This window comes from Desulfosporosinus sp. Tol-M2, assembly GCF_059735615.1.
The window spans coordinates 1-46872 of sequence record NZ_JCAIJG010000203.1 but is presented as its reverse complement, the minus strand read 5'-3'; the positions used below and the strand labels follow the sequence as shown (position 1 = coordinate 46872).

The window sequence follows — 46872 nt, the reverse complement described above, 5'->3', positions numbered from 1 at the left end:
GGCGGTGGCGGCGGCAGCTCCAGACGTTGGTAATTTTATTGTTATTAAAGGGGAGAGGAGTATATGCGATTATTCATTGGGGTTGATCTACCTGCTGAGATCAAACAGACGCTACTTAAATTCCAGTCCGAATTAAGAGATCGTGGCGTTAAGGGGTCCTGGAAATCAATGAATAATTTTCATATAACCTTAGAATTCCTGGGGGAATTAGAACCCGATAAGCTTTCGGTTCTGTCAGAAACCCTGACGAAAGCAGCCGGCAACTCCAGACCGTTTGGCTTAATCATTGGAGGAATGGGGGCATTTCCCTCACTGAAAAGGCCTCATACCTTATGGACGGCGGTAAGCGGAAGTTTAACTGAACTGAATCGATTAAGGGATAAACTCCATCATGAACTCAAAACTAAAGGCTTTGAACTGGATGAACGACAGTTTAAGCCCCATATAACCCTGGCCTCTCGTCCGAAACTGGACAAGATTGATTTTTCTGTTGTCCGCAATAAGGCATTAGGTGAGTACATGGTTGCAGAGCTCGTTTTATTTGAGAGTAGGATAATAAGCGGCAAAAGAGTCTACATCGATTTATTTAGAGCAGGCTTTGAAAAGGGGAACCTCGCGTGATTTTTTTGAGCTAAAAACAAAGTGACAGGCACATCCTGTCACGCATTAATATTGAAAGAAGATAAGTAGCATAATCTTGATCAAAGATATTAAGCTTATGAAAAATAGTATGGCTTAAGATAGAACAGGTAAAAGCTCGGATTAGGTTATGGAAAAGAAAGAAGCTTAATGAAATCCCTCCCATTCAGCCAGCAAAATCTCTGCTGTTTTAGAGGTTAAATCTATGCAGGCCCCATTGCCAATACTTTGGATGAGGGGGCGCTTTTTTCTGATAACCCGGCAACAGGTTGCGCCAAATGCCATTTTAAACTGGTCGTGGAGCTGCTGAGGTAATTTAGAACCGGCCGGATGAGGATGATATCGATTCATAATCCCAGCGGCCATTACCATTCCCGTGAGGGCACCACAGGTACAGCCACTGCCGATTCCACCACCGAACAGACCGGCAGCAGCCAAAATATCGGGGTCGAGAGAGATATCCCAAATTTTGCTTGCGGCCACCAGTACGGCCTGACAACAGTTATTCCCAGACTTCATCTCTTCCTGAACTATTTGTGTTGCTTTGGACTTTGACATCGGCTAATTCTCCTTTAACTCGATAGTGTAACCAGGCACTTCCTCCATAAAGACTACACAGACTTACCAGAAAAACAAACAACAAGGATGCTGAGATAGCTGTGCTTGCCGGAACCTGATACATGCCCAGCATTGCCACATAGGCACCTTCCCTTAACCCATAACCGTTTATTCCCAATGGTAACATCGCTGCTACAGATATTACCGGGATTACATACAGTAGATCCCACCAGGCTAGAGCAGTCAATTCCAGAGCCCGAAAAATACAGTAGTTAACCAATACTACCGCCAATTGGAACGCCACAGACAGGATTCCTACCCTGACCAATCTGCCCGGTTGATGTTTGAGTTTTTGACCATGTCTTGCCATTTTCCTTAAAAAAGAGGTTATTTTACCCTTCCTGTTTTCTGCCCAACGGGGGAATATCCCCAGACAGATTAAGCCCAGCAACCCCAAACTCACGACAATTAAGCTTATGAATAATATAATTGCTGATATTACAATCCGGTTATCCGGCCTGTTGACAAAGGCCGCGGCCACCAGACCGGTTAAGGCCAAACCGGTCGTGGCTAAAATCCTTTCCACAATAACCGAGGTAGCAGCGCCGGAATTATCCCGGGCAACTTTACCGACCCACCAAATTCTCAGCCCATCGCCACCGATACTGGAAGGTAAAAAATTGTTAAAAAATAATCCTGCCCAATAAGCCTTCCAGAGTTCATTCCATGCCAGGCGGATATTTTGCGCATCCAGCACCAGTTGCCATTTCCTTACACTGATAATCATGGAAATAACAATCGCGGCTACCGCTGCCAGAATCCATTCCGGTTCGAGCCGGCTCCAGACCTGGGCCAAATCTTTCCAGTCTGTCAGGAAAAAAAGCCATGCCAGTAGCCCGGCTGAAATAATCGTCCGGGCTACAGTCTTCCAGTTTAATCTGTGTATGACCTTTCCAATCCACATCTTCATGCCAACCTTCATTGCATTCTAAACCTTGCCACTTAAAATACTTGTAACTGCACAAAGGCAAGAAATCGTCAAGTATGAGGCGGGACTATGGGTCAAGCTTATTTCCCGAGTGGTAGAGAAGCATTTCCAGCCCATCCACCTCTAATATACATTTGATTCGGTAATTTGTCTATAAGTTATTCAAAAGGAGTGATAATAATTCATTAAATTATAATTATGTGATTACTTAACTTATCTGATTGATTTGCTTTCTTCTTTGAATCTTAAACAATTATTGACAGGAAGTACCGATGAACATGATAAAACAGCATCTGCTAGGATATTGCATTAATTTTGTTTATATAATATAATAATTATACATAATCAAAAGGTATTAGTTATTTAATGATACGTTTTAGAACTTGGTCATGGCATTACATATTAAAGCATTTAGAAGGAAACTGATTTAAAAACAGGAGAGAAAGCGAGATGGTGTGTTGAATTCGCTAACAAACCGTCAAGGTGATTCGGTGGAGGGCTGCCAAACAATCCTGAGGGAAGGTAATTGGAGGGTTGCCGATGGCCCAACTTCGACAGTTTTGAAAAAGAGGTGATGTGAAGGAGAATGGCGTGACCTGCTGACAGGTCTATTAGCCCCATGCTTATACTGGTAAAAAGGAGGGTGAGTGTAGTAAAAAGCTTACTGAGTAGTTACATAGTGAAAATACTGGTATTGTTAGCAGTGTCGGCATTATATTTTTTTGTTCCGGTAATTAAAATTAATGTCAACCAAGGTTTTTTCATCCTCAGCAATATGGATGTAGATTTAGTCAGGGGTTATATTTTGGGCTTTGGTATTTGGGCCCCGATAGTGTCTTTTCTGCTGATGATTTTTCAATCTGTTATAGCACCATTGCCCGCTTTTCTTATCACTTTTGCAAACGCCGGTTTGTTTGGTTGGGTTTACGGTGCGATTCTTTCGTGGTCGAGTGCTATGGTAGGGGCAGGGTTGTGTTTTTATATTGCAAGGTTTTTTGGAAGAGGAGCAGTAGAGAAACTGACCTCCCGTACAGCTTTGGAAAATGTCGATCAATTTTTCAAGCAATATGGAAAATACGCGATCATAATAGCCCGATTACTTCCATTTATCTCTTTTGACATTGTAAGTTATGCAGCAGGTTTAACCTCTATGGGATTTTGGCCATTCTTTATCGCTACAGGTATTGGACAACTGCCGGCAACTATTGTTTATTCCTATATTGGAGGTATGTTAACCGGTACTACTAAGACGTTTGTATTTGGGTTATTAATATTATTTGCTGTTAGCGTATTTATTGTGCTAATTAAGCAACTTTGGAAAGATAAGAACGAGGAGGTTAAAAAAAGTGCTTAAAAAAAAGTTCATCTGTATAGGGACGCTTTTATTAGCTTTAATGTTAATAATAAGCGCATGTGGAACCTTGTCGCAGAAACCTCCGAATTCTGCAGACACAAGTCAAACTGTACTTGAAGCTGATCTTTCGGTCTACAAAAATGGCGATATATTTATTACTCCCCAGCAACTTAAAAAGAAGCTGGGAGAGAAGTCTGTAATATTGTTTGATACAAGCAAGCCGGATGTTTATGAAAAGGGACATATACCGGGAGCAATTGGAATCGGCTTTCATGGACTTTCAAAAATAGTCGGTAAACCAGGAGATCCTCTTTGGGGAACTACTTTGGACAAAGAAGAACTTACTAAAAAACTTGAGTCATACGGCGTGACTAACAACACACTTGTGGTATTTACGTCAAATGTGCTTCCTGGGCCGGGTTCTGATGGAAGAAATGTCTGGCAACTCAGAATGGCTGGGCTTGACAATGTTAAGCTTTTATACGGAGGGAATCCCTATTGGAAAGAACTGGGCTATGAAATGAACAAAGAATCCTCACCAAAGCCCACTCCAGTTGCAGGGCTTACTCTTAAAGAATTTGATAAAAGCTACTCAGCAGACAAGGCTTATGTGGCTGCAAACCTTGGCAAAACAGTAATTATAGATGTTAGATCAGATAAGGAATATAAAGGAAGCCAGGACTCGGGAGAAGCCAGAGGAGGGCATATTCAGGGAGCAAAGCACCTCTTATGGTCATCAATACTTAATGAAAATGCAACTCCAAAATCCCCTGAAGTAATAGCGAAGATGATGGCGGATTTGGGAGTAAGTCCTCAAGACGATTTTGTAGTTTACTGAACTATGGGAATAAGATCAGGCTATTTTAGTCTGGCCCTCAGAGCCGTTGGCTTTGATAAAGTTAGAAACTACGAAGCATCTATTTACGAGTGGTCAGCAGATCCAAATATGCCCATGGAATAAAATCATAACGGAACAAAAGGGGGATGTGTCCAATTCGGCACACGTCCCCCTTCGTAATCTAAAGGATGTTAAGTTGTCATACTGCGGTTAAGCAGGTTGTTGCTCTTGCGGCTTATTTTCCTTATAGCAGCCATTCATACCGAACACTTGGTGGTTATTTCTACCTGCGTTGCTGCGTGTAAATGGGAGTTTAAAGAAGGCATCTTGACAATACCTATAGGAATAGTATATATTTAGTATGTGGATTTCATTTATTTGCAGAATAATATAGACAACGAGGTGTATCTAATGCCCATCAAAATACCCGATGATCTACCTGCAACTGAAGTATTAAGTAATGAAAATATATTTATTATACACGAAAACCGGGCTAACAGGCAGGATATTCGTCCCTTAAAAATCGTGATTTTGAATCTAATGCCGGAAAAAATTATTACGGAAATTCAAATATTGCGTTTGCTTGGGAACTCAGCTTTACAGGTGGATATTATACTTTTGCATCCTCGAACCCATAGTTCTAAGAATACTTCGGAAGAGCATCTGTTCAAGTTTTACAATACTTTTAATGAGATTATTGAAGAAAAATTTGACGGCATGATAATAACGGGAGCTCCGTTAGAGTTACTGGGCTTTGAAGAAATCGATTTTTGGGAAGAATTACAGGAAATAATGGATTGGAGCCTTAGCCATGTATTTTCCACCTTTTATATCTGCATGGCTGCTCAGGCAGGATTATACTATCATTTTGGCATACCAAAATATACGTTGGACAAAAAGATGTTTGGTGTCTTTCCTCATACTATAAACAAAAAAAATGTCCAACTTTTGTGTGGTTTTGACGATGAGTTTTTTGTGCCACATTCTCGCTATACAGAAGTGAAAAGAGATGATATTGAACAGATCCCTGAACTGGAAATATTGTCTGAGTCTAAAGAAGCCGGTGTTTATATCGTAGCCACCCGGGATGGAAGACAGATATTTGTAACCGGGCACTCGGAATATGATCCACTTAGTTTAAAAAGTGAATATAAACGCGATTTAAATAGAGGTCTGGAAATTGACGTACCAAAAAATTATTTTCCCGGCGATGATCCCAACCAGCCTCCGATTGTGCGGTGGCGAGGACATGCCAACCTACTTTTTTCCAACTGGTTGAACTACCATGTCTACCAGGAAACCCCCTATGATCTGAATGAAAAATTCTTTTTATGAAATTGATTCAAGTATGTGAAGTAAACTCGTTCAACTAAAGTTGAATATCGAGTCTTCGGTGGGGACTCTACCCCCACCGAAGCAGAATAAGGTATACCACCCCCACTTGTAGAAGTGGGAGATTTGGATAAATAGGGAGATAATAATGAGTAAAATTTCTGAGCAGCAAATCCATTTTCTGGTTGAAGCTATTGAAGCAAGCTACCCAAAAAATCAGCTGGCAATTCCTTTGGAATTTGTTTCACAACCAAAACGAGAATTAATTATCAAGGTAATCTTTATTTTGCGGGAACTATTGTTTCTGGAATATTTTGGGCAACGGCAACTGATTAGTACGACGATTAAATACCATATAGGCGATCTGCTGATTAACGTTCATAAGATACTGCATGAACAAATGGTTTTGGCTTTGACGTATCAGGCCATTGAGAAGAATAGTCCTTTAGATAATATCAATGAAAAGGTAAATGAAATTATTTTTTTGTTTTTAAGCAAAATTCCCGAACTGAGATGTATGATTGAACTGGATATACAAGCTGCTTTTAACGGTGATCCCGCTGCAACAGATAAGAATGAAATAATATATTCTTACCCAGGGGTTTTTGCTGTTAGTATATATCGGTTGGCTCATGAATTGCAGTTGCTTTCGCTCCCCTTAATTCCAAGGATTATGACTGAATATGCCCACAGCGTTACAGGAATTGACATTCACCCTGGCGCTACCATTGGCAAGTACTTCTTTATAGATCACGGCACTGGAGTGGTTATCGGTGAAACGACTACTATCGGCAATAATGTTAAAATCTATCAGGGGGTTACGCTGGGGGCGTTATCAACCCGTGAGGGGCAGAAACTACGGGGGGTAAAACGCCATCCTACTATTGAGGATGACGTTACTATATATTCCGGTACTTCCATCTTGGGCGGTGAAACAGTTATAGGTAAAGGTGCGGTGATCGGCAGTAATGTTTTTTTAACAAAATCAGTACCTGCCAAAACAAAAGTTAGTGTTAAAATCCCGGAGCTGATGTATAAAGGTCGCATTAATAAGGAATCTGACCCCGAATATATGGTCCTTGATATTTAGGATTATCCTTCATGGAGGGCGACCAGTCGAGGTTGTATATTTTTGAGCATAAGGAAAAGCTGTATTGACTTACTAAAGAATATAATTTTGATTAATATTTTTTCGGAGGAATATAAATGAAATTCTCAACAAAAGGCAGATATGCGCTGCGCGTTATGGTTGAGTTGGCGCAGCATGGTAAAGATGAATATATTCCACTCAAATTAATATCCGAGCGTCAGGAAATTTCGATGAAGTATCTTGAAATGATTATTGCGATTCTCCATAGAGCGGGATTCGTATTGAGTCATCGAGGAAAAGACGGTGGTTATAAACTTGCTAAAGCCGCAAATGAATATACAGTTGGTTCTGTGCTGAAACTTGCAGAAGGAAGTCTTGCTCCTGTTGCCTGTCTCGATAATAAAATAATTACTTGTAAAAGAGCCAACCACTGTATAACGCTTCCAATGTGGCAAAAGCTTGATAAATTGATTGACGATTATCTTGAAAGCGTTACAATTGAGGATTTGTTACTTCAGCAAAATCAGTTTCTCGGAAACGATTATTACATTTAAATTATAAAATCCATTATGCTCTGTTCACAAACGCAATAGGATATCTTACCGCCATAATCCTATTGACAGTGAAAGTTTTATATATTATATTCCTACAAAAATGATAGGAAATATAATCTTTGAAGGAGGTTGATGTAAATAAAAACAATTATAAAACCATTACAAAATATGGAAGCCAATGATGTGTTTTAATAAACCATCTGATGAATTAAATAATTTTGAGAAAGGGTTTTTTAAAATGGCAAATACAAATTATAAATTTGAAACACTCCAACTTCATGTCGGACAGGAGAAGCCTGATAGTGCAACCGATGCAAGGGCAGTACCGATTTATGCTACAACCTCTTATGTATTTAAGGACAGTGCACAGGCGGCAGGCAGATTTGCTTTAACCGAGGGCGGCAATATTTATACAAGACTGATGAACCCAACTTCCGATGTATTTGAACAGAGAATGGCCGCACTTGAAGGCGGCGTTGCAGCATTGGCAACCGCTTCCGGAGCTGCGGCAATAACCTATGCCATTCAGAATATTGCAAAATCAGGGGACCATATTGTTTCCGCCAAAACAATTTACGGCGGGACATATAATTTTTTTGCTAATACTCTGGCCGACACTGGAATTGAAACTACCTTTGTTGACGGCAGTGATGTAAGCAATTTTGTGAATACAATCAAACCAAACACAAAGGTAATCTTCATTGAAAGTTTTGGGAATCCTAATTGCGACATTATTGACATTGATGCAGTCGCAGACGTCGCTCATAAGAATGGTATCCCCCTGATCATTGACAACACCTTTGCGACCCCTTATCTATTGCGTCCCATTGAACATGGTGCAGATATAGTTGTTCATTCGGCAACCAAATTTATTGGCGGTCACGGTACAGTCCTGGGTGGTGTCATTATCGACAGCGGTAAATTCAATTGGGCGCAGAACGATAAGTTTCCTGGGCTCTCAAAGCCCAATTCCAGTTATCACGGTATTGTCTTCACCGAAGCAGTCGGAAATCTTGCCTATATAATTAAAATCCGTACAACCCTGATGAGAGATACCGGCGCAATCGTTTCTCCGTTCAATTCCTTCCTGTTGCTTCAGGGGCTGGAAACTCTTTCACTGCGTGTTGAACGGCATGTTGAGAATGCGCTTAAGGTTGTAGAGTATCTAAAAAACCACCCGCAAGTTGAAAAGGTGAATCATCCCCTGCTTTCCGATCATCGTGGCCATGAACTTTATAGTAAATATTTTCCGAACGGAGCAGGCTCTATTTTTACCTTTGAAATAAAAGGTGGTTCCATGGCAGCGAAAAAATTCTGCGAAAATCTTGAATTATTTTCCCTTCTTGCAAATGTCGCAGATGTGAAATCGTTGGTTATCCATCCCGCATCCACAACACATTCACAGATGAGCGAAGAGGAACTACTCGAATCGGGAATAAAGCCGAACACAATTCGCCTGTCAATTGGTACGGAGCATATCGACGATATTATAGATGATTTGAAACACGGTTTTGAGTCAATTAAATAAAACAAAATATTATAAGGGGTGTTTTATTATGAAATTATATAAGACCATAACAGACCTTGTCGGAAAAACACCGCTTCTGGAACTAACCAACTATGAAGAAACAAACAATCTCGGAGCGACAATTCTTGCCAAACTCGAATACTTTAATCCGGCGGGAAGCGTCAAGGATAGAATCGCCAAGGCAATGATCGATGATGCCGAAGTGAAAGGGTTAATAAAACCTGACTCTGTTATTATTGAGCCTACAAGTGGCAACACGGGTATAGGCCTTGCATCAGTTGCAGCAGCCAGAGGATACAAAATCATTCTTACAATGCCTGAGACAATGAGTGTCGAGCGTAGAAATTTACTGAAGGCATTTGGTGCGGAACTTGTTCTCACTGAAGGTGCGAAAGGAATGAAGGGAGCCATCGCAAAAGCGGAAGAGCTTGCCATGGCTATTCCAAACAGTTATATTCCCAGCCAGTTTACCAATCCGGTAAATCCTGCTGTTCACAAAGCAACAACCGGACCGGAAATTTGGCAGGATACAAATGGAACGGTTGATATATTTGTCGCAGGTATTGGTACAGGCGGTACCATCACCGGCGTTGGTGAATTCTTAAAGTCGCAGAATCCAAATGTTAAAATTGTTGCCGTGGAGCCGGCTGATTCACCGCTACTTTCAACAGGGACAGCCGGCTCACATAAAATTCAAGGCATTGGAGCAGGTTTTGTTCCAGATACGCTAAATACCGCTATCTATGATGAAATAATTACAGTTGAAAACGATGATGCTTTTGCGGTGGGCAGAAATATTGCCAGAACTGAAGGCGTATTAGTTGGCATTTCTTCCGGCGCTGCTGTTTGGGCTGCTACAGAGCTTGCCAAGCGTCCCGAAAACAAAGGCAAAACGATTGTCGTTCTACTTCCTGACACAGGTGAGAGATATTTGTCAACACCGATGTTTTCGGAATAGTGGTATCTTCAGGGTCGGCATGCACATCCGGCTCACTTGATCCGAGTCATGTTTTGCCGGCACTCGGCCTGCCTCACGAAATCGAACATGGTTCATTGCGGCTGTCTCCTTTCGGCAGTACATCCGCTATTATGGACTTCGCAAAACACAGTGATCGGACTTAGAAAACCGGAATCATCCTTTTTAATGATTTCGATTTTTTCGAAACGGTATGGTTATGAAGTGGAAATAATCCGAGAAGGGCCAAGATAAATACTGGTATTTACCGCAAATACTTGACAAATAATGCTCAAATACATATATTATATAATTAGAGTGTGATGTTAAAGGCACACGAAGGGGTACACCACCATGGGTGTAGTTTTCTTCGGTGCTTTTTTGTTACTCTAAAACCATGAATAATAACTAAATGCAAAATGAAGTGAAAATGCAAATGCAAATGCAAGTGCAAGTGCAAGATGGCTCTTAATGATACAGAATCAGGAGGTGCAAGATGAAAGTAAACGGACAGGAAGAAACAGTTTTCGTTGGCATGGTGCTCTTGGATTTTTTGAAGCAAGCAGGCTATAACCCGGAACGAATAGCCGTGGAGAGAAATGGCAGTATCGTGTCCAAGAACGATTATGATAAGACGGTTTTGCAGCAAGATGACACTTTGGAAATTGTCCAGTTTGTAGGAGGCGGTTAAGAATGATTCCCACAAAAGAAGTCATGAAAAATGGTTGGGATGGCCGTTTCCCTATGGAATTTTACGAAAAATTGCAGGTATCTGAGGTGGCGATAGCCGGACTTGGCGGACTGGGTTCCCATATTGCCGTCATGTTAGCCAGAAGCGGTGTTGGCAAATTGCAGTTAGTGGACTTCGATAAAGTTGATGTAAGCAATTTAAATCGACAAGAGTATGATATCCGGCATTTAGGCAGACTGAAAACAGAGGCCCTTTCAGAGAGGCTTCGGGAAATCAATCCCTATCTGGAGCTTTGTGTGGATACAGTTCGTGTGATACCGGAAAATGTGTCTGCTCTATTCTCACGGCAGCGGATCGTTTGTGAGGCTTTTGACGTACCGGAGCAGAAAGCCATGCTTATCAATACACTGCTCGCGCAATGCCCAAATACGATAGTTGTTGCCGGCAATGGCATGGCCGGATTTGGCGATGCAAATACTATTCGGACGCGGAAAGCCGGCAGCAGATTTTATTTATGCGGCGACGAACAAACGGATGTCCAAGCCGGCATTGGACTTATGGCAGCAAGGGTCAGTATTTGCGCCGGGCATCAAGCCAATCAGGTCATCCGTTTGATTTTAAAAGCGGATTAAAAAATAATACCAAACACCGAGGCTTTGTTGGGGCACGGTCAATCATGAAAATAACTCCAAAGTAATTTTCTTACTAAAGCGAAAGGAAAAAAGATTATGCAGAAAGATGATCAACTTGTAATTGGCGGACATGCTTTTACATCCCGCTTTATTTTAGGTTCGGGAAAGTTCAATCTGGATTTGATTCGGGCGGCAGTTGAGCAAGCCGGCGCTCAGATTATTACTTTGGCTTTGAGGCGTGCCAATACCGGCGGTGAGGAAAACATCCTGGATTACATACCCCTGGGTGTGACGCTGTTACCGAATACTTCCGGGGCAAGAAATGCCGAAGAGGCCGTACGCATTGCACGGCTGGCCAGAGAAATCGGCTGCGGAGATTTCGTAAAAATTGAAGTGATTCGTGATTCCAAATATCTGCTGCCGGATAATGCAGAAACCATCAAGGCGACAGAACAGCTTGCCAAGGAAGGCTTTGTTGTGCTGCCGTATATGTATCCTGATCTGAATGTGGCCAGAGATTTAGTGAATGCCGGTGCGGCGGCAATTATGCCCCTTGGAGCGCCGATTGGTTCTAATAAGGGACTTTGTACCAAAGAGTTTATTCGGATTTTGGTGGATGAAATCGATCTGCCTATTATTGTCGATGCAGGTATCGGGCGGCCTTCACAGGCTTGTGAAGCCATGGAAATGGGCGTTGCTGCTATTATGGCCAATACTGCCATTGCTACTGCCGGAGTTATTCCCACGATGGCCTCGGCTTTTAAAAAAGCGATTGAGGCCGGCAGAGGCGCTTATCTGTCCGGCTTAGGCCGTGTGTTGGATAGGGGCAGCGTAGCTTCTTCGCCCCTGACCGGTTTTTTGGCAGAATAGGAGAAAAGGACATGGATGTAAATTATACAGAGACAAATAAGCCGGAGACAAATAAGCCGGAGAAAAATATGCCGGAGAAAAATATGCCGGAGAAAAATAGCGCTGAAACTAAAGGAATAATAACGCCGGATATTTCTAAAGAAAAAAGGACAAATCACATGGCATACATGGAGGGTATGGAAGTGCTTGCCGATTCCACTGTTATGGATAAAGTCCTTGGGGTAATGAAAACCTATGATTACAATTCCTACACAGCGGCGGATGTCAGAAGGGCTCTGGACAAGGTCAATCGGGGACCGGAAGAATTCAAGGCGTTGCTTTCTCCTGCGGCAGAGCCTTTTCTGGAAGAAATGGCACGGCAAGCACAGGCAGAAACCAGAAAGCATTTTGGCAACAGCATTTATCTTTTTACCCCGCTTTACATTTCTAATTACTGTGAAAACTACTGCATCTACTGCGGTTTTAACTGCCGCAATAGGATTCGCAGAGCAAAATTGGATACGGCCGGTATGGAGCGTGAGATGGAGGCAATCGCCAGAACAGGTCTGGAGGAAATCCTGATTTTGACCGGTGAAAGCCGGAAAATGTCTGATGTTACTTATATCGGCGAGGCTTGCAAGCTGGCCCACAAATATTTCAAGCTGGTGGGCGTAGAGGTGTATCCTATGAACTCGGATGAATATGCCTATCTGCATTCCTGCGGTGTGGACTATGTGACTGTATTTCAGGAAACCTATAATTCGGACAAATACGCGACCCTTCATCTGGCCGGTCATAAACGGATATTCCCCTATCGGCTGAATGCTCAGGAACGAGCATTGAAAGGTGGTATGCGCGGGGTAGCTTTTGCAGCCTTGCTCGGTTTGGCTGACTTCCGCAAGGATGCGCTTGCTACGGGAATGCACGCCTATCTGCTACAACGAAAGTATCCCCACGCCGAAATTTCTTTTTCCTGCCCGAGACTGCGTCCGATTATCAACAATGATAAAATCAACCCTCAAGATGTCCATGAGCGACAGCTTTTGCAGGTGATGACTGCCTATCGGCTGTTTATGCCCTTTGCCGGTATAACGATTTCCACCAGAGAGCGTGCTGACTTCAGGGATCATGTCATCGGTTTGGCGGCTACGAAAATTTCCGCCGGAGTAAGCACAGGCATTGGCGGTCATGGCGAGGCAGGTGAGCTGGGCGACGATCAGTTTGAAATTGCCGATAATCGGAATGTGGAGGAAGTGGCTGCGGCTATCCGGGCACATGGCTTGCAACCGGTTATGAACGATTATGTATACGTTTAAGAGAATTGCCGTCACCAACCGAAATCTCTGCGCCAGGCCATTCCTGGAGCAACTGGAACGAATTGTTGGCCAAGTAGATATGGTGGTCTTGCGTGAAAAAGATTTGCCCGAATCAGAATACGAGCAACTGGCAAAAGGAGTGCTGGGTTTGTGTCAGAGGCACGGCACTTCCTGCGTACTGCATACTTATGTGGAAGCAGCACGGCGATTAGGTTGTCCGGCTATTCATCTGCCGCTGCCCTTGTTTGAACAATTCGCAGGAAATCTTTCCGACTTTACAGTCCTTGGTTCCTCGGTCCATTCTGTTGCCGAAGCCAGGAAAGCGCAGGGTTTGGGGGCCACTTATCTTATGGCAGGTAATGTATTCGCTACCGACAGCAAAAAGGGGTTGCCACCGCGAGGTCTGGACTTTCTCAAAGATGTCTGTGAAGCGGTATCCGTACCGGTTTATGCCTTGGGTGGCATTACAGGAGAAAAGGAAGCGCTCACCTATGCCTGCGGTGCTAAAGGTGCCTGCCGTATGTCCGATTATATGAGAGCTTGATTTTCCCGTAATCAAATGGGTTTCATTGATAATTGACTTTGTTGTTCAGGCGTGATACCGTGGAACAATGATATAAATATTTCAGGGGAGCTTGCTTTAGCAGGCTGAGAGGAAGCAATCAACTTCGACCCTTTACCTGATGCGGATAATGCCGCCGTAGGGAGTAAGCCATACTTGCTTTTATCCGATAGCTAACAGTTCTAAGACTCCCCCTTCTTCAAAGAGGGAGATAAGAACTGTACAGCTCCTGGATAACGATTTCTAAGCATCAGATGGAAACAACTCCACCTGATGCCAAGAACTCTGTTTATGCGGAGAGTTACCAATCAGGTGGCGCCCCGTTTTGTTTATCGAAAGAGGTGCAAATTTATGAAGTGCGATAGAAAAACACTGCGTTTGTATGCCATAACTGACAGAACGTGGGTTGGAAAACAGACGCTGATGGAACAAGTAGAAAGTGCGCTGAAAGGCGGGGCTACCTGTATTCAGCTGCGGGAAAAACAACTGGATGACAGTGCATTTCTGGCAGAAGCCATGGCGATGAAAAAACTCTGCCAAGAGTACGGCGTTCCCTTTATTGTTAACGATAATGCAGATAGTGCCGTTAAATGCCAAGCTAACGGAGTCCATCTGGGACCAGGTGATCTGCCGCCACAAAATGTTCGTGCCTTGGTAGGTGAAAACATGATGATCGGTGTTTCGGCACGGACGGTAGAGCGGGCAATACAGGCAGAAAAAGCCGGTGCCGACTATCTTGGGGTGGGGGCTGTTTTTACTACCACTACAAAACCGGATGCCCATTCGGTTTCCCATGACATAGTGAAAGAAATCTGCAAAGCGGTTTCCATTCCGGTGGTGGCGATTGGCGGGATTAGCAGGCAGAACATTTTAGAACTTTCCGGCATCGGAATCGCCGGTGTGGCGTTGGTTTCCACTATTTTTGCCTCAGAAGATATTGAGATGGAGAGTCGTACCCTGCGTATGCTTTCGGAAAAGATAATAAGCGCATGAGGCCTCATGAAAACCTCTGACATCCACGAAAAATAACAAAAAATTCAAGACGAAGGAAATAGGTTGAAAGAAACTGTAAGAAGTTACCGTCATGCCGTTTTGTGCCTCAGGAAGGAATGGAACCATTATGAAAACAGCACTAACAATTGCCGGTAGTGATTCCAGCGGAGGTGCCGGCATTCAGGCCGACATCAAGACTATGACCGCTCACGGCGTTTACGCAATGAGTGCGCTCACGGCGTTGACCGCACAAAATACTACCGGTGTCCAAGGGACTTTTGAGGTTAGCCCCGAATTCCTTGCTCAACAAATAGACAGCGTATTTACGGACATCCGCCCTGATGCCGTTAAAATCGGAATGGTTTCTTCTTCCGAACTGATCTCGGTTATTTCGGAAAAGCTCACCCAGTATCAGGCGCTGAACATTGTGGTAGATCCCGTAATGGTAGCTACCAGCGGTGCAAAACTGATCAGCGACGAGGCGATTGATACCTTGAAACATAAACTGCTTCCCTTGGCAACTGTCCTTACTCCCAACATCCCGGAAGCGGAAGTACTGTCAGGCATGCAGATAAAAACGGCGGAGGATATGGTCAAAGCCGCACAACATATCAGCCAAACTTATCATTGTGCTGTGCTGTGTAAAGGCGGACATCAGCTCAATGATGCTAACGATCTGCTATATCGCGACGGTGATTATCACTGGTTTAACGGCAAGCGTATTGATAATCCCAATACCCACGGCACCGGTTGCACACTATCCAGTGCCATTGCAGCCAATTTGGCAAAGGACTATGATTTGGATAGATCCGTAGAACGGGCAAAGGCATATATTTCCGGGGCGCTGGCTGCCATGCTCGACTTGGGCAGCGGTTCCGGCCCCGTGAACCACGCATTTGATATTAACAGTAATTCCCGCTGGAACCCGTACTTCAGTTGGTGCTGAAAAGAATTCTTATCTTGTTGCCCGTAAAATTTATGAACGACCCCAATTGACCAATCGGACCTAATTTGGTACTATATTTATACAGGGGGGGCAATGCAATGAATAGCAAAGAAGATATTAGACCCATCTCTTATATTAAAGCCAATGCCGCTGAGATTCTGGAACAGGTGAATGAGACCCGCAGACCGGTTTATGTAACGCAAAATGGTGAGGCCAGGGCCGTTTTAGTAGATACTGAATCCTATGAAAACATGAAGAAGGCTATTGGGTTGTTAAAGTTGCTGACCCAAGGGGAAAGTGATATCGTTAATGGAAAAGTTTTATCACAGGAAGACTTTTTTTCAAGCTTGGATAGAGAATTAGACAACAATGTTCATGTAAAATTATGACAATAAGCGAACATCATGTCTTCTGGGCAGAAACTGCCCAGGGGGATTTAAGAAAAATAATTGAATATATTGCCTTAGATAATAGCATTCAAGCAAGGCGAGTTTATCTTGCCATTAAACAAAAAGCTGATGACTTACGGCAGATGCCTCTACAAGGAAGAATTGTTCCCGAATTAAGATACTATAATATCATTATTTACAGAGAACTAATTAGTCCACCTTGGCGAATAATTTATAAGACCGAAAAGAATAAAGTATGGGTGCTTGCAGTAATCGACGGAAGAAGAAATGTTGAAGAAATTTTACTGGAGAGATTCATATATTAGATTATCGCCAACGGCAAAAGTGAGCTTGTTGCGCAAATCAAAGTATGCTTTCAAAGTGATATCCCCATGCCTGCAGCGCTGCATGAAGCAGCACTGTCCTATTACCGCCAATACCTTGTGGTGGGCGGCATGCCGGAATGCGTGAGCAAATATCTTGAAACGAAGGATCTTATTTTAGTGCGGCATACGCAGAATATGGTGCTGGTTAGCTATCTCAATGATATGAGCCAAAAAGCCATTGGAAAATTATAAGGACATTGATTCATTTAAGACGTATGTGTCTGATGTCGGTCTACTCTGCGCTAAAAAGGATATTGCCGCCGAGGACGTGCTGTACCTTCCTGGGGAACTAGACGATTTTAAAGGCGGTATGGTGGAAAATTACGTTTGCTGCCAACTTACCACGAATGAGTACAAAAGCTATTATTGGACTTCAGAGCGCGGCGCGGAGGTAGACTTTATCATTCAACGGGACGGCAAAATCATCCCCATTGAGGTAAAGTCGGCGGATAATACCAAGGCCAAGAGTTTGAAGGTATATATAGATGTCTACAAGCCGGAATATGCAATCAAGTTATCCACCAAAAATTTTGGCCTTGAGGATGGGAAGAAAACTGTTCCGCTTTATGCCGCGTTTTGTGTTTGACAATGAACTGAAATTACGAAAAGATAAAAAGAGCCGGACAATATAGGGTCGTCACGAAACCTAACTACTCAGCTAACCGACCAAGACTGGCCTGCACTAGTAAGTACATGCTCACCCAGTAATTCCGTTCTGAACGGGAGGGGGCATTCTGAATTTTCAAGCGGCAGTTCTGCTCGGAGAGCCACCAATCACACCCCAGTTTACCGCGCTCCAGGTTTTTAGTTATCTCCACAATAATCTTCGTGCTCCAGCCTTTATGCAGAGTATAGGCTATGACTTGATCAACTAAGGCTTGGTAGGAGGAATGAAAAAAGGTCTGGCGATCTTGATCATATTCCAGGTCCAGGATGGGAATTATTCCTGCCAGGTCGCGAGAAATTTCGGCCAGTAAGTCTTTTTCCTCGTTGGAAGCACCGATGTACAGATAATAAAGTTTGGCCGTGTGCTTTATACCAGACTGGCGCAGGATTCTGCCCAGCCTTTGGATTCGTTGCCGGGTGCTGCTGGTGGAGGAGGCGATGATCCCGATATCGGTTGAAGGTACATTCAAACCTTCGTCCAGGGCGCGGCAGCTTACCAGGATGCGAATATGTGCGTTGTGATATTTACGCAGGATTTCTTTGCGGCTCCATTCGTCCATTTCGGAATGATAACGTCCCACCTGTTCCGGAAATAAGTACTGTAACTGTTCATAAATTGTGTTCGCCACAGCAATTCTTTCACAAAAAATCAGGATCTTTGAACTTCGCGGCAGCAGCGTCACCAGATTATTGACACAGCTTATCCGGGATTCGGCCCTGTAGACCAAATCTTTGCGCTTGTTGGCAAGCATAAGTACCGAACGGGCCAGAGCAGCTATGAAGGTATCCTCAGAACTTTGCGCCAATTGCTCCAGGTTGGCAAAATACCGTACCCGGTTTAAGCCTTTCAGGAAAGGACAGCGATGCATAAGTCTTTCCAGGGCGCGGGTTAGTAGTTCACTTAGGTCCAGATATTGGTACTTTTCATCCGGTGTGAAATTTAACTTTATGTTAAAAATTGCAAAGGGACTTATTATATCAGCATTCAAGGCCTCGACAAAGCTGTATTTGTAGATCTCTGGTCCTAAGGCAGGAAGCAGAGTTTCATTAAAGGTTGCAGTTTCCGGGGTAGCGGATAATCCAAGGGCATAGTAGCGTGTGGCCTGACCCTGGCTGGGGATTTGGGCTATAAAATCGAAGATGCGTGAATTTTCCGGACTGCAATAGTGATGACACTCATCCGCAATCAACAATATTGTGCTGCCCTGATGATAGTCGGAAAGTATTTGCTGCGCTAAAGTAGCACGCGCGGAGTTCACTACATAAATCATATATTTGCGGGAAGGCGGGTCTTTGTGCACCCCGGAGTATACTCCGATATCATCCCTGGAAACAGCCAGGTCATCTTGCAGACTCTTAACCCATTGATTTGCCAGAAAAACCTTAGGAACAATAATTTTGATCTTTAAGGCTGATGATGGCTTTTGATGTATATATTCCAGCCTGGCAATTGCTCCCAAGGCAAGGATAGTTTTGCCTGCCCCGGTGACAACATTGACAACCCCTTTACACTGATTGTCAAACCAGATATCCAGACATTCCTCCTGCCAAGTAAATAACTTTTTTTTCAGTTGACCATATACCCTTGCGGTAGATTTATCCCTCTCGGAAAAAGTTTTATCGAAAAAAGGCATATGTTCTCTCCCTGTTTTCTCTCATAATCACAATATTATATTCTCAGTATGCCATTACTTAATTAGGGAGGCAAGGGGCAAGTGAGAAGGGAAATTTAAATTTTTGTCGAATTCTTGCCTTAGTAATCGGATTAAAATAAGAAGAAGGAGTCCAGAAGTCTGAAAGAAAAGTCTGAAAGAAATGCTTTCATGACGTTTTGTGCCTCAAGAAAGGAATGTTAATTAAGTATGAAAGATTATGAAGATATGAAAGATTATGAAAATTTATATAAACAAATGTTGAGCATTGAGAAAGAACTAAAGGATAAGATCAAGAGTCAGCAAAAAGTGGTTAAGAGCTTGTGTAAAAATATGGAGAAGGGTGATCTTAAGAGTTGGACCAAGGACCGGGCGGCTCTGCAGGTTTATCTGAAGGAACAGGAAACCTTATTGGAAGACATGCAGAAGCATGTCGATGAATTCGGAATTCGCGAATATGTCGAAAATGGCGACTTTGCAGAACAATTGCTTGCTCATTGTGATCGCCTGGAAGTGGACGTTAAAGGAGACTATCCAACTTATGAGATGTTTCCGTTCAAGGTTAGGATTGATATTGAGGATCTGGACTTATACCTGGATCGAAAACGGGTTCAATGCTTGCGCCCTCTGGCCTTTGTGCAAGACGTTAAGGCCGGCAGGGATAAATTGCTGAAGGCTAATTTTGATCCCAAAGGCTTTGTCAAAGAGCTTGCCGCAGCTTATGATCTGATGCTTATAAAACAAAACCAGGGTAAAACATCAACTTCGAAAGTAGGGGATATTTATTTAAAGAGTCTTTATGCCCTTTTAACCCCTATGCGTCGCTTTCGTAAAGATTATGATCTGCAGAGTTTTGCTTTTGACCTGGCACGTCTTTATGCTGCTGACTTACGTACCTGTGAAGATGGACGGCAGTTTCAATTTGGTCCCAGTCGCAATATAAATAAATCTATCCGCATTTTGGATCAGGATGGGCGGGAGCAGTATTTGGCAACCATCCGTTTTTTCGAGACGGCAGCACCTGAGTTGGATTAAGATTAGCATTAGCATACCATGCAACCTTTGACCTATGGCGTCCTAATCTATATCTTTGACATCTTTGACATCCGACATCCGACATCCGAAATCCGAAATCTGATATCTGGCACCCAACATCCAATATCCAACATCCAACTTCTGACTTCTGACTTCTGACTTCTGAATTTAGGGGGTACTCGTTTTGGAAAATGACATCAAATCAGCCATAGCTAACTTAATGAAGGGTCAGCCTCCCGGTAATCGTGAAATTCTGCAGGAAATATCGGTGGGCAGCGAGTTTATCATGGATTTTTGGAAGGAAAAATATCTGGCAAACTACTTGGCCAGGGGTGGCAGTAAGATAAAGTTCGTGACTGGCCGCACCGGGAGTGGAAAGACCCACTTCCTGGAAATATTGGCCATGGAAGCAGAAAAGATGGGCTATATCTCGGTTAGTCTCTCAGCCCGGCAAATCTGGCTTCATGATTTTAAGGAAATCTATATAGCCATTTTGCACCAGGTTCGCCTGCTGGAACGCTTGCAATTCTGCAGTCACGAGGTTATCCGGCAGTTGGGGTATGAGCCTGAGATTATCCCGGAAGGTATTAACTTTGCGGATTATTTATCCAGTCAGGGACAGCTGGATCCTTTAACCAAGCGGGAGATTAGGCAGCAGCTGGATAGCTTCTTTCTGGCTAATCCCCTGATTGATAATAATTTTGCCGTGGCCTGCGCCTTGTTGACCGGCGGAATTTTGGGACATCCCATGTTGGAAGAGGCCAACAGAAAGCTGTTGATGTTGTGGCTGGAAGGAAGTCGGGAAGCAAAATTATCCTCCCTGCGCCGCCTGGGTTTGTCTCCGAGTAAAATCACCAAATATAATGCTAGGCACATGCTGCGTTCGCTGGTAGAGGTTTGCTGTCTGGCAGGATTTAAGGGTCTGGTGATCTCGATTGATAATATGGAAGTATTGGTGAGTGCTAATAGTGAAGAAACCATTCGCTATACCCGCTTGAAACGGGAAGATGCTTATGAAAGTATTCGCGAATTAATCGATGAAATAGATACCTTAAAACATACCATGTTCGTTTTTTCCTTTGATCGCAGTTTGATGGACGATGACGTTAAGGGTCCGAAGTCATATCAGGCATTGTGGATGCGTATCCAAAATGAAATTGAAAGTCAACGTTTTAACCGTTTTGCCGACATTGTGGATCTGGACCGTCTGATTGATGAAGTCTATACTCCGGAAAATATTCTCAAAATGTCCACCCGTCTGGGCCAGGTCATAAACCGCTTCAATGCAGGCGCTACTCATATAAGTCGGAACACGGCGGAAGAACTTCATGCCCGGTCCCGCTTCGGTAAAGTTTCGTTGCCCAGGAAAGTAGTCCTGACTACCATACAGGGAGGAGCAGAATAATGGATTTTGAAGCGCAGAGAGTCATTGAGGCCTTGCGTTCGGGAGTGTCTTCCCGGGCAGTTGGACATTACTTCTCCTCTGCCCGTCCGGAATTAATGGGGCAGATCTCACGTAGGTTAGACCAAGTCAGGGACACCGGAGAATCCGGCGGTATGGTTGTTTCCGGGAAGTACGGAGAGGGAAAAACTCACCTTTTGAATACGGTGTTTAACTTAGCCCATAGTAATAATATGGTGGTCAGCCTGATATCCCTCAGTAAGGAGACACCATTTGATAAACTTTATCTCGCTTATCAGAAACTGGTTAGCAATACGTACCTGCCCGGACGTCTGCAACCGGGATTTGAACATGTAGTACAAGATATTACCCCGAATAATCCAAGTGCTCTGGATTTGCTCTCCTTTAGCAGTAAGCACTTGGAGACCGACAAGTTGTTTTACGTTTTGCGCTCCTTTTTGCATGTCGATGATCAAGATGAAAAATACTTACTTATGGCGGATCTCGAGGGTGATTTCATTAATAACGCTCTCTTGCGAAAGATTTATAAACGGATTTTTGCCCAGACGGTCAAGTACTCCGTACCTTTTAGTAAAACACGTCACAGCATGGACTACTTTGCCTTTTTAAGTCGCCTCTTCAAACTACTGGATTACAATGGTTGGGTTATCCTCTTTGATGAAACTGAATTAGTAGGTCGTCTGAGCAAAAAAGCCCGCCTCAAAGCCTATAATAATATGGCAGCTTTCTTGTTTCCAGAGAAATATTCCAGTCTCGAATCCACCTTTACCATGTTTGCTTTAGGTTCATCATATCAAGAGGACGTTATAGAATCCAAGCATGAGTATGAAAACCTCGCAACAACCTATGTTGATCGTGCCCAACGGGAGCCTATTGAAAAGGTACTCAACGCAATTATTGCCGCCCCCCAACTTCAACCTTTGAACCAGGATGAAATCTTAGCCGTTCTTCAACAGGTCCAGGATTTTCACGGCCGCGCCTATGACTGGCAGCCAAAAATTGATGTAAGGGAAATACTTCAAGCCTCGGAACACCGCGGCTACCTGTTAAGAACCAGAATTCGTGCGGCCGTAGAAGTGCTCGATCAACTTTATCAGTACGGGCAGGCCGGAAATATTCAAATTAATGCCCTGGGAGAGCCACACTATCAAGAGGAGGAATTACCTTCCCTGGAGGGCTGCATTGACGACGTGCATTCCTAAGGATCCTTACGTTCATCACTAATAAACCTTCTGTGCCTGCTATTTCTGTTTGCAGCAGGTCCTTTCTTTATTGAAAAAGAAAGGACTTATGTGGTACACTATTTTTACTGATTAATAAGGGAGGGGTTAGCGATAGATACCTTGGAGCTGATTCTGAAAAAACTTGATCGCCTCGAAGAGGACATGCATGGTCTCAAAGAGGACATGCATGGTCTCAAAGGGGACATGCATGACTTCAAAGATGAGATGCATGACTTCAAAGATAGTCAAGCGAAAATGGAATCCGACATTAAGGCGCTCAGAGCAGACAGTAGGGAAACTCAAAGAAGATTAGATGGACTTTCCGCTAAAGTGGATTTGACCTGGCGGGCTGTGTCGGAACTCAGTGCTGACGGCGTGAGACTGGATAGGCTTCAGAAAAGAGTCGAAATTATTGAAAAGAAATGCGGAATGATAAGTTAGAACAGGAGTAAAAGCTCCATCTGACGCTAAGAACTCTGTTTATATAGAAAAACGAGGGCTATTTGATTAACCCTCGTTTTGCATCTGCCATATGAACCTTAATTGTGATTCGAAATAAGTATATTTTGCTTCCGTTTTTAAGGTGTTCCTCTGCAAATTGAATCATCCGTTTGGTCATCTGATTTTAATTGTGCTTCCGAGTGCAGCTCCAAGTAAAGACAAGCCTAAGATTACCAGGATATATATCACATAGAACGGGTTAAAGAAAGGGTATGAGTTGTTTAGCATATAGAAAAAGAGCATAATCGTGCCTGGAGCAGCAATAATAAGGCCCGATTTCCAACTATACTTTGGCAAAAGAAACCCGAAAAGCGCACTTAAGCAACCATATAATACTAACACTACTAATACTGTAATAAGCCGTTCGGCAAAAGCGCCATCAGAGAATACTGATACAAGAACTCCAAAAAAGCCAAGGAGACAACCAACTATTAGTTCAAGTATAATCCCAATCCCATTTCGCATAACACATACTCTCCTTTAAGTCCCCTAATGTTTTACTATTATTATAGCTTATTGTAGAATCAAAGATGTATAAGTTCCATGTAAAGATAAAATAGAGAGAGAATCAATTCAACCCCTCTGGCTCCCACAGGCTTAAAAGCAATAGCCCCTTTCGCGTATTTTCTATTTCGCACACGGAAAAAAACGGCATCATAACACAGGAGCAGCTCAAGCAACCTTACCGGGGGATAGAGGTAGCTATTAAGTTGGGGGGCGGGATTATGCCACTTGAATTAATACGCGATGATATAACTAAAGTCCATGCCGATGCAATCGTGAATGCTGCAAACTCATCCCTGCTTGGAGGCGGGGGCGTTGATGGAGCAATTCATAGGGCTGCCGGCAGGGAACTGCTTGCTGAGTGCCGGACACTTGGCGGCTGTGAAACCGGACAAGCAAAGATTACAAAGGGATACAAGCTGCCCGTAAAATATGTAATCCATACTGTGGGCCCCGTTTGGCATGGCGGCAATAACAATGAGGATAAGCTGCTTGCCGATTGTTATAAGAATTCACTTGCCTTGGCTAAGGAAAATAACCTTGAAAGTATTGCATTTCCATTAATTTCATCAGGTGCTTATGGGTATCCGAAGGATAAAGCATTGAAAACCGCCATTTCTGTAATCGGTGAATTTCTTTTGAACAATGATATGATGGTTTTCCTGGTGGTCTTTGATAAGGCGGCAGTTACACTTTCAGAAAAGCTGTTTTCATCTATCAAACAATACATTGATGACAGGTACATAGAAGAGCACCCCGGTAGATATAGGCCGGAAGTGCAGCATATTCTGAAGGAGCGGCATATACCGAAAGAATATTACCTGGAAGAACCTATGCTTTCGGCTATAGAAGAACCTGGGCCAATGAAAAAGGGAAAACGTAGTCTAGACGATCTTGTAAAGCGTATGGATGAAACTTTCTCGCAGATGCTGCTGCGGTTAATTGACGAAAAAGGCATGACCGATGCGGAAACATATAATAAAGCCAATATCGACAGGAAATTATTTTCTAAAATCCGAAACGACATAAATTATAAACCGGGCAAGCCTACAGCTATAGCCTTTGCCATAGCCTTGAGGCTGAATCTTGATGAAACCAAAGACTTGCTGCTTAAAGCCGGTTTTGCACTTTCAAACAGCAGTAAATTCGATATTATTATTCAGTACTTTATAGATGAGGGCAACTACAATATTTTTGAGATCAATGAAGCCCTGTTTGCCTTTGATCAGCATTTGCTGGGAGTGTGATTAGTAAATTGATTGGTAATTTGTCGCCTGCCATGCGACCATAGGGAAGTCAAGAAATTTTATCCTTAAATCATAATAAATAATGATTTGGAGGATGAGATTATGAAAAAAGGTTTAACTGAACTGGTATTTATCCTTGACCGAAGCGGATCAATGAGCGGCCTGGAAAGTGATACGATTGGCGGCTATAATGCCATGCTGGAAAAACAGAAAAAGGAACCCGGTGAGGCTGTTCTAACCACAGTTTTGTTTGATGACAGGTACGAGTTATTGCATGATCGTATAAACCTGCGTGGGATAGTTCCTATCACAGACAAAGAGTATTATGTGCGTGGCAGTACCGCGTTGTTGGATGCAGTGGGCAAAACGATCAATAAAATAGGAAATGCTCTGAAGCCTACTGCTGAAGAGGAACGGGCAGAACATGTTATGTTTGTGATAACCACAGACGGCATGGAAAACGCCAGCCGTGAATTCGGCTATGAGAAAGTGCGTCGCATGATCGAGCATCAAAAAAAGAAGTATCGCTGGGAATTCATTTTTCTCGGGGCAAATATCGATGCAATTGCTACTGCAGAGCGTTTCGGCATAGATAAAGACCGGGCCACGAACTATAATGCAGATAGTGAGGGTACTCTGCTCAACTATGCGGTTATCAGTGAAACCGTAAGTAACTTGCGTGCCAGCTACCCTATATCAGAAAAATGGAAAGACCGTATTGATGAAGATTTCAAGAAGCGCGGAGGCAGGAAATAATTAGGCCTCTCATTAGGCTGCAATTTCGTACGCTTCAGCTATGTTAGGCAAGTTGATAGCATTTCATCCATCTTGGTCCGTTTCATGATATTATGAGATAATGCTAATTAAAGGAAGTGCCATAAAATTATGGAGAATGAAAAATTTCAAGAGTTTATGGTAGAACAATTCTCTAATCTGTTCAAAGAGTTTGAGAGTTTGAAAAACAATATGGATCAACGATTTGAGAATGTGGATCAACGATTTGACCGTGTAGATCAACAATTTGATAGTGTGGATCAACGATTTGATAGTGTGGATCAACGATTTGAGAGTATGGATCAACGATTTGACAGTGTGGATCAACGATTTGAGAGTGTGGATCAACGATTTGGGAGTGTAGATCAACGATTTGATACTATAGATCAACGATTTGAGAGTATGGATCAACGATTTGAGAGTATGGATCAACGATTTGACCTTGTAGATCAACGATTTGGGAGTGTAGATCAACGATTTGATACTATAGATCAACGATTTGACAGTGTGGAGGAACAGATTTCTAAGTTGGGTGCTTTAGACCGCAGTGATATTGAAAATGTTGCCAGGCAGGTAGAGAAGTTAGTGGTTGGTCAGGAGTCTATAAAGACTGATATAAATACCCTCCTCAACAGTGTTGATTTAATATCCGGCAAAACATTCAGGTTGGAACAAGATGTTAGAGAATTAAAGAAAGCAAAATAATGCAGAAAGAATTAATGTTATCATGCCTGCGAATTTTTATTGAGGTCCCTATGTATCAGGTTGTACCAAAAATCGCACCGGTAACCATCGGGATTAACCAAATAATCCAAACCAGAATGCTGAACTTATGAAACTTTAAAATTAAAACTTCATCCTTCTTAATTAAAACCAGAGTAGCCCAAACAGCATGAAAGAGCATAATGATAATTGCAGCTAAACCAGTTATGCCATGAAAGTTAAATTGCAGCATGCTGCCTACCATCAGACCCATAGCCCCGGTTCCGATAGTATCGCTTACTAAGCCCGTATAAAACATTCCCGCGTGCCACCACTTGAGTCGGCCTTGAATTCGTTCACTCCACACCCCAACAGTGTAAAATATCAAGGCTAAGTTGATAAATACCAGCCCAACCAGACCATAGGTACTCATACTTCTAAATCCTCCTTAGTATACTTCGCATTCCTTTGCTTATTATGCCCTCCAGGCAAAGGACTTTATCATATTAAAAAGAAGTAGAAATGATAGCTGAGGAAATGGATAATTAGCGGGGAATGGGGGTTAACGTTTTTTAGAGCTTAAAGAGCAAGTAATTGAGAGCTTTTTGACGAAAGAAACATGGAAGCAAATTGTGGTACGGATTTAATCCCCCGATCTGCATATGATTAAAAAACGGTTCCTTTCAATATTAAATATGAAGGAACTGTTTTTATGCATGTTGCCCGATAAAATGAATATTTATGAATTCTACCGATAAGGTTCCCTTTGACCCCACTCCAATTTAACATGGCCCTTATCATTCCGGTTGGCTTAACGTCCAAGTCGAAAAGGAATGGGTATGTATTGGCATTTGTCGGTCACGAAAGGGAAGAGGGGCCCTGCTCAAGATTGAGCAGGGCCCCTCTTCTCAGTAATATACTGTACAAAACGTATTATCTTGCCTTTGAACTCGTCGAATGAAGCGAGCTTTTTCCCGTTTTGTTCATCCATATATCTTGATCTATTGATTTCTACCATTAAGGATTTTACTCTTGGATCCGAGTGGTAAAACTTCATGGGCACAAAGGTACCCGCATAAGGTGTATTCCTTTCGGCAAGTTCATCTTCCCCCCAGAATAAGTACTCATAGGCTAGTCTAAAAATACCCGCTTGCGTATGAAAGGTATCTGTGCCAATGCAGATTGGTGGCCTTGGTTCGGTTTGATCTATTTCGTGAGGCAGCGGTTTCGAAGAAAAGGAATGAGCATCAAGGATCACACATTGGCCATATTGTTCCAGACAATTTTCAACCATTTGTGTGATCACCTCATGATAGGAATCATAATACTGATTGAGCATTTTTTCCCGCTCTTTCATACTGATTTCTCTAAGAACTTTTCCAGTTGATGTTTTTGTATAAATGGCCCCCATACCTTTTGAGGCCATAACTTCATCTTTGTCATCACGAAATCTCTCCGGATCAAAAACTAGTCGGCTATATTGGTTAATGTGCCGGTTGAAATCGCCAAAGTCGAACAAATCATCAATGTACCAGTCGGTCATCACCAATATTTCATGCTCCAGCTCAGTATCTGAAAGCGGCAATTTACTTCTTTCCTCTGCCGGAATATAGGTTGAACAGTGGGGGATGTGAATAATAACAGGACTTTTCATCAGCGTTGTCTCCTTCCCTGAAATCAGCTGAGCCTGATCAGCTTACAGGCAACTATATAGCCTTAGTCATAGTATTCTTGATCAAAACCGCCGGCAGCTGAACATCGTCATAGCAGTTTTCACAATAACGGTAATTTTCAATGGCCTTATTAGTGTGATACAACGTATTTAAAGATAAACAAATCGGATCCATGTCGGTTCTGCAAATGATAATAGCTTAAAAAACAGTTCCTTTTAATATTAAAAATGAAAAAACAGTTTTTTATGGATGTTGCTGAATAAAAAAAATTATTGGCAGGATTTTATGTAGAATTTACGAATAATTAGGTATTTACGCGTTTGCATTTTGGAAGGAGACCAGATCGATGAAGGCTTTGATTGTATACGACTCCTACTTTGGAAATACGCAAAAGATAGCAGAAACTATAGGTAATTCGATTGCTCCCAATAACGATGTAACAGTATGTATGATTACTTCTATCAAGCCAGAGCAGTTGTCGGGAGTGAACCTATTGATAGTCGGGTCCCCTACCCGATCTTTTAAACCAACGGATGCGATCAAAAAATTTCTTAATTCCATCCCATCTAATGGATTGAAATGTATCGATGTATTGGCTTTTGATACCAGGATTTCAGCCAAAGACGCTAATTCCAAAGTACTAAAAGTATTTATAAAAGTCTTCGGTTACGCAGCTGAACCGATAGGAGAAAAAATCCAGAAAAAAGGCGGAAACTTAATAGCCCCGCCTGAAGGATTTTTCGTTCAAGATACTGAAGGCCCCCTAAAAGAGGGAGAGCTTGAACGGGCAGCGAACTGGGTTAAGGGGAGGATATAAGTGTGAAGAAAATATTAATTGGAGTTCTGATCGTATTCATTATCATCGCAGTTGCCGGCGGTATGACCTTAAAAATTATAACAGACAGAGCTGATGCCGATCTCCAAAAGCTTTTAGCAGTCGAGATAAAAGAGGTTGACCTGAGCAAAATTGAAAACGGGACGTATACCGGGACTTATCAGGCTTTTCCGATAGAGGTGGAAGTTAAAGTAGTCGTAGCTGACCAAAAGATCACCGACATTGATCTAGTCAAACATAATACTGGTAAAGGTCAGGCAGCGGAAGCATTACCAACCAAGGTTGTTGAAACACAAAGCCTGAAGGTGGATACGATCACCGGGGCTACTTACAGCAGTAAGGTAATATTATTGGCAATACAGGATGCGCTGAGTAAATAGCAATGTAAATAGCAATATGCAATTATACTTTTGATTTTTTCTGGAGGAGAATGGGCATGAAATTTAAATTACCGCTAATTGTTGTTTCTGATATTGTGGCAGCGCGTAAATTTTATGAAGACATATTGAATCAAAAGGTAATTCTGGACTTTGGAGCCAATATTACCTTTGAAGGGGATTTCTCACTGCAGTCAAAGGAAACATGGGTAGAATTTACACATAAAACAGAAAATGATATTTTGATTAAACCGGATAACTTTGAGCTGTATTTTGAAGAAGAACAGTTTGATGAATTTGTAGAACGGCTGCAATCCTTTGAAATTCAGTATGTTCATGATGTAACCGAATATCCCTGGGGCCAAAGAGTGATCCGCTTCTATGACCCCGATATGCATATGATTGAAGTTGGCGAAAGTATGGCATCAGTGATTAAACGGTTCATTGACCAGGGGTTATCGGTTGAAGAAACTGCAGAGCGAACTCAGCATCAATTGAATATGTGAGAATGCTTGATGGAAACAACTTGTTCCTTATCTTTTCGTGCTACTAATAACGGAGGGACTATAGCAAGTATTGGTTCCGGTACAATCACTATTAGCAGAAGCACGTTCGCTGGTAACACCCCTGATGCTACTGCGAATATTGATGCCGTCTTACTGCGGCTCTGAGAATATATTACACCTTTAAAAGCGCAAAATGCTCCCTGCGGGCAATATAAAAATAACGCGACAGCATACCCGTCGCGTATCGAAGCAGGAGAAAGATAGGATTTGCGAGATGGAGAATAATCGGACATGGTTTGTAAAAGGAATTCGTGACGGCATTCCAATTTCATTAGGATATCTTGCTGTGTCATTTACTTTGGGTATTGCGGCTAAGAATGCAGGATTAACCGGTTTTCAAGCAACTTGGATGTCAATTACCAACTTAACTTCTGCGGGCCAATTTGCAGCATTTGGTTTAATTACATTAGGCGTTCCATACATAGAAATGGCAATTGCGCAGTTGATCATTAACCTAAGATATTGTCTGATGTCCTGTTCATTATCCCAAAAGCTGGATTCAGAAGCACCATTTTTTCACCGGCTTTTAGTAGCATATGGGGTAACAGATGAAATATTTGGTGTATCCATGCATGTTGCAGGAAAATTAAATCCCTTTTATACATACGGCCTTATCTGCATTGCAGCACCGGGATGGATATTGGGAACTTTATTAGGTGTGATATCGGGAAATATTCTGCCTGCCCGAATTCTCAGCGCGTTGAGTGTTGCGCTCTATGGGATGTTTATAGCCATAATAATTCCGCCGACCAGAAAGGATAAAGTTATTGCCGGGTTGGTTGTGGTATCTATGATGGCAAGTCTTTTGTTTACTTATCTTCCGTTTATAAGCAAGATTTCTGCCGGTTTTCGGATTATTATTCTGACTGTTATAATAGCAGGAATAGCTGCAGTTTTATTCCCGATAAAAGGTGAAGATGCAAAAGGAGAGTACTATGAATCATAATGTTTATTTGTACATATTGGTGATGGCTGTGGTAACCTATCTGATTCGAGTGCTGCCGCTTACTTTAATTCGAAAGCAAATTAAAAATATTACTATACGTTCATTTTTGTATTATGTTCCGTATGTAACGTTAGCAGTTATGACTTTTCCGGCAATTTTGTCTGCAACAGCAAGCATATGGTCTGCCCTCGTCGGATTTGTGGCCGCAATTGTACTTGCTTATCGTGGTGCCAGTCTATTTAGGGTATCGATTGATGCGTGTCTAATGGTGTTTTTTATAGAATTGTTCCTATGATGAAAAGCATTTGCCGTCTTCCGGTATTGCAAAGGGGAGAACCCGACTTTATTATATCTCTGAAGAAGCAAGGTAACTGCCCCTTGCTTTTTCATTTTTACCGGTGCAGATAAGGGATCATGCAATTATGGCTTACATATAAAAGATAATTCCTTAAGAAGTTCTTAAGAAATATATTAAGTTTATCGTAAGATTTAGCTGATATCATTACCCTAATAAAAAAAATAGGTGGTGTGATATGATTGTATAAATCAATAGGTGGGAGGGATACATCGTGAATATTCTGGTTTGCGATGACGATAAAGAAATTTTAGAGGCGATCACAATTTATTTGGGAAACGAAGGCTATCAAGTATTTAAAGCGGCACATGGGCTGGAAGCTTTAAAAGTAGCAGAAGAAAATGAGATACATCTGATTATTATGGATATTATGATGCCGCAAATGGATGGTCTGCGGGCAACTATGAAGATTAGAGAAGATAAGAATATCCCGGTTATTATGCTCTCAGCCAAATCTGAGGATACTGACAAAATTATTGGTTTAAATATGGGAGCGGACGATTATATAACCAAGCCCTTTAACCCTTTGGAGTTAATTGCCAGGGTGAAATCCCAGCTAAGACGCTATACAATATTGGGAAGCCTGGAAACTAAAAGTAATGTTTATAAAACCGGCGGACTTGTGATCGATGATGAGAGTAATAATGTAACGGTTGATGGCGATGAAGTAAAACTGACTCCGGTCCAATACAAGATATTGAAGCTGTTGACCGCCAATGCCGGTAGGGTATATTCCATCGATGAAATTTATGAAAAAGTATGGCAGGAAACGGCCTTTAGTGCAGAAAATACAGTCGCCGTCCATATCAGAAAAATTGCTAAACCAATGTGTCCGAGGCCGAAAACATATACCTGCATCGACAAATTCCTCACTTCTAAAAGAATCTTTTTCTATTCCACTTTATGCGTTGGCAGACACTATGATTAGATTTTTGAATAACTTGGGGGTTCTTAGGTTCAAAAGGGATGCTTTCCATTATTGCAAACAATACATACAAAAAACCCCAAGGCATTTGCCCTGGGGGTTCCCAAAAGGGGGAGAAAAAGAATTGATTCATCAAGCTTGCTATATCTTACGCAATTAGCTTGATTCAAGATTGACATTTTGTCTATAAAGTCTTCCTGATTGTTTGCCCCATCTTTTTGCTGCTCAAAAATAACATATAGTATACTCTCTAATTCATGATGAAGAAAAACATGAAAAGCCCTCAGTAACGCCGATAGGCTCAGCTGAGGGCTTAGTTACGTGGGACATCTAACATTCCACATGTATTGCCCCCACTAAAAACCGGTACTTATTTGCGTAATTGTGTACCCCCGGGGGTCGGAAAAGTGTTGCCTTACCTTGTCCAAGGAAACTTAAAAAGTCCAAAAATAAAAAGGAGCAATATGCCCGAAGCCCTTGATATCAGGCTATTTCCGCTCTATCAACGGCATATACCCATCCCTCCCTGTACATTTGTTTAAGCATTATTCGTAAATACTATAAGTTTGGCAATAACTTGAAACTAACGAGGTGATCCTATCATTCAACCATGTCCTTTAATGATTCTATATCCTTTATCTGAATGGATGACAAATGAAAATCAATTACGCCTTCATCCCGCATACGACACATTTCCCGGGACATGGAGGGTCGGGAGACGTTTAAATAATCGGCTAATTCGTTGCGTTTCATCGGCAGCATAAATGTAAGGCTGCCATTTATTTTATATTGCCCCAGCAAAAAGGAACTCAGTTTACCGCGCATGCTTTTCATGGACAAGTACTCCAGTTTCTTATTGAGCATAAGGGTTTTGTCGGAAATATCCTTTAACATGTTTTCGATGATTTTCCGGTGCCAAGAGCAAAGATTGGCGCATTCGCCAAGGATTTTTTGTTTCGCTAAAAACATAACTGTGCAGGTTTCCTGGGCAACAACAGTTGTCGGCCAAACGGATTTGCGGGAAAATACCGCGCTTTCCCCAAAAATTTCCCCGGGTTTTAGAATCGCCATAATCATCCGGTTTCCTGCCGCGTTTTCCTTAATCAGGGCAGCTTCCCCTTTCAGCAGGATACCCATGCTTTCGAAGGGATTTCCGGCAATAGCGATGAAACTGTTTTTCTTAAATTCACTAAGTTTTGGTTGGAGGCAGCCGAGCATCGTATTTAGATCGTTGGCCTCAACGTTTTGAAACAAAGACGTTTTGCTTAAAACCGGCAGATATTTTTTAAACAATATTTACACACCTTTATTTTCGGTTGCTATAGCTACCGATTTTTAATTTTTATTATAGTATACTGATTTCAACATAAGCAAGAGGATTTACGAAGGGAAGAAGGGAGTTTGAGAAGAAAGGAGTTTTGGCAAATGAAAAGGAATATTATTAAAATTGATCAAGAAAAGTGTAATGGCTGCGGACTCTGTGTGCATGCTTGCCATGAGGGCGCGCTGCAGCTGGTGAATGGCAAAGCAGAGTTGATTACAGATTCATATTGTGACGGACTGGGCGCTTGTCTGCCTGAATGTCCTCAAGGGGCAATTACTTTGGAAGAAAGAGAAGCGGTCGCCTTTGATGAAGAGGCTGTTAAAACTCATCTCGAAAAGCAGAAGGCAGAAATTTTCCCTATGAATCTGGGATGCGGTTGTGCCGGAACTCAGGCCAGGACAATTGATAGACCGGAAACTCCTCATGAACACGGAATTCAAATGACAACAAGCGTAGCCCCTGAATCGCAGCTTCGTCAGTGGCCCTGTCAAATCAGGCTGGTTCCGGTGAATGCGCCTTATTTAGAGAAGGTCCATTTACTAATTGCTGCTGATTGTACCGCTTATGCCTATGCAAATATCCATCATGTTTATATGAAAAACAAAATCACGCTGATTGGCTGCCCGAAGCTGGATGATGAGGACTATGCGGAAAAACTGACCCAAATCCTGCAGCAACATGAGATAAAAAGTATCACGGTCCTAAGAATGGAAGTGCCCTGCTGCGCCGGGATAGCAGAGGCTGTAAAAAATGCCCTGATTAAGAGCGCCAAAATGATACCTTGGCAGATTGTGACGATTAATATCGACGGTAGTATCTGTGAAGAGTAACTTGTTACAAGGAGGGGGAAGAAGAATGAGTATGTTTTGTTATCAATGTCAGGAAACGGCAAAAGGAACCGGTTGTACAATTAAAGGGGTTTGTGGAAAACCCGAAAATGTTGCAAAATTGCAGGACCTTCTGATTTACACCGTAAAAGGGCTCGCCCTCTATGCAGTTCAAGCCCGTGAATTTAATCTCGACAGCAAAGATGTCGATAAGTTCATCATGGAAAGCCTCTTTAGTACGATTACTAATGTTAACTTTGATCGCAGTCAATTCGTAGAACGAATACAGAACGGTCTCAAGCTCCGCGAAGAGCTAAAACAAGCAATCCTTCAAGCGGGCGGCTTGCTTCCGACGAACTTACCCGATGCGGCAACCTGGACGGCAGCCCCAGAGGAGTTCGATACCAAAGCCGCGTCTGTGGGCGTTTTAGCGACCGAAGATGAAGATATTCGCTCTCTCAGACAATTGCTCACTTACGGGTTAAAAGGGATGGCTGCTTATGCTGAACATGCCTATATTCTTGAATATCAGGAAGCCGGTATTTTCGCCTTTATGGAAAAGGCCTTGGCAGCGACACTTGACGATACGCTGGCAGGGAGTGATCTTGTTGGTCTTGTCCTGGAAGCAGGGAAATTTGGTGTTGAAGTGATGGCCCTTTTGGATAAAGCGAACACTGCCACATACGGTAACCCGGAACTCAGCAAAGTCAATATTGGAGTGAGAAACAACCCGGCTATTCTAATCAGTGGTCACGATCTGAAGGATCTCGAGGAGTTACTCATCCAAACAAATGGCAGCGGTGTAGATGTTTATACTCATGGGGAAATGCTTCCGGCGCACTACTATCCTGCCTTTAAGAAGTATGATCACTTTGTCGGCAACTATGGAAACGCCTGGTATAAACAAGACAAGGAATTTGATACTTTTAACGGCCCCATATTATTGACCACTAACTGCCTCATTCCGCCAAAAGATTCCTACAAAGATCGCGTCTATACCACCGGAGTTGTCGGTTTTGAAGGAGTTAAACACATTGCTGAGCGCGCAGATGGAAAGCCCAAAGACTTCTCTGCCCTTATCGCTCAGGCCAAGCAATGTCCGGCACCGACGGAAATCGAAACGGGAGAGATCGTCGGAGGATTTGCCCACAATCAAGTATTGGCTTTGGCTGATAAAGTTGTCGCTGCTGTCAAATCGGGAGCCATTAAGCGTTTCTTTGTCATGGCCGGCTGTGACGGACGCATGAAGAGTCGAAACTATTATACGGAGTTCGCTCAAGCATTACCCAAAGATACGGTGATCCTGACAGCTGGGTGCGCAAAGTATAAGTACAATAAATTAGACCTCGGAGATATTGACGGCATTCCGAGAGTGCTTGATGCCGGACAATGCAATGACTCCTATTCCTGGGCAGTGATTGCCTTAAAACTAAAAGAAGTATTTGGACTGGAAGACATTAATCAACTGCCAATCTCCTATAACATCGCCTGGTACGAGCAAAAAGCCGTGATTGTCTTACTGGCCTTACTCTACCTGGGGGTGAAAAATATTCACTTAGGACCAACCCTACCGGGCTTCTTGTCCCCCAATGTCGTCAACGTCTTAGTTGAGAACTTTGGAATTGCAGGCATCACCAATGTTGAAGAAGATATAAAAACATTTATGGCTTAAAAAATTAATAAGTGAAGGGAGTACTACGATGAAAGAGTTAAAGGGCACTAAGACCGAAAAGAACTTAAGAGATGCTTTCGCGGGAGAATCTCAAGCCCGTAACAAATATACCTATTTTGCGTCCGCTGCCAAAAAAGAAGGGTATGAACAAATTGCCGCTCTATTCCTGGAGACTGCAGAAAATGAGAAGGAACACGCTAAAATTTGGTTAAAAAAGCTTGGCGGAGTCGCCGGTACTCTTGAAAATTTGCAAGCGGCTGCTGCCGGAGAAAATAGTGAGTGGACCGAAATGTATCCCAAAATGGCTGCTGAAGCCCGGGAAGAAGGGTTCGAAGATATTGCGCTGTTATTTGAAGGTGTAGCAAGAATAGAAAAAGAGCATGAAGAGCGCTATAAACGACTTTTAGAGAACCTGGAACAGGGCAAAGTTTATAAAAAAGACGGCAAAGTATATTGGAAATGCAGGAACTGCGGTCACATTCATATGGGTATTGAAGCACCTGAAGTGTGTCCGGTTTGTATGCACCCTCAAGCATATTTTGAGGTCCACGAAACAAATTATTAGGTTAGTATAACCTTCAAAGTGGAGCAATTTTTTTAAACATTAAAATTCCAAATAAAAAAGGGTTGTAACAAACCGGAAAACTGGTTTTGTTACAACCCTTTTTATGAAACAGGTTTCCCTTAATTTTGTGCGGCATATGGTTGAGTTATGAGAAATTAATGATTAAGAATTCATATATTCACGGGTCATAGGCAATGAATTGTTTACTCCTTTGGTAAATAGGAACTGATGAAGATCTATGTTACCGCAATGGAATGAAGCAGCGCTGGAGTTGAGATAGAGACGCCACATCCGGATAAAGGTTTCATCTTTTATCCGCCGGATTAATGGGAGAGCCTGTTCAAAGTTTTGGGCCCAGTGCTCCAGGGTTCGAGTGTAGTGTTCACGAAGGCTTTCCATGTCTATGAGGTAAAACTTGTTGGTGGCCATTAGCGAAACCAGTTCATGTACTGCAGGAATATAGCCGCCCGGGAAAATGTACTTATTGACCCAGCTATTGATTGCCGATTCTTCATATCCTGTTATACAATGTAAGAGAGATACTCCGCCTTCACTCAAGAGGTTTTTAACTGCCGAAAAATATTCCGCCAAGTGTTCTTTTCCAACGTGCTCGACCATCCCAACGCTTACCACCCTGTCAAAAGTCCTGCCTCTTAATTCCCGGTAGTCCAGGATCTGGACTTTAACCAGGTCCTGCAAGCCCTCATTTTGAATTCTCTCCAAGACCCGGGTATATTGTTCAGAACTAAGTGTGATACCTAGAGCTTTAACCTGATAAGTTTTCGCTGCAGTCAGAATAAGTTCTCCCCACCCACAGCCGATATCGAGTAAGGTTTGCCCAGGCTGTAATTTGAGTTTGCGTAGGATATGATCGACTTTGTTATGCTGAGCCTGAGTCAAGCTATCTTCGGGCGACTTGAAATAGGCACAGGAGTAAGTCATGGTCTCATCTAACCATAAACGGTAAAAATTATTCCCTATATCATAGTGAAATTTAGTATTCTCTTTGCTCTTACGAATATTATTGGTTAGTATTTTAGAGAATTTGATATATGGATTTTTCTGGGAAAAGGGATTACCCTGTTTATTGTAGATGGATTCTATGACTTTTTGAACACTTCCTTCAATATCGATTTTCTTTTGCATATACCCTTCTCCGAAGGCTAAGGAAAGGTCACTAATAATTTCAGTTTTGGCAATTGGTTCATTGAAGCCGATCCGGAACTGAGCCTGCCCACCCCCATAATTTGCCACCTCACCATCCCAATACTTTACTTCACAAGGATCGGCAAAAAGGTTTTCCATGAATTTATGATAGAATACTTTATCAAATTTCATGTTTGTTCCTCCTATATCTCAATATAATAAGGTTCGTCTGGTTTATCAAGCCCCACATCACGGTTTGCGAATGCTAAGACTTTGCATGTTTACGGGAACCCGGGAGGACAGAGCCAAAGGTAGTATGTCCGTTCCAAGCCGCGCTATAACACGCTAGAGAACATTTTAAAAGAGATTTTTTGCGACGAACAAAGGGATTGGGAAACGTTTTCAAACATGCAGGATAAGAACTTTATCAACAGACTTATCAACAGGTTACACACAAAGAGTAGTATTTAAAAATAGTATTTAAAAATAGTATTTAAGGAAAGGAAGTGGATATTTAGTGAGTTTTGTACTTGCCGGACGAGAGCTCACTAAAGAAAATTATGGATGAAATAAAAGAGGTAGCGGAACTATTACATAAATCCAATAACACAGTAGTATTGACAGGTGCAGGCATGTCCACTGAAAGCGGGATATCGGATTTTCGTTCCAATAGAGGCGTATATTCTGAAATCCCTGAAGAAGTCTTCTCCCTGACCTACTTTTATCGGTATCCCCGTCAGTTTTACGATGCCGTATTAAAGTACTTATACATTAAAGATCTTCAGCCAAATATTGGCCACATCATCCTCGCAGAGTGGGAGGAAAAAGGGTTAGTTCATCAGATTATTACGCAAAACGTTGATTCCCTCCATTTTGATGCAGGGAGCAAAAAAGTTATCGAAATCCATGGAACCGGTAAAACTGCTACATGTCTAAGATGCAAGAGGCAATATGTATTTGCCGAACTTGTTGCCAAAGGCGGAGAGTTTTACTATTGTGATTGCCTGGACAAACATGCGGATAATCTGATTAAACGGGACACAGTTTTGTTTGAAGAAAATGTCCCCAGATACGAAGATGCTTTCAAAATAATTCAAAAAGCGGAATTGGTTTTTGTTTTAGGAACATCCCTTACGGTGTATCCCGTAGCCGACTTGATTGAATATGCACCTCCTCGTTCCAAAATAGTGATCATAAACAAAACCACTACCAGTTTTGACAACTCGCGTCAGGTCATAGCAATCCATAAACCGATTGGAAAAACATTAATGGCTATAAATGAATTAATAGAAGTACAGTGAAGAAGCAAATAGAAATATGTCCATATTATACCATAATCTAAGGCTAAAGTCGACCACTATTGTTAGTCACTCGATACTTGTTCGATTTGGAAGAGAGGCGCTGTAGCAACTATTCAATTACGCGGAGGTGAGAGTAACGCATGACACAGCCTGCATATAAGATTATCTGGGTGGATAGTGACTCCAACGAAACTATCGGTCAAGGAACTGAACTAAATTGCACTTTCCATACGGTGTGTGACAGAAAGTTTTTGATTGTTAAAGCCATTGCCCTGAATAATGAAGCGGAAAAATTAAATATCAGTCTTTCGGTTCCAGAAAATGGATACTTAAATGTAGATTGTGGGTCTGAAATTACCTTGACAGTACAAGTTCAGACGGGGGAAAAGAACCTCCTCTCTCCGGAAGACCTTTACAGAATGATTGAAGGAAAAAAAGCCCTGGCAATCCCTGAAGATGCCTATGTTACGCCAAGCTTTACCTGGCTATCATTTTTCCAAAACGTCAGTAAAGTTCCTCCCCATCAAGAAATCCTGGAGAATATTCTAAAAACAGCAACACTCTTGGAAAGTTATCGGAATGCGTTGTTTGCCAATAACTCTGTCTCTATCGAGCAGGGATGGTGGGATGGAAAAGGCGCCGGCAAATTAGAAGATCTCTCACCGGAGTTTTTCCATAGGGCCGGTAAAGCAGTTGACATAAATTTACATAATGTGGTTAACGGTTTTAACACGGATATGATCGATGCCTTAGCCAAAGCACATCCCGGCGGGATGATGCAAAAGAAGTCCGGCATCCATCTTGATTTGGGGAAAAGAGCCTGCCGGTATGATGAACGTGGCAAACTCATGGAAACTATACCTGCAGATCAGCTCGTCAAGTTAAAGCCTGATTTGCTGGCGGAGAAGGTTCTCGCTGCAACCATCTTAAGGATAGACACAAATGAAGTGAAAGGCATGACCAAGGTAGAGAAAGTCGATACCTATGCTTATACGTTTCTTAAACTGATTAATCACGATGTTGATCCTGCCAATCCGGCAAATTGTGATAGCTATCTCGGTGATGCCTATCTGCGGGAGCAGGATATACCGGCAGAGTATAAATATCGCAAGATTTTTCCCGGCCAATATACAAGTTCTTGGTTGTTGCGATTCCCAGTTTCATTGGAGCTCACAGGGGACTTCAAGATCAGCGAAATCTTTTCATGCAGGCCGGAAAAGTTAGTGGCCCAAAATGTTGTTGCGATCAGCAGGCTGCACGAAATCCACCCTCGCCGTATGGGAAGACCTATACCCATATTGATATCCGGGAAGAGGCCCAGGCACGAAGGCTAAAAGCCAACGGCAAGACAAGTCATCTGTTAACCAAAGATCAGCTGCAACCGCTTGTTGAAAAAAATCCGGAAGAGCAAAGGCTTGCTTCAGCTTATATGCAGCTTATTATTACCGGCAAAGCGAAAACCGCTGCTCAGGTTAATGTTAAACCCACGACTCAGGTAATCAAGATGAATATTTATGCTTATCTGCCGTTTATCCAGGCCCAATACGGCAATGGGGCGTTCAACTTTAAAGATTACGCCTTTCATGGGGCAAATATCAATATCACAGCCGCACCGGCATCTATACTGCGCAAAAAGGTGCGAGAAGTGGGTTTTGCGGAAATATGGCTGATTTCATTACCGGTGACTGTTTCAATTCGCGGCTGTTGTCAGGTACTTGAGGTAGCTGCCTTTGATTATGGTGAACCGGTCACAGAAAGCTACATATCCGTTGGACCGACGCAAGAAGGGGTGTTTCAAATCGATGAAATCAAAATCGAGGATTACCCTCAGAATATCTGGCCTTCCAATTTCGAAAGAAGGTCCAATAGTGCAGCGGACGGAGAAGCTTATGGTTTTCACGTAACGCAGCGTTACAGTTTCTGCGAAAGTGCTTGGACGGGTACCTTTGACGGAACTCAAGGAATTTTCACGATCACCGCTCGTTTCAGTAATAAAGCTTCAACGAACGGACGCTTTCAGGGGGAGTATTTTGAAGACTACAACTTTAATTTCCATATAACTACCAAACAGCTTCCGCGGGCAAATGCAAACATTTCGCTTTTAAAGCAACCACTTTGTCGCATATTGGTTAATTGAGTATACATTTTAATTCCAAATTGGTAGTCGTTCATAGCATTCTTAGAGTATATGGGGTAAAATTTAATTTAAGTTAATTGCGGATAAAACAGTACACAGAAGGGAATTAGCTATGGGTGCTGCAGTGATTGATAGGAGAGGAAGGACGATCTCCCATGCGGCAGTAAAACCTTTTCCCGCACGTCGAAGGATAGAATGGCAAATGTGTGTTGGAATAGAGAGATGAGCTAATGGCAAAGAGAGAAGAGACAACGGTAATTTTGGCCTACTTGGCCGTTTGTATTATTTGGGGGTCAACGTATCTGGCGATTAGAATTGGAGTCAGCGACTTTCCGCCATTTTTATTTGCCGGTATAAGGTCCTTGCTGGCAGGGTCTTTGGTGTTGTCATATGCTTATTTTAAAGGGTACAAATTTCCTGAAGATTTTATAGACCTCCGGAGGCAGGTCATAGTTGGTTTATTCTTACTGTTAGGTGGCAACGGGCTTGTCGTTTGGACGGAACAATGGGTTTGTTCGGGAGCCGCAGCACTTCTCTTAGCGATTGTCCCCTTATTCACGGCGATTCTCGAAAGGTTCCTGTCCAATAGTCCAAGGATTGGCCCGCAGGGGTGGTTCGGTTTACTTTTAGGGTTTAGCGGGGTTGCCCTTTTGGTATTGACGGGTTCTGATGTTAAAATAATTGATCTTTCAGGGGGAATATTGCTGCTGCTGGCGGCTCTTTCCTGGTCACTGGGCTCAGTCTATTCCAAGACATTTAAATCCTCCGCAACAATGGGGGCCAATATAAGTATACAAATATTGGCCGGAGGGGTTGCCCTGACCATAGTTGGGCTCTTGCTGGGAGAGGCAGGTGGAATTCAGCTAACTGCCAAGGGGGTTGGCGCTCTGGCCTATTTGATCGTGTTTGGTTCGATCCTTGGTTACAGTTCATATATCTATATCCTGCAGAGGTGGCCGGCCTCAAAGGCCGGTACCTATGCTTACGTTAATCCGGTTGTCGGAGTGATCTTAGGCGCTCTTATTCTAGACGAGCCGATCTCACCGGCAGTGTTCATTGCCGGGGTCATTATTTTAGGCGGGGTATTTTTAGTTCAATTATCGAAAACGGGGATGAAAAGTGAGCAGGAGTCATCTGAGAATTCGGAACCATGAGTTTGTCTTATTTGCTCACTCCAAATTACTTAAATTACTTTTCAAGTCCTGGTAAAAGTTTGCCTTAGCAGTCTCAAAGTAGGGAATGACCCAAAGCAGGCCTATACCCAGCGTTATGGCAATTTCACCTTATAGTTTTTGAACTTAGCCTAAGTAGGCAGATTTACTGAGCAAAGCCCCACAATCCCGTCCGGGATCGTGGGGCTTTTTCTCGGTGGGGGAAGCTTATTGTCGGCAGCATTGCTGCGCTATGGCCTAATGAATTAATCTTTAAGAAGTTCTTAAGAATTAGGGCAAGCTTATCGTAAGATTTAGTTGATATGATTACCTTAAAGAAAAGAACAGGGGGTGTGATATGATTGGATAGATCATGAGGTGGGAGGGATACGGCATGAATATCCTGGTTTGCGATGACGATAAAGATATTTTAGAAGCGATAAGCATCTACTTAGAATACGAGGGTTATCAAGTTTTTAAAGCTGCGCATGGCCTGGAAGCTTTAAAAGTAGTTGAAGAAAATGAGGTCCATTTGGGGATTATGGATACTATGATGCCGCACCTGGATGGGCTCAGGGCAACTATGAAGCTCAGAGAAGATAAGAATATACCGGTTATTATACTCTCGGCAAAAGCTAAGGATACGGACAAAATAATTGGCTTAAATATGTGGGCGGACGATTATGTTACTAAGCCGTTCAATGCTTTGGAATTAATGGCCAGGGTGAAGTCCCAGCTCAGACGCAATACCAGCTTAGGGAGCCTGGAAAGTAAAAGTAATGTCTATTAAACAGGCGGACTGGTGATTGATGATCAGGGTAAGCAGGTAACGGTTGATGGCGAGGAGGTAAAACTTACGCCGGTCCAATATAAGATCCTGAAGCTGTTGACAGCCAATGCGGGCAGGGTATATTCCATCGATGAAATATATGAAAAAGTATGGCAGGAAACTGCTTTTTGTCCGGAAAATACAGTCGCCGTCCATATTCGAAAAATAAGAGAACGGATTGAAATCAACCCTAAAGAGCCGAAATACTTGAAGGTGGTGTGGGGAATTGGAACTTTAGCTGCGGTAGCGCCTGCAAACCGTGCAACGCCAGCATCAGGAAAACGATGACCGGCACGTGAATGAAGTACACGGTGAAGGAATGCTGGGAGAGGAACCGGCCGAATTTCTTCCCGCCGTTGAGAAAGCGGCGGAAAAACGTGAGGAGCCAAAGGGGGATATGAAATGACGCGGGAAAACCTGGAGTAGTTTGAAAGCCCAAATAATAGTTTTTCTTCGTGGTAAAATAAGGTATAATTAATCTGAGGTGATTATATGTCTGCAATTGAAGATGTTTTAAGTAAGCGAGAGCAAATTATTAGCTTAGCAACACAATACAAAACTCATAATGTCAAAATATTCGGCTCTGTCCTTAGAGAAGAGGAAACTCGGGAGAGTGATATCGATTTCTTAGTGGAATGCCAGGATGATTGTTCGCTTTTTGATATCATTTCCTTGAAGTACGACCTTGAAGAATTTTTAGGAAGAAATGTCGATATAGTAACATATGATTCTTTGCACTGGACCTTAAAGGATAAAATTCTTCTGGAGGCCAGGCCGATATGAAAGATGCCAAGGTTTTTCTCCAACAAAACGAGCTACCCCAACTAAAGAATATGATTAAGGAAATAATGTAATTAATAAAGCACTGAGCAGCTAATGCTGCTGCGGTTTGGTTCAACCCAATAATAATTAGCTTTGAGGAGAAAGAAATGAGTAAGATTGGAAGAAATGACCCCTGCCCCTGTGGTAGTGGCGCGAAGTACAAAAATTGTTGTCTTAATAACAACATTAGCTCAAACAGATTGGAAAAGTGGAAAACCAATGCTTTACAGATTCTTACAGATAGTACCAATAATGAGTCCATCAATTTAATCTTTTTTAAGACATTGGAGTTTATTGAAAGAAGAAATTGGGTAGGAGCATCTCGTGCAGTATCAGCGGTTCTCTATGTACTTTTTAGCGAAGCAGGTTTAAGTCCATCCCTTTGGGTGGGAGAAGTTGAATCTGAGCGAGGTTTTTTTGACCATTCGTGGATAGAGTTAAACGGTAGTATCTTTGATGCGGCTATTTATAAAAACCTTGGTAACGGAATGGCTTTTTCTCCCGTAATTAATGGATACGATATTGACACATTGGAAATTCCAAAATGGAATTATGGAATACGATCAGGGATAGGGATGGATTCCTCTGTCGAGATAATAGTCAATACTCCATTTAATAATTATATGAGTGGATTTCAAGAGCATAAAAATGGATTATGGGGAATTGTGGATGATATTGGCAAGGAGTGCGCATTAAATATTGATGTTAAACGGTTAACAGAAAAGTATTCTAACACTAGATGGTCTGTAAGATAGTCTATAAAAACTTTTTGCGAGAACGGTAAACAACTTACAAAATGGTTCAAGAAAGAAGAACTCGACTAAAAATGCACAGTGGACACTGCGCATTTTTAATTTTGAGTAATGTTGCTGCTATCACAAGAATTTCCGGAGAAACAGAGTAAATGTTTAATAATTTGCAGAAAGAAACCATTATTGGCAGGACTTAGCAGTAATATGCAGAATTATATAATATTATAGAGAATCGTCTGCAAGAATCAAGGATAGCATTTCCCCAATCAGAAATGAATATTTCAAATGGGAGCACCTTACGTCCCATCACTTAGAGCAATTTGAGGGGCCGACGTCTTGTCGGCCTCTGGATATTTGGGCGCGCGCCAGGTAACCGACACATCTACCATGAATATGACAGAACGAAAACAAGGGATGGTGTTACATGAAAAAAGTTATATTAAGAGGACGGTTAAAGCATATTTTTGCTTTCTTGGCTGTCATAATGATTTTATCGGGATGCGCTGCCCTTACCGTTGACCGGTATGTCGAGCGAGTCGGAACAAAATATATACTTAATATTAATGATGTTCCGGTTGCTGATGCTATCCTAGTCTTAGGGGCTTACGTTTTTCCAGATGGAACGACTTCGTCCATGTTAAATGATCGTTTGAGTGAAGGAAATGAACTTTACAAAGAAAGCAAGGCCCCAAAGATATTAGTAAGCGGGGACCATGGGCAGAAAGATTATGATGAAGTTAACGCTATGAAGAGCTTTTTGATGGACAAGGGTGTACCAAGCCAGGACGTCTTCATGGACCACGCGGGTTTTAGTACTTATGAGAGCGTATATAGGGCTCGGGACATTTTCAAAGTCCAAAGGGTTATAATTGTAACTCAGGAATACCATCTCATGCGGGCTGTTTTCTTGGCTCGGGAGATGGGACTCGAGGCGTATGGGATAGCCTCCGACAAACACGATTATGGACAAGCGATGAAATTTTATAAAGTGAGAGAAATAGCCGCAAGAAACAAAGATTTCATATGGGCCAAAATTATCAAACCTGAACCAACATATTTAGGAGACGAAATACCTGTATTTGGAGACGGAAGAGCAACGGATGATAAGTAAGATTATGTTTGAGTAGCTCATTGTTCCATCGTCTAACTTCTAGAACATTGGATTACTGCTACTGAAGAAGGCTAAGGACGAGACGCGGAGCAGATGAACCATAAAGCAAAACAAAACAGTTTTTGCAGGATTTTACTTAATAATGCCGAATTTAGGATATGGTGAATTAATTTGTAAAAATTATCGTGAATAAAGAAATCTACTAGAAACTTATTCGGAATATGTAGAAAAGTACTTTCAAGGATAGATTGTTGCTTAAAGTTGTTTTCGATGGCGGAGAGGTTGGAGCGAATTGACGGATAAGATCAAGCAGAAGGGAAGCCTGGGCAGTGTCGCCGAAGATCTCTTTATCGAGCTGTTTTGTGACACCTTTGGTCCGGAACAAGCGGAATATCTTTTTCTTCAGAGTTTTGGTGGAGGATATTGTTAACTACTTTATGGATTATTACGGCTCCAGAAAAGATCAGGGGTTGGTTGTTGAGAAGAAATCGAGTATTTACTGTAAGGACGGGTATACGGAAAAGGATGTTGAGAGAAATAGCTTTCTGAATCCGATTAAGCGGTTTGAGGATATGCGCTTTATGAGCCGGTGCAGGGATATTGAGTGTTTAATAGGCATGTGTGGAAAAGGCTGACTGCGGAGGAGAAGGCGTGGATTGTTGGGCGGTGTGATGAGAAGTTGGAGGAGTATTATAAGAAGAGGTTAGTTAATGCATAGACAAACTGGGATGACATTATGGAGTATCCTGAATTAAGGTAATTATCTTTTTGAGAGAAAGGGAATATCTCCGTAATTATCTTCGGGTATACTTATAATCTACTAGGAATACCCGAACAAACATTCGCAAATTCCGTAGTAAGACGATATCATTGCGAAATACGGGGTTAAGAAAGGAGAGCAATTCTATGAGAGAATATGAGATCCCATCCCCAATTTTAGATGCCAAAGAGAAAGAACTGATAGAGAAAATCACAAAAGAATATGAAAAATTTATTAGCCCCGGAGTAATTGGACAAGTAGTCAACATAGTTGGAAATGCTATTGAAAAGATTACTCCTGAGAAGGCGAAGAGATTACTAAATGAAACCTATGAACTAATCAGTGAGTGGGATATTCTAAAGAAGACTCTTGAGCACGCAGGCAAAGGTTTTCTTGTATTGCATAAACACGCGTCGTTATTCACGATTAATAAAAATGATACAGTTGAAATTTTTAAACGTATCAGAAAGT

At 42.4% G+C, this 46872-nt stretch carries 51 protein-coding genes, 3 pseudogenes and 1 riboswitch; of the genes and pseudogenes, 46 read left to right on the top strand and 8 right to left on the bottom strand.

The features are described 5' to 3' along the window. Positions 1–63 precede the first annotated feature (63 nt). The gene (gene thpR / locus AC6I5A_RS15025; RefSeq protein WP_034617880.1) at positions 64–621 is read left to right on the top strand and encodes an RNA 2',3'-cyclic phosphodiesterase; all 558 of its coding nucleotides are present in this window, start codon (positions 64–66) and stop codon (positions 619–621) included. 165 nt (positions 622–786) lie between these two features. On the opposite strand, the gene AC6I5A_RS15020 is transcribed toward thpR, so the two are convergent. Next, positions 787–1197 (bottom strand): C-GCAxxG-C-C family protein, encoded by a 411-nt coding sequence (locus AC6I5A_RS15020; RefSeq protein ID WP_497900816.1) that lies wholly within the window; start codon positions 1195–1197, stop codon positions 787–789. Then, complete coding sequence (locus AC6I5A_RS15015; RefSeq protein ID WP_497900815.1) at positions 1142–2161, bottom strand: lysylphosphatidylglycerol synthase transmembrane domain-containing protein; 1020 nt, start codon at positions 2159–2161, stop codon at positions 1142–1144. The genes AC6I5A_RS15020 and AC6I5A_RS15015 overlap by 56 nt, the downstream gene beginning before the upstream one ends. 643 nt (positions 2162–2804) lie before the next feature. Here AC6I5A_RS15015 and AC6I5A_RS15010 point away from each other — a divergent pair. The 19 genes and pseudogenes from AC6I5A_RS15010 (at position 2805) to AC6I5A_RS14920 (ending at position 17186) form a co-directional block, all read left to right on the top strand. Continuing rightward, positions 2805–3539, top strand: coding sequence for a TVP38/TMEM64 family protein (locus tag AC6I5A_RS15010; RefSeq protein ID WP_034617874.1), 735 nt, complete (start codon positions 2805–2807; stop codon positions 3537–3539). Next, positions 3532–4377 carry a sulfurtransferase gene (locus AC6I5A_RS15005; protein ID WP_034617872.1) on the top strand — a complete coding sequence of 282 codons (846 nt, stop codon included), beginning with the start codon at positions 3532–3534 and terminating at the stop codon, positions 4375–4377. Before AC6I5A_RS15010 ends, AC6I5A_RS15005 begins: the two co-directional genes overlap by 8 nt. Positions 4378–4788: 411 nt before the next feature. Beyond that, positions 4789–5712 carry a homoserine O-acetyltransferase MetA gene (gene metA / locus AC6I5A_RS15000; RefSeq protein ID WP_034617869.1) on the top strand — a complete coding sequence of 308 codons (924 nt, stop codon included), beginning with the start codon at positions 4789–4791 and terminating at the stop codon, positions 5710–5712. Positions 5713–5857: 145 nt separating this feature from the next. Continuing rightward, positions 5858–6799: a serine O-acetyltransferase gene (locus tag AC6I5A_RS14995; protein ID WP_034617866.1), complete on the top strand. Its 942-nt coding sequence runs from the start codon at positions 5858–5860 to the stop codon at positions 6797–6799. Between the two features lie 116 nt (positions 6800–6915). After that, entirely contained in the window at positions 6916–7353 is a 438-nt protein-coding gene (locus AC6I5A_RS14990; protein ID WP_034617863.1) for an RrF2 family transcriptional regulator, read from the top strand. A gap of 238 nt (positions 7354–7591) precedes the next feature. Then, positions 7592–8881 carry an O-acetylhomoserine aminocarboxypropyltransferase/cysteine synthase family protein gene (locus tag AC6I5A_RS14985; protein WP_034617914.1) on the top strand — a complete coding sequence of 430 codons (1290 nt, stop codon included), beginning with the start codon at positions 7592–7594 and terminating at the stop codon, positions 8879–8881. A gap of 28 nt (positions 8882–8909) precedes the next feature. Continuing rightward, positions 8910–9839, top strand: a complete 930-nt coding sequence (cysK, locus tag AC6I5A_RS14980) for a cysteine synthase A (protein WP_497900814.1) — start codon at positions 8910–8912, stop codon at positions 9837–9839. Then, positions 9839–9979 (top strand): annotated as a pseudogene (locus AC6I5A_RS14975) (cysteine desulfurase NifS); the annotation flags it as partial. The gene cysK and the pseudogene AC6I5A_RS14975, both read left to right, overlap by 1 nt. A gap of 353 nt (positions 9980–10332) precedes the next feature. After that, a complete protein-coding gene (thiS, locus tag AC6I5A_RS14970; RefSeq protein ID WP_034617861.1) occupies positions 10333–10527 on the top strand; it encodes a sulfur carrier protein ThiS in 195 nt (64 codons plus the stop codon). A gap of 2 nt (positions 10528–10529) precedes the next feature. Continuing rightward, the gene (gene thiF, locus AC6I5A_RS14965; RefSeq protein WP_034617859.1) at positions 10530–11159 is read left to right on the top strand and encodes a sulfur carrier protein ThiS adenylyltransferase ThiF; all 630 of its coding nucleotides are present in this window, start codon (positions 10530–10532) and stop codon (positions 11157–11159) included. A gap of 96 nt (positions 11160–11255) precedes the next feature. Then, a complete protein-coding gene (locus AC6I5A_RS14960) occupies positions 11256–12029 on the top strand; it encodes a thiazole synthase (protein ID WP_034617858.1) in 774 nt (257 codons plus the stop codon). A gap of 158 nt (positions 12030–12187) precedes the next feature. Next, positions 12188–13324, top strand: a complete 1137-nt coding sequence (thiH, locus tag AC6I5A_RS14955) for a 2-iminoacetate synthase ThiH (protein WP_034617908.1) — start codon at positions 12188–12190, stop codon at positions 13322–13324. Further along, a complete protein-coding gene (locus AC6I5A_RS14950; protein WP_034617857.1) occupies positions 13311–13868 on the top strand; it encodes a thiamine phosphate synthase in 558 nt (185 codons plus the stop codon). Before thiH ends, AC6I5A_RS14950 begins: the two co-directional genes overlap by 14 nt. A gap of 73 nt (positions 13869–13941) precedes the next feature. Beyond that, a riboswitch (TPP riboswitch) is annotated at positions 13942–14048 on the top strand. A gap of 189 nt (positions 14049–14237) precedes the next feature. Continuing rightward, positions 14238–14879, top strand: coding sequence for a thiamine phosphate synthase (gene thiE / locus AC6I5A_RS14945; RefSeq protein WP_034617856.1), 642 nt, complete (start codon positions 14238–14240; stop codon positions 14877–14879). A gap of 127 nt (positions 14880–15006) precedes the next feature. Beyond that, entirely contained in the window at positions 15007–15825 is an 819-nt protein-coding gene (gene thiD / locus AC6I5A_RS14940) for a bifunctional hydroxymethylpyrimidine kinase/phosphomethylpyrimidine kinase (protein ID WP_052168155.1), read from the top strand. Between the two features lie 98 nt (positions 15826–15923). Next, a complete protein-coding gene (locus tag AC6I5A_RS14935; protein WP_034617855.1) occupies positions 15924–16214 on the top strand; it encodes a type II toxin-antitoxin system Phd/YefM family antitoxin in 291 nt (96 codons plus the stop codon). Next, positions 16211–16540, top strand: coding sequence for a type II toxin-antitoxin system RelE/ParE family toxin (locus AC6I5A_RS14930; RefSeq protein ID WP_034617854.1), 330 nt, complete (start codon positions 16211–16213; stop codon positions 16538–16540). Before AC6I5A_RS14935 ends, AC6I5A_RS14930 begins: the two co-directional genes overlap by 4 nt. Positions 16541–16606: 66 nt before the next feature. Then, the gene (locus AC6I5A_RS14925; protein WP_052168149.1) at positions 16607–16792 is read left to right on the top strand and encodes a DUF8612 domain-containing protein; all 186 of its coding nucleotides are present in this window, start codon (positions 16607–16609) and stop codon (positions 16790–16792) included. Further along, entirely contained in the window at positions 16779–17186 is a 408-nt protein-coding gene (locus AC6I5A_RS14920; RefSeq protein ID WP_052168148.1) for a DUF4143 domain-containing protein, read from the top strand. Before AC6I5A_RS14925 ends, AC6I5A_RS14920 begins: the two co-directional genes overlap by 14 nt. Before the next feature lie 64 nt (positions 17187–17250). On the opposite strand, the gene AC6I5A_RS14915 is transcribed toward AC6I5A_RS14920, so the two are convergent. Then, on the bottom strand, positions 17251–18900 hold the full coding sequence (locus AC6I5A_RS14915) for a DEAD/DEAH box helicase family protein (protein ID WP_052168146.1): 1650 nt from the start codon (positions 18898–18900) through the stop codon (positions 17251–17253). 228 nt (positions 18901–19128) lie between these two features. Between AC6I5A_RS14915 and AC6I5A_RS14910 the strand changes: the two genes are divergently transcribed. From AC6I5A_RS14910 to AC6I5A_RS14895, 4 genes are all read left to right on the top strand, one after another. After that, positions 19129–19953 (top strand): hypothetical protein, encoded by an 825-nt coding sequence (locus tag AC6I5A_RS14910; RefSeq protein WP_497900813.1) that lies wholly within the window; start codon positions 19129–19131, stop codon positions 19951–19953. 184 nt (positions 19954–20137) lie between these two features. Further along, positions 20138–21358, top strand: coding sequence for a BREX system ATP-binding domain-containing protein (locus AC6I5A_RS14905; RefSeq protein ID WP_497900812.1), 1221 nt, complete (start codon positions 20138–20140; stop codon positions 21356–21358). Then, positions 21358–22578 (top strand): BREX system ATP-binding domain-containing protein, encoded by a 1221-nt coding sequence (locus AC6I5A_RS14900; RefSeq protein ID WP_497900811.1) that lies wholly within the window; start codon positions 21358–21360, stop codon positions 22576–22578. The genes AC6I5A_RS14905 and AC6I5A_RS14900 overlap by 1 nt, the downstream gene beginning before the upstream one ends. A gap of 141 nt (positions 22579–22719) precedes the next feature. Beyond that, the gene (locus AC6I5A_RS14895) at positions 22720–23040 is read left to right on the top strand and encodes a hypothetical protein (protein WP_497900810.1); all 321 of its coding nucleotides are present in this window, start codon (positions 22720–22722) and stop codon (positions 23038–23040) included. Between the two features lie 174 nt (positions 23041–23214). Here the strand turns inward: AC6I5A_RS14895 and AC6I5A_RS14890 are convergent, their stop codons facing one another. Next, on the bottom strand, positions 23215–23565 hold the full coding sequence (locus AC6I5A_RS14890) for a DUF6954 family protein (protein ID WP_034617852.1): 351 nt from the start codon (positions 23563–23565) through the stop codon (positions 23215–23217). Between the two features lie 260 nt (positions 23566–23825). On the opposite strand from AC6I5A_RS14890, the gene AC6I5A_RS14885 reads away from it, so the two are divergent. The 3 genes from AC6I5A_RS14885 (at position 23826) to AC6I5A_RS14875 (ending at position 26330) form a co-directional block, all read left to right on the top strand. Further along, positions 23826–24851 (top strand): O-acetyl-ADP-ribose deacetylase, encoded by a 1026-nt coding sequence (locus tag AC6I5A_RS14885; RefSeq protein WP_034617851.1) that lies wholly within the window; start codon positions 23826–23828, stop codon positions 24849–24851. 102 nt (positions 24852–24953) lie between these two features. After that, the gene (locus AC6I5A_RS14880; RefSeq protein ID WP_034617850.1) at positions 24954–25607 is read left to right on the top strand and encodes a vWA domain-containing protein; all 654 of its coding nucleotides are present in this window, start codon (positions 24954–24956) and stop codon (positions 25605–25607) included. Between the two features lie 129 nt (positions 25608–25736). After that, positions 25737–26330, top strand: coding sequence for a hypothetical protein (locus AC6I5A_RS14875; protein ID WP_052168144.1), 594 nt, complete (start codon positions 25737–25739; stop codon positions 26328–26330). 55 nt (positions 26331–26385) lie between these two features. Here AC6I5A_RS14875 and AC6I5A_RS14870 read toward each other — a convergent pair whose 3' ends face one another. Then, a complete protein-coding gene (locus AC6I5A_RS14870) occupies positions 26386–26760 on the bottom strand; it encodes an HsmA family protein (RefSeq protein ID WP_034617849.1) in 375 nt (124 codons plus the stop codon). A 450-nt stretch (positions 26761–27210) separates the two neighbouring features. Beyond that, positions 27211–27981, bottom strand: coding sequence for an N-formylglutamate amidohydrolase (locus AC6I5A_RS14865; RefSeq protein WP_052168142.1), 771 nt, complete (start codon positions 27979–27981; stop codon positions 27211–27213). A 365-nt stretch (positions 27982–28346) separates the two neighbouring features. Here AC6I5A_RS14865 and AC6I5A_RS14860 point away from each other — a divergent pair, with 365 nt between their 5' ends. The 6 genes from AC6I5A_RS14860 to AC6I5A_RS14835 all read left to right on the top strand — a co-directional run bounded on the left by AC6I5A_RS14860 (position 28347) and on the right by AC6I5A_RS14835 (position 32007). After that, on the top strand, positions 28347–28817 hold the full coding sequence (locus AC6I5A_RS14860; protein WP_034617848.1) for a flavodoxin family protein: 471 nt from the start codon (positions 28347–28349) through the stop codon (positions 28815–28817). 2 nt (positions 28818–28819) lie between these two features. After that, on the top strand, positions 28820–29215 hold the full coding sequence (locus AC6I5A_RS14855; RefSeq protein WP_497900809.1) for an FMN-binding protein: 396 nt from the start codon (positions 28820–28822) through the stop codon (positions 29213–29215). Between the two features lie 56 nt (positions 29216–29271). After that, on the top strand, positions 29272–29718 hold the full coding sequence (locus tag AC6I5A_RS14850; RefSeq protein WP_034617845.1) for a VOC family protein: 447 nt from the start codon (positions 29272–29274) through the stop codon (positions 29716–29718). 274 nt (positions 29719–29992) lie between these two features. Continuing rightward, positions 29993–30724: an AzlC family ABC transporter permease gene (locus AC6I5A_RS14845; protein ID WP_034617832.1), complete on the top strand. Its 732-nt coding sequence runs from the start codon at positions 29993–29995 to the stop codon at positions 30722–30724. Beyond that, the gene (locus AC6I5A_RS14840; protein WP_034617829.1) at positions 30714–31019 is read left to right on the top strand and encodes an AzlD domain-containing protein; all 306 of its coding nucleotides are present in this window, start codon (positions 30714–30716) and stop codon (positions 31017–31019) included. Before AC6I5A_RS14845 ends, AC6I5A_RS14840 begins: the two co-directional genes overlap by 11 nt. Positions 31020–31293: 274 nt before the next feature. Next, a complete protein-coding gene (locus AC6I5A_RS14835; protein ID WP_497900808.1) occupies positions 31294–32007 on the top strand; it encodes a response regulator transcription factor in 714 nt (237 codons plus the stop codon). Between the two features lie 597 nt (positions 32008–32604). On the opposite strand, the gene AC6I5A_RS14830 is transcribed toward AC6I5A_RS14835, so the two are convergent. Beyond that, positions 32605–33297, bottom strand: a complete 693-nt coding sequence (locus AC6I5A_RS14830; RefSeq protein WP_034617826.1) for a Crp/Fnr family transcriptional regulator — start codon at positions 33295–33297, stop codon at positions 32605–32607. A 132-nt stretch (positions 33298–33429) separates the two neighbouring features. Between AC6I5A_RS14830 and AC6I5A_RS14825 the strand changes: the two genes are divergently transcribed. The 3 genes from AC6I5A_RS14825 to rbr are packed head-to-tail and all read left to right on the top strand — an operon-like array spanning position 33430 to position 36392. Beyond that, positions 33430–34158, top strand: coding sequence for an ATP-binding protein (locus AC6I5A_RS14825; RefSeq protein WP_034617823.1), 729 nt, complete (start codon positions 33430–33432; stop codon positions 34156–34158). A 25-nt stretch (positions 34159–34183) separates the two neighbouring features. After that, positions 34184–35827 carry a hydroxylamine reductase gene (gene hcp, locus AC6I5A_RS14820; protein WP_034617820.1) on the top strand — a complete coding sequence of 548 codons (1644 nt, stop codon included), beginning with the start codon at positions 34184–34186 and terminating at the stop codon, positions 35825–35827. Between the two features lie 28 nt (positions 35828–35855). After that, the gene (gene rbr, locus AC6I5A_RS14815; protein ID WP_034617816.1) at positions 35856–36392 is read left to right on the top strand and encodes a rubrerythrin; all 537 of its coding nucleotides are present in this window, start codon (positions 35856–35858) and stop codon (positions 36390–36392) included. Between the two features lie 162 nt (positions 36393–36554). On the opposite strand, the gene AC6I5A_RS14810 is transcribed toward rbr, so the two are convergent. Further along, positions 36555–37730, bottom strand: a complete 1176-nt coding sequence (locus tag AC6I5A_RS14810) for an SAM-dependent methyltransferase (protein ID WP_034617814.1) — start codon at positions 37728–37730, stop codon at positions 36555–36557. Between the two features lie 338 nt (positions 37731–38068). Between AC6I5A_RS14810 and AC6I5A_RS14805 the strand changes: the two genes are divergently transcribed. The 10 genes and pseudogenes from AC6I5A_RS14805 to AC6I5A_RS14760 form a co-directional block, all read left to right on the top strand. Further along, complete coding sequence (locus tag AC6I5A_RS14805) at positions 38069–38839, top strand: Sir2 family NAD-dependent protein deacetylase (RefSeq protein ID WP_052168141.1); 771 nt, start codon at positions 38069–38071, stop codon at positions 38837–38839. 140 nt (positions 38840–38979) lie between these two features. Further along, positions 38980–40173, top strand: coding sequence for a hypothetical protein (locus tag AC6I5A_RS14800; RefSeq protein ID WP_034617810.1), 1194 nt, complete (start codon positions 38980–38982; stop codon positions 40171–40173). A gap of 1033 nt (positions 40174–41206) precedes the next feature. Beyond that, positions 41207–42130 carry an EamA family transporter gene (locus tag AC6I5A_RS14795; RefSeq protein WP_034617807.1) on the top strand — a complete coding sequence of 308 codons (924 nt, stop codon included), beginning with the start codon at positions 41207–41209 and terminating at the stop codon, positions 42128–42130. 391 nt (positions 42131–42521) lie between these two features. Continuing rightward, positions 42522–43244 (top strand): annotated as a pseudogene (locus AC6I5A_RS14790) (response regulator transcription factor). 204 nt (positions 43245–43448) lie between these two features. Beyond that, a complete protein-coding gene (locus tag AC6I5A_RS14785) occupies positions 43449–43739 on the top strand; it encodes a nucleotidyltransferase family protein (protein ID WP_034617805.1) in 291 nt (96 codons plus the stop codon). 152 nt (positions 43740–43891) lie between these two features. After that, a pseudogene (locus AC6I5A_RS14780) lies at positions 43892–43957 on the top strand (SEC-C metal-binding domain-containing protein); the annotation flags it as partial. Positions 43958–44954: 997 nt separating this feature from the next. Beyond that, positions 44955–45641 (top strand): SanA/YdcF family protein, encoded by a 687-nt coding sequence (locus AC6I5A_RS14775; RefSeq protein WP_034617800.1) that lies wholly within the window; start codon positions 44955–44957, stop codon positions 45639–45641. Positions 45642–45933: 292 nt separating this feature from the next. After that, entirely contained in the window at positions 45934–46071 is a 138-nt protein-coding gene (locus AC6I5A_RS14770; protein WP_497900807.1) for a hypothetical protein, read from the top strand. A gap of 7 nt (positions 46072–46078) precedes the next feature. Beyond that, entirely contained in the window at positions 46079–46276 is a 198-nt protein-coding gene (locus AC6I5A_RS14765) for a hypothetical protein (RefSeq protein ID WP_034617797.1), read from the top strand. A gap of 271 nt (positions 46277–46547) precedes the next feature. Further along, positions 46548–46872, top strand: a 325-nt coding sequence (locus AC6I5A_RS14760) for a hypothetical protein (protein ID WP_034617794.1), incomplete at its 3' end; no start/stop codon positions are given.

What these genes read in the sequence shown, in the direction of transcription:
- AC6I5A_RS14915 (WP_052168146.1), bottom strand. Translation starts at nt 18,900, where the DNA reads ATGCCTTTTTTCGATAAAACTTTTTCCGAGAGGGATAAATCTACCGCA.
- AC6I5A_RS14850 (WP_034617845.1), top strand. Translation starts at nt 29,272, where the DNA reads ATGAAATTTAAATTACCGCTAATTGTTGTTTCTGATATTGTGGCAGCG.
- thiS (WP_034617861.1), top strand. Translation starts at nt 10,333, where the DNA reads ATGAAAGTAAACGGACAGGAAGAAACAGTTTTCGTTGGCATGGTGCTC.
- thiF (WP_034617859.1), top strand. Translation starts at nt 10,530, where the DNA reads ATGATTCCCACAAAAGAAGTCATGAAAAATGGTTGGGATGGCCGTTTC.
- thiH (WP_034617908.1), top strand. Translation starts at nt 12,188, where the DNA reads ATGGCATACATGGAGGGTATGGAAGTGCTTGCCGATTCCACTGTTATG.
- AC6I5A_RS14910 (WP_497900813.1), top strand. Translation starts at nt 19,129, where the DNA reads ATGAAAGATTATGAAGATATGAAAGATTATGAAAATTTATATAAACAA.
- hcp (WP_034617820.1), top strand. Translation starts at nt 34,184, where the DNA reads ATGAGTATGTTTTGTTATCAATGTCAGGAAACGGCAAAAGGAACCGGT.
- AC6I5A_RS14800 (WP_034617810.1), top strand. Translation starts at nt 38,980, where the DNA reads ATGACACAGCCTGCATATAAGATTATCTGGGTGGATAGTGACTCCAAC.
- AC6I5A_RS15010 (WP_034617874.1), top strand. Translation starts at nt 2,805, where the DNA reads ATGCTTATACTGGTAAAAAGGAGGGTGAGTGTAGTAAAAAGCTTACTG.
- AC6I5A_RS14875 (WP_052168144.1), top strand. Translation starts at nt 25,737, where the DNA reads ATGGAGAATGAAAAATTTCAAGAGTTTATGGTAGAACAATTCTCTAAT.
- AC6I5A_RS14995 (WP_034617866.1), top strand. Translation starts at nt 5,858, where the DNA reads ATGAGTAAAATTTCTGAGCAGCAAATCCATTTTCTGGTTGAAGCTATT.
- rbr (WP_034617816.1), top strand. Translation starts at nt 35,856, where the DNA reads ATGAAAGAGTTAAAGGGCACTAAGACCGAAAAGAACTTAAGAGATGCT.
- AC6I5A_RS14880 (WP_034617850.1), top strand. Translation starts at nt 24,954, where the DNA reads ATGAAAAAAGGTTTAACTGAACTGGTATTTATCCTTGACCGAAGCGGA.
- AC6I5A_RS14890 (WP_034617852.1), bottom strand. Translation starts at nt 23,565, where the DNA reads ATGCGAAATGGGATTGGGATTATACTTGAACTAATAGTTGGTTGTCTC.
- metA (WP_034617869.1), top strand. Translation starts at nt 4,789, where the DNA reads ATGCCCATCAAAATACCCGATGATCTACCTGCAACTGAAGTATTAAGT.
- AC6I5A_RS14930 (WP_034617854.1), top strand. Translation starts at nt 16,211, where the DNA reads ATGACAATAAGCGAACATCATGTCTTCTGGGCAGAAACTGCCCAGGGG.
- AC6I5A_RS15015 (WP_497900815.1), bottom strand. Translation starts at nt 2,161, where the DNA reads ATGTGGATTGGAAAGGTCATACACAGATTAAACTGGAAGACTGTAGCC.
- AC6I5A_RS14990 (WP_034617863.1), top strand. Translation starts at nt 6,916, where the DNA reads ATGAAATTCTCAACAAAAGGCAGATATGCGCTGCGCGTTATGGTTGAG.
- AC6I5A_RS14900 (WP_497900811.1), top strand. Translation starts at nt 21,358, where the DNA reads ATGGATTTTGAAGCGCAGAGAGTCATTGAGGCCTTGCGTTCGGGAGTG.
- AC6I5A_RS14845 (WP_034617832.1), top strand. Translation starts at nt 29,993, where the DNA reads ATGGAGAATAATCGGACATGGTTTGTAAAAGGAATTCGTGACGGCATT.
- AC6I5A_RS14860 (WP_034617848.1), top strand. Translation starts at nt 28,347, where the DNA reads ATGAAGGCTTTGATTGTATACGACTCCTACTTTGGAAATACGCAAAAG.
- AC6I5A_RS15020 (WP_497900816.1), bottom strand. Translation starts at nt 1,197, where the DNA reads ATGTCAAAGTCCAAAGCAACACAAATAGTTCAGGAAGAGATGAAGTCT.
- AC6I5A_RS14870 (WP_034617849.1), bottom strand. Translation starts at nt 26,760, where the DNA reads ATGAGTACCTATGGTCTGGTTGGGCTGGTATTTATCAACTTAGCCTTG.
- thpR (WP_034617880.1), top strand. Translation starts at nt 64, where the DNA reads ATGCGATTATTCATTGGGGTTGATCTACCTGCTGAGATCAAACAGACG.
- AC6I5A_RS14775 (WP_034617800.1), top strand. Translation starts at nt 44,955, where the DNA reads ATGAAAAAAGTTATATTAAGAGGACGGTTAAAGCATATTTTTGCTTTC.
- AC6I5A_RS14795 (WP_034617807.1), top strand. Translation starts at nt 41,207, where the DNA reads ATGGCAAAGAGAGAAGAGACAACGGTAATTTTGGCCTACTTGGCCGTT.
- AC6I5A_RS14765 (WP_034617797.1), top strand. Translation starts at nt 46,079, where the DNA reads ATGGATTATTACGGCTCCAGAAAAGATCAGGGGTTGGTTGTTGAGAAG.
- AC6I5A_RS14885 (WP_034617851.1), top strand. Translation starts at nt 23,826, where the DNA reads ATGCCACTTGAATTAATACGCGATGATATAACTAAAGTCCATGCCGAT.
- AC6I5A_RS14960 (WP_034617858.1), top strand. Translation starts at nt 11,256, where the DNA reads ATGCAGAAAGATGATCAACTTGTAATTGGCGGACATGCTTTTACATCC.
- AC6I5A_RS14810 (WP_034617814.1), bottom strand. Translation starts at nt 37,730, where the DNA reads ATGAAATTTGATAAAGTATTCTATCATAAATTCATGGAAAACCTTTTT.
- thiE (WP_034617856.1), top strand. Translation starts at nt 14,238, where the DNA reads ATGAAGTGCGATAGAAAAACACTGCGTTTGTATGCCATAACTGACAGA.
- AC6I5A_RS14840 (WP_034617829.1), top strand. Translation starts at nt 30,714, where the DNA reads ATGAATCATAATGTTTATTTGTACATATTGGTGATGGCTGTGGTAACC.
- AC6I5A_RS14950 (WP_034617857.1), top strand. Translation starts at nt 13,311, where the DNA reads ATGTATACGTTTAAGAGAATTGCCGTCACCAACCGAAATCTCTGCGCC.
- AC6I5A_RS14925 (WP_052168149.1), top strand. Translation starts at nt 16,607, where the DNA reads ATGCCTGCAGCGCTGCATGAAGCAGCACTGTCCTATTACCGCCAATAC.
- AC6I5A_RS14825 (WP_034617823.1), top strand. Translation starts at nt 33,430, where the DNA reads ATGAAAAGGAATATTATTAAAATTGATCAAGAAAAGTGTAATGGCTGC.
- AC6I5A_RS14935 (WP_034617855.1), top strand. Translation starts at nt 15,924, where the DNA reads ATGAATAGCAAAGAAGATATTAGACCCATCTCTTATATTAAAGCCAAT.
- AC6I5A_RS14865 (WP_052168142.1), bottom strand. Translation starts at nt 27,981, where the DNA reads ATGAAAAGTCCTGTTATTATTCACATCCCCCACTGTTCAACCTATATT.
- thiD (WP_052168155.1), top strand. Translation starts at nt 15,007, where the DNA reads ATGAAAACAGCACTAACAATTGCCGGTAGTGATTCCAGCGGAGGTGCC.
- AC6I5A_RS14785 (WP_034617805.1), top strand. Translation starts at nt 43,449, where the DNA reads ATGTCTGCAATTGAAGATGTTTTAAGTAAGCGAGAGCAAATTATTAGC.
- cysK (WP_497900814.1), top strand. Translation starts at nt 8,910, where the DNA reads ATGAAATTATATAAGACCATAACAGACCTTGTCGGAAAAACACCGCTT.
- AC6I5A_RS14985 (WP_034617914.1), top strand. Translation starts at nt 7,592, where the DNA reads ATGGCAAATACAAATTATAAATTTGAAACACTCCAACTTCATGTCGGA.